A 57,671-nucleotide genomic window follows, 5' to 3' on the forward strand; every position below is an offset into this window, starting at 1 on the left:
ATCTGTATTACCTGCAGCATCGGTAGCTGTTACAACTACATTTACAGTTCCGTTATGTTCTGAGAAAACTACTGTTCCCGCAGCTGGTAACTGGACAATACTCACCGTACAATTATCGGTAGCAACTGAGCCATCTACAAGGTTTGGAACGGTGATACTACATTCGGTATCCAGCACCACTTCCTGATCGGCTTCCGCTGTAAGTACAGGTTCTTCAGTATCTTCAACCGTAACTGTAGCGGTAGCCGAAGATGTATTTCCGTTAACATCAGTCATGTTGAGTGTTACAGTATTTACACCTAAATTATCACAATTGAATTCTGATCTGTCAACAGAAATGGAAGCAATATTACAATTATCAACTGAGCCATTTTCTATACTCAAAATTGAAGAAATGGCTGCATATTTAAAGCTAACGGTAGCCGTATAGCCCGTGGATTGATTAACTGACATTCCTACGATTGCACTGCCTGCTGGCGCATATTGGGTAGTGGTCATAAAATTGGAAGTAGCGGTACCAGACCCACTTATACCATTCATCATTGTATTATTTATGCTGTTTAGATTTCCATTAGCCACTTCGTGCAGGTTTTTACCAATCCCTTTTATGCCCACGTGAGTTCTGCTAGAAAGCTGATGCTGGTAATCTCCATCTTCAACTTCGAATCCAACCAGGACTTTATTGCCGGTCAACATCTCCGACCTGTACACAGCGGTATTGGAACCACTGAAACATGTTTCTACTGTCTCAGTACTTAGACTACCATCTGCAAGGACCTCTTTACATAATAATCTGAAATTATCCAGTATCCAACCGGTTGACCCTTCATACCCTACAGCGACATAGCCCTCAGGGCAATCACAATCTACCGGAGTAGGAGTAACTGAGCTGTTTTGAGGCTCAAGTTGTCCGGCCACTGGTCCTATGGAATAGTCACTTCTTATGGAAGCCTGACCATTCTCATCCAAATACACAGTGACATCCTGAGCAATTGCTGTAGGTGCAGTATTGTCTTCTACAGTCACTGTTGCTGTACAGGTATCGGTTACGTCATCACTATCCGTAATGGTTAGAGTTACTTCATTCTCGCCTATATTGGAACAGTCAAATGTATCATTATCTATAGCTAAAGTAAATCCGGCCTTATCATCGCTGGACCCGTCATTCACATCATCTGGAGTTATAGTTACAGTACCATTTGGGCCAAGCTGAGCTGTAAAATTCTGACAGGACGCTACAGGCGCATCGTTGGTATCTTTCATAACTGTATCTGTCGCAGCTGTTCCTTCATTAGAGGAAGCATCAGTCAGGGTGACCGACAGCGTTAAGGTTCCATCTTCCAGTCCACTTACATCAATTCCACTAATCTGCTCGGTTACCGTAGAAATAGTTCCAGAACCGGTTACCTCAGTTCCTCCATTTTCATTGCTAAAGATGTAGTTGTAGGTAGTACCTACTTCGGCATTTGCAAACGTAAAACTGACATCAGTTCCGTTATTCTCATCAATTGCGTTTTGATTGATGCTTACAGAGTAGCCTGTAGGTGCTTCCACGTCATTCACTGTCACAACAAAACTGCAGGTAGATTTATTCCCTGAAGCATCGGTGACTTCAAAAGTGTTGGTGGTGATTCCTACTGGAAATTCGCTTCCACTTTTCAGGCCAGCAGTTTGAGTTATATTGCTGGTTTCCACGAACACATAACTATCAAAGAAATTGGCTCCATAATGCCCGGTCCAATAACCTCGGTCTGAGCCTCCATGTTCAAAATAGATATATCTCACTCCGCTTCCATAATCCTTAAATTCCACAGACTCTAATAATGCATCAGTCCCAATACGTTTAGGTGCTGAAGCAGTACCTGAATTATACACGGCTATAGTATTATGATTTGCATCTCTTAATTCAAACCTTACGAAGTAATTATCCAGTAATTCACCTGAACCGCAATTATTATTCAACCAGTCTGACTGTACTTTTTCCCCAATCTTTATTATGGGAGACCTATCTAACTGAACTTCAGTAAAGCCGGAAGCCAAGAGATCAATTTCCTGGTACTTCGTATTAGCTACGGCACTTCCATCGCATGTGTTATAAGAACTTTTGAACTTCCCACCGGAAGCCATCCAACCACTACCTTCATTCAAGGATACAGTCCATCCGTTCAGATCCTCCGTAGCGTTTGGATTTACCAACAGGTTTTCTTCACTGCAGGCTTCCACTACTTCAGGCAAGGTATAGTTCACAATTGCCCCATCAACTCCAGGATCATTATCAACTTCTATATCACCTGGACAGGTGATTGTTGGGCCAATATTATCTTCAACAGTAACTATTGCTGTGCAGGTAGCCTTCTTACCTCCGGCATCGGTAACGGTAAGTGTCACCTTATGATCGCCAATATCATTACAAGTGAAGGCCTCTGTAACATCTATACTCAAGGTCACATCCCCTTCTGCATCACTGGAGCCGTTATCTATATCTTCTGGAGTAAGCATCACCGTACCGTCTTCTCCAAGTTCTGCTGTATAGTTTTGGCAGATAGCCTCTGGAACCGTATTTATTGGAGTGGTGTTTCTGTATAATCTTGAGAAAGGCTCTGCTGAGTTACCCAAATAAGAATTTATCATTAAATCCTTATCGGAATCTCCATCAATATCTGCAAAAGCGTGATCACCTATCCAATTATCGCCAAACTGCAATTCTTTACCATCAAAAAAACTACCATCGCCTGAATTAATATAAAATTTCGTCGAATTGGTTCCATCTGATTTTCTACCTGAAATTAAAATATCCAAGTAACTATCAGAATCAACATCTGTGAATGACAATGATGAACCATAAGCAAATTCAGATGTGAAATCTACCCCCTCGCTAAATAGAGCGTTACCGTCATTTAAGTATAATTTTGTAGAGTTAGTATAATCTTTTCGGCCTGTTAAAATAATATCTATATCGCCGTCTTGATCTGAATCTGCGAAATCAACATCATCCCCTTTAAAACCAATAAATTTTATGGGTGTTGCCAGATTAAAACTGCCATCTCCGTTATTTAGATAAATATGTGTTACTCCATAATGATGTTCACTTTCACCTGTAAGAAATATATCCTTATAATTATCACCATTCAGGTCAACAAATTGAACTATTGATCTTTGAACACCTTCAATTGATACACCGGTAACTTCAGTAAAGTCTCCGCCATTATTTTCATATAAAATTGTATTTACTCCTGATGAACCTTCACTACCAGTTATAATTAAATCCAGATCATTATCATTATCTACATCTCCAAATGCAATATCACCATTAGTCATACCTTTAAAAGATTGTCCTAAATCTTCTTCAAAGTTTGCCGTACCATCATTTAAGTAAAGCTTTGTGATCGTCTCTCCCGTGCTATATAAATACCCTGAAATCAATAAATCCACATCACCGTCATTATCCACATCGGCAAACTCCTTAGAAGCATTTCCGCTTCCGTTCATAAAATCAGTTTCAATCAAGCTAAAGCTATCCCCGGTACCGTCATTCAAATACAAATTTGTATAAGATGTACCCCAATCAATAGTTATTGACCTTAATATATCCTGATCACCATCATTATCAACATCTGTAAAATCAATATCCCCTTGTGAAGTATTTAAGATGTTGTGTGAAAAATTGGCTTCGCCATCGTTGTAATATAGAAATGATAATTCCCCTCCTCTAAAAGAGTTTGCATTTGTACCTGTTATAAGAATATCATTATTATTATCTCCATCTACATCTGCAATCGCTATTGCGCTGTTATAAACTTCTGGAAGATTATAATTTAAATCTTCAGAGAACTCTCCATTACCATCGTTTAAATATAATTTGTTTATTGATTCATTACCTGAGGTCGCAATTTTACCCATTATAAAAAAATCCTGATCATCATCTCCATCTATATCACCAAATGCCATATCTCCATCTACAACTCCTAAGAAACTTGCATGCTTTGTAAAATTTCCTAAACCATCATTTAAATATAAATCGCTTTCTATATCGTAGGAACTGGTTCTTCCTGATAACACAGCATCCATATCATTATCTCCATCCACATCGGCAAAAGTTATCAAGGCTTTTTTATTATAATAATTACCGTCATACCCTTTACCTTCAAAACCTATTGAAGAACTGAATTGACCATTACCATCATTTACGTAAATATGAGTATTCAAGTAAGAATAAAACCCAGTAGGGTCCGGTATTAAATAAGAGCCGGTATGTATAAAATCTATATCTGAATCTCCATCAATATCAGCTGCTGCAAGTCCCGAATTAGACTTTCCAAAAAAATTAGGGTTGTCATTCAGAACGAAATTATTACCCCCATTATTTATATATAGCTCAAGTATTGTTTCTCCAGAAGAGTTTTCTCCGGAAATAAGAAGATCCGGTAGATTGTTCCCATCAAAATCTTGAAAAATTATAGAATTATTCTCCAATCCTGGAAAAGGAGTTCCTGTTACTTCTGAAAAGTCTCCAGAACCGTCATTAATATAAAGCTTAGTGAAATTAGGCGAATACTCAAGATATGAAGAAATGATAATATCCTGATCATTATCCCCATCTGCATCTCCAAATGCAACCGACGATCTAGGTCCACCCCAGAAAGGGGTGCCATCTACTTTGGAAAAGTTTCCAAAACCATCATTTTTATACAATTGGGCTCCTCCTGAGCCAACCAATAGCACATCAAGATCATTATCATTATCGATATCTGCAAATTCTGTATCACCATTGCTAGTGAGTTCAAAATTGCTAGAAATCTGTGAAGTAATCTCCTCAAAAATCTGAGCCTGCGAAATCTGCCAGGCCAAACCAAAAAATAAGAGAATTAAAAATTTTAAAAAGTAATTTTGTTTCATCAAGGCATATTTAGGTTAATATTAGGTTACAAGTTTCGGGTAATGTTAAAAATTTAACAATACCGCTTTTGAGGTATTAACATTTGTTAAAATAATAGAGATTATTTTGGAGTAGGGCGGCGCGAATTTATGTTTTTTTTAACTTATTATCCAACAAAAAAATCGCCAAAAAGTAAAAAAAACGCAATTAAATCTTTAAAATATAGGCATTCGAAAGATTTTACTTACAAAATTTAAATTATTAAAGAAGGCTACTGTTTCTTAAAAAAAATAAAATTTTATTTCTCTCGCTGCCGTCTAAAGAAAATCTACTTTCAGCCTCTCGGTTTATCTTAAAATGTAGAAATAAAAAACCTCACAGATTTTGGAAACCTGTGAGGTTTAGGCATTTCTTTTGTCTGTATAAAATTAAAGTGTCTCAGCGACTTTCCCCACCTCCTCTATCGTCTTATCAAGATCATCATAAGAAAGAGCCTCACTGATAAACCAGGTCTCAAAAGCACTTGGAGCGATATAGATCCCGTTTTCAAGCAGGCCGTGGAAGAACTTATTGAATTTTCCAGTAGAAGCAGATCTTACTGAAGACTGGAAGTCGGTCACCGGTTCTTTACCAAAATGAACGGAGATCATGGAGCCTATACGGTTAATGCTAAAAGAGACACCTGCCTCATTCAAAACCTTATCCATTCCCTTATGGAGATATTCAGTCTTTTTATCTATGCTTTCAAAGATTTCAAGATTATCATGAAGTTCAGTAAGCATCGCAAAGCCTGCAGCCATTGCCAATGGATTCCCGCTTAAGGTCCCTGCCTGATAAACCGGCCCATCCGGAGCAAGATGATTCATAATTTCATTTCTTGCGGCAAAAGCTCCAACCGGAAGTCCACCTCCTATCACCTTTCCGAAACAAACGATATCGGCATTCACTCCCAGTCTTTCCTGCACACCGCCGGCGGCCTGTCGGAAGCCGGTCATTACCTCATCGAATACCAAAAGGATTCCGGTTTCATCACATATCTTTCTAAGACCTTCCAGAAATCCTTTAACAGGCGGGATGCATCCCATATTTCCTGCCACGGGCTCAAGAATGATACAGGCAATCTCATCTTTATTGGCCTCCACCAGTTCCTTTACGTTTTCAAGATCGTTGTATTTAGCCAGTAAAGTATCTTTTGCGGTTCCCTGAGTTACCCCCGGACTATTGGGAGTTCCAAAGGTCATTGCTCCACTCCCGGCCTGGATCAGAAAGGAATCGCTATGACCATGATAGCAGCCGGCAAATTTGATGATCTTTTCCTTTCCTGTGAAGCCGCGTGCAAGCCGAACCGCACTCATACAGGCTTCGGTACCCGAATTAACCATTCTTATCTTATCTATGTTCGGGACCATCTTTACAGCAAGTTCAGCTATCTTCGTTTCAAGTTCTGTTGGCGTTCCAAAAGAAGTTCCTTTTTTAGCTTTTTCGATCACCGCATCCAATACCGGCTTATGAGCATGGCCCAGAATTAGCGGCCCCCACGAATTGATGTAGTCAATTAGTTTATTTCCGTCCTCATCATATAAATAAGCACCTTTGGCCCTCTCTATAAAAACCGGTTCTCCCCCAACTGCTTTAAACGCTCTCACTGGAGAATTTACTCCGCCCGGAATTACTTTTTTTGCTTCTGAAAATAACTGACTACTCCTCTTATAAATCATAAATGTTCTTTTTTATTCTTTATGTCATCCTGAACTTATTTCAATATCTATCAAAAATTGAATTCTGATAATTACCGGAACAAAATGACGATTATTTTATGTTTAAAACCTGACCAATGGAAATGGTATTCCCAACCAGATCATTATTTCGTTTCAATTCTTCTACCGTTGTATTATATCTTTTTGCAATGGAGTAAAGTGTATCACCCTTTCTCACAACATAATTATCTGAGCTTTCACGAGAAGCCGAAGTATAAACAGGAGTGGATTTCCCCAGGATCTCGGCATCATAGCGATATAATTCATACCTTTCTATCAGGCCAATGAGTTTGTCTGGATATCTGCGATCGGTGGCATAACCGGCCTTTCTCAAACCTTTGGCCCAGCCTTTATAATCATCCGGATCAAGGTTGAATAAATCTGAATACCTTCCCCTATTCGCAAGAAAAAGCGAATGATCCCTGTATGAATACTTTGCCTCTTTATATTTTCTGAAACATTCTCCCCTGCGGTCATCATCGTGATATACCCGCTCACCTTCCCAGTCATGACATTTAATTCCGAAATGATTATTGGCCCGTCTGGTTAGATCACCACGCCCAGCACCCGATTCAAGAATTCCCTGAGCCAGTGTAATACTCGCAGGAATGCGGTATAATTTCATTTCTTCCTGTGCAATAGGCGCAAACTCAGCTATATAACTTTCAACGGTATAATTATAGGGGCTTCTAGAAGGTTCTGCCTCTTTTTCATCAGAATAGATCACCATCCGCTCCTCTTTAGATTCGGTTCCTGATTCTTCCTTTTTAGTGGTTACCACCTTCTTCCTGCTTCCGCAGGAAACCACGAAAAGACTTATTAAAAATAATGACAAAATTCGGCTGAATCTCATATCAGTAATTTATTTGAGGCAGATGTTTCTTTTTTAAAAGTTGGTTCATTCCGTCAATTCCCTGCAACCCGCCAGTGTGTATTACCATGATTCTGGTATTCTCGGGAAAAAAACCATTCTTTATAAGGTCAAAAATACCAAAAACTAATTTCCCTGTATAAACAGGATCAAGAATGATATTATATTTTTTACTGAAGTTATTCATGAACTCGATAAGCTGGACATTCACTTTAGCATAACCCCCGAAATGATAGTTTAGTATTAATTCCCAGTTGTTTTTGCCAACCAGAGAGCTGATCTCATTCCTAAGATAATCAGAATTTAAAGCCGAAAAACCAAGAACTTTTTGATGTGTTTCTGAAGAAGTGATAAGCCCGGCCAACGTGCCTCCAGTGCCAACAGAAGAACATATGAAATCGAATTTTTTATCACTTTCAGTCAGGATTTCTTCACAACCCTTGATCGCAAGCTTATTTGTTCCTCCTTCCGGAACCAGATAAAATTCCTTAAACCGGTGCTTCAGTTTTTTCAGAAATTCCTCCGAATCTTTGTTCCTGTATTCTTCCCTGCTTACAAATTCAAATTTCATTCCGCAAGACGCTGCATATTTTAAGGTAGGGCTCCATTTTTCTTTTGAAACCGAAGCCAGTTCCTCGCCTCTTATAATCCCAATAGTATTAAAACCGAATAGTTTCCCCGCCGCTGCTGTTGCCGCAATATGATTGGAATGGGCACCGCCAAAGGTAAGCAGAGTATCAAATTTCTGATCCCTGGCCGCAACCAGATTATACTTAAGTTTCCTGAATTTATTTCCAGAAACTTCGGGATGAAGCAGGTCTTCCCTTTTAATAAAGAGTTCGATGCCTCCCGGAAATTCTTTAATGAATTGGTTCGGAATATTTTCAGAAATCCGGTTATCAAAAAAATCCTGCATACTACAAAACTAAATGAAGTGGTTAAGAATAAATAGGAATAATAAAAAATCCTCCTCATGAACTTGTTTCAGCATCTGCTGGAAGTTGAAATCGAAGGTTTACCGGAGTCAAACAAATTCAGCTTGACGAGAATTAAAGAAATTTCCGGAAAGCCCAAATTGGCCTGCTTTTTAAATAGTTAAGGTCATTCTCCCGCCGATATGCTTCTCTTTCAAAGCTTATATTCCTGTAAGCCAGCATCCCATCCCTGCAATCGGCATAACGAATAAAGAATTCTATCGCATACCAGATATAGAAGAAAAGAACAAGAAGTTCGAGTTGCTGCCTTAAATGAATTTTCTCATGGTTCAGAAAGAACTTATCTTCCTTTAACCGGGTACTTTGAAGAATAATGAAAGGCCATAAACTAATGCCCTTGAATCTTCCCGAAAGCAAGCGTTTGTTCACGATCAAAATCATGTCATCAAGATAAGAAATTGTATTTTAGCCCCATGAATTTTCAGAAAAAAAGAATTCCGTTAGAAGAGGGTGATTACTACATCACCCCGGAGGGATATCGCTGTTTTACTGAACAATATCATCTTAAAAGGGGATATTGCTGCGAAAGCGGCTGTCGCCATTGCCCTTACGGATACAATAAAAAAACAAACCGACAAGAAACATAACAAATGAACTTTAAGGATCAGATACTGGAAGGAATTCCGGATAAATTGCCGGAACCAAAACCTTATGACGAATCTTTAAACCATGCTCCCAAGCGCAAGGAAATCCTGGATGAGGATGAAAAGAAACTGGCACTGGAGAATGCATTAAGGTATTTTGATAAAAAACACCACAAAACCCTGATGCCGGAATTCAGGGAAGAGCTTGAAAAATACGGGCGCATTTATATGTACCGCTTTAAACCGGACTATGATTTTTATGCCAGGCCCATAGATGAGTACCCGGGTAAATGTACCCAGGCCAAAGGCATCATGCTCATGATACAGAACAACCTGGATCCCGATGTTGCCCAGCATCCCGAAGAGCTGATCACTTACGGAGGGAACGGCGCAGTATTTCAGAACTGGGCGCAGTACAGGCTCACCATGAAATATCTGGCTGAAATGGATGACAACCAGACCCTGGTGATGTATTCTGGTCATCCTATGGGGCTTTTTCCGTCCCATCCAAAAGCCCCGAGAGTGGTTGTCACTAATGGAATGATGATTCCTAATTACTCAAAACCAGATGACTGGGAGAAATTCAATGCGCTTGGAGTCACTCAGTATGGACAAATGACAGCGGGTAGCTATATGTATATAGGTCCGCAGGGGATTGTTCACGGTACTACCATTACTGTTCTCAACGCGGGAAGAAAAATAGCCAGACAGAAGGAAGACCTTAGCGGAAAACTGTTTGTTACTTCCGGCCTTGGAGGAATGAGCGGTGCTCAGCCAAAAGCAGGGAATATTGCCGGATGCATTACTGTTTGCGCCGAAGTGAATCCAAAGGCCACTCAAACCAGGCATAAGCAGGGATGGGTAGATGAAGTTATCGAGAATTTAGAAGAACTCGCTACCAGGGTTAAGAAGGCTAAAACAGATAAAGAAGTGGTTTCTATTGCATTCCAGGGGAATGTTGTGGAAGTATGGGAATATTTTGCCGAAAATGATATTTATATAGACCTTGGAAGTGACCAGACCTCGCTTCATAATCCATGGGCAGGTGGATATTACCCGGTGGACCTGGGTTTTGAAGAAGCTAATGAGATGATGTCTTCCAATCCTGAAAAATTCAAAGAAAAAGTCCAGGAAAGCCTGAGAAGACAGGCGGCCGCAATTAACCATCATACTTCAAAAGGTACTTATTTCTTCGATTATGGAAATGCTTTCCTACTAGAAGCTTCCAGAGCCGGAGCGGATATTCTAAGTGAAGACGGGAAAAGTTTCAGATACCCCAGTTATGTTCAGGATATAATGGGACCTATGTGCTTTGATTATGGTTTTGGTCCGTTCAGATGGGTATGTGCTTCCGGCAAAGATGAAGATCTTCAGAAAACCGATGAAATCGCAACCCGTGTTTTAAACAAATTAAGAGAGGATTCTCCTGCTGAGATCCAACAGCAGATGCAGGATAATATCCAATGGATAAAAGGAGCCCGGGAGAACAAACTTGTGGTAGGTTCCAAAGCCAGAATACTCTATGCCGATGCCGAAGGAAGGATCGAGATCGCGAAAGCCTTTAACGATGCGATTGGGCGTGGAGAGATAGGCCCGGTAGTACTTGGACGGGATCATCACGATGTTTCAGGAACCGACTCTCCTTACCGCGAAACCTCTAATATTTATGATGGTTCCCGCTATACAGCCGATATGGCCATTCAAAATGTTATAGGAGATAGCTTTAGGGGAGCTACCTGGGTGAGCATCCATAACGGTGGAGGCGTTGGCTGGGGAGAGGTGATCAACGGAGGCTTCGGCATGATTCTTGAAGGTGATAAAGCATCTGAAGATCGTTTGAAATCTATGTTGTTCTGGGATGTGAACAACGGAATTGCCCGAAGATCCTGGGCAAGGAACAAGGAAGCTGTTTTCACCGCCAAACGCGCAATGGAGATGAATCCGCAACTTAAGCTTACCATCCCGAACATGGTTGATCCAACGCTTTTCGATTAAAGTTTGTACAAATTTAAAATCGAACCTATGAAATTTCTAAAATTTACACCTGTTCTGCTACTATTTGCAGTCCTGTTTACCTCCTGTGAAAGCGTGAGGGTCGCATCAGATTATGATCGCGAAGCTAATTTCAGTGAATATGGAACATATGCTTTCTTCAAACCAGGAATAGATAAAGCCGAAATATCAGACCTTGATAAGAAGCGTATACTAAGAGCAATAGAGACCGAAATGCAAAAGAAAGGTTTTACCAAATCTGAAAATCCTGATTTGCTGGTAAGCATATTTACCAAAACTAATGAGAACATCAACATCTACCAGAATAATTATCCATACTGGGGTTATGGCTGGGGATGGCATCCATGGTACTGGGGAAGTGGTTTTAATACCGTAAACCGTACCAGCGAAGGAACCCTGTATATAGACCTTATAGATTCTGAAGATAAGGAACTGGTATGGCAGGGAATGGGTACTGCAGCTCTCGCCCGAGAGGTGAACAAGAAACAGGAACGCATCAATGAGATCGTAGCCAAAATCATGGAGAAATATCCTCCGGGAATGGAGAAATAAGATATTAGTTAAGCCCCTTTTAAAGGGGCTTTTTTATACCCCATCGTTAAGTAATAATCTTCCCTTTCTCTGTCAAATTTTGTACTTTTAACGCAAACGTTATAGTAAACCCTGAACATGTTAGATAATATTCAATCGAATGAAATACTGGATAGGCTTCCGGCCCATCTCAAGCAATATATCAAGCCCCAGAATTATGAAGATTATACTCCCATAAATCAGGCGGTCTGGAGATATGTAATGCGTAAAAATGTTGATTACCTCAGCAAGGTGGCGCATGATTCCTATCTACAAGGCTTAAAACAAACCGGTATTTCTATTGACAGCATTCCTAACATGTATGGGATGAACCGGATCTTAAAAGAAATAGGCTGGGCGGCGGTGGCAGTGGATGGTTTTATCCCTCCTGCTGCCTTCATGGAATTCCAGGCTTATAACGTTCTTGTTATTGCCAGCGATATCAGGCAGCTGGACCATATAGAATACACCCCTGCCCCGGATATCATTCATGAAGGAGCCGGCCACGCTCCTATTATAGCCAATCCTGAATACGCCGAATACCTTAGGCGATTTGGGGAAATTGGATGCAAAGCAATCTCCAGTTCCCATGATTATGAGATCTATGAAGCAATCAGGGAATTGTCAATTTTAAAGGAAGCGGAAGATACTCCCAAGGAAAAGATCGAAGAAGTCGAAAAAAAAGTAGACGAACTTCAGAATGCTGAAGTTAAACCGAGTGAAATGGCCCAGATAAGGAATCTGCACTGGTGGACTGTTGAATACGGACTGATAGGAAGTCTTGAGAATCCTAAGATCTATGGTGCCGGACTACTTTCTTCTATCGGGGAAAGCAAATCCTGCCTTACAGATGCTGTTAAAAAACTCCCTTACACTATTGAAGCTGCAAAACAGGAATTTGATATCACCAAACCTCAACCCCAGCTTTTTGTAACTCCAGACTTCGCACATCTAAGTCTTGTTCTGGAAGAATTCGCAAATAAAATGGCCCTGAGAAAAGGTGGACTGGAAGGTGTTCAGAAATTGATAGATTCAAAGACCATAGGAACTATTGAGTTAAGTACCGGGATACAGATCTCGGGGAATTTCGAGAATGTGAGGGACCATGAAGGCAAACCGATCTACCTCCAGACTAAAGGAAAGACCGCATTGTCTTACCGGGAAAAGGAACTGGTAGGTCATGGTGTTACCACTCATACCGAAGGCTTTGGCTCACCCATAGGGAAACTAAAAGGTATCAATCTGGCTATTGAAGATATGAGTCCACGCGACCTGAGGGCTTATGCCATCTATGAAGGAGAGAACGTTACCCTGGAATTTGAAGGAGGCGTAAAAGTGGAAGGAGAAATCATTACAGGAACCAGAAACCTTCAGGGAAAAATAATTTTGATAAGCTTTAAGAACTGTACGGTTAACTACAACGAAGAGGTACTTTTCAAACCAGAATGGGGTAGATATGATATGGCAGTGGGAAAAGAGATCATCTCTGCCTTTGCCGGGCCCGCAGACCATAATTCATTTGATCTCATCACGCACACTCCATCTACGACCACAATAAAAAGCAAGAAAACCCCTGAGCGGGAAGAGCTGGAATCCTTATATGAGTCGGTTAGAAATATCAGGAATGGGGAGAACACCAAATTTTCACTTCAGGCAGCCTTTGATATTGCGAAAAAACATCATCCTAAAGACTGGTTATTATCTGTTGAGATCTATGAGCTAGCAATGGAAGACGATCCCAAACTGGCTACTGAAGTAAAATCTTATCTTGAAGAACTTAAAAAATCCAGGCCGGAAGTAGCCCATCTTATAAAGGACGGGATAGAACTGACGGAAAGTAATTTAGCTGCCACCTAAAGTTTTATCACTTCCAGTGTTTCTGAATCCTCTATGGGTTGGTTCTTATATTCCAAAGTCCAGCCCATACTACTGGTAAGTATATATATTTTCTGCAGCTCGCTGATTAGCCTGTTCCTGGCATTAGACTTTAAGGACGATTGTTCGATCTTTTCCCTCAGCGACTTTTCAATTCGCTCCTTGATCTTATTATAATCCTCGGCCTCAAACTGGTTGAGATAATCCTGGGTTACATCATAATATTTAATATTCGGATTAATACTGATCTCCTCTTCAGGTATCTCTTTTATAATTACCCTTTTTCCCTCCTCATCAATTTCAATCTCCAGTTTACTTAGATCATAGGCAATACTAGCCTCGGCATTTACTACGATAAGGGCCTTTTTCCTGGCTGAAAGGATATCGAAATAAAAACTTTTGGAATTCTTATAGGTGAAAACCTGTGAAAAACTACCTTCTGTGACCACAAGCTTACCAACGTTTCTAATCTGCTCCTGGATAAGTGCTGTATCCTCTTTTAGACTTTCCTTTTCATCATTCTTATTTTCGAGGTACATGAAGCCAAGAATGATTACGGCAATCATGAGCACGGCCAGCAGAATATTCTTCATACAGATAGATTTTTAAAAGTAAAAGTTAGGAAAAAAGAAACAGAAGCTGGAGAAGCGAAGTCCTAAAGAAAGTTAAAAATCAAGTCTTTATAAAAAAACTAAAGGACGGCCCCACCCGTCCTTTAGTATATTCTAAAATCTACCCCAACAAATTTTAGAAAACAAATCATCCATAAAAGGCTGATTATTTGAGGTGTACATCCTTTCGTAACCAACCCAGATTTACTTCAGATCTGAATGGTAAAAATACGAATATTTTAGTATAAAGAATGAAAAATATGTTTCCTTTATATTAAAATATTGATAATCCCAACAACAGTAAGGCCTGAGAAAAGGTTATTTCAGGGTGATTTTTTTGAATTTCCTCGATTTTTACTTGGATTTTCGTAAGAAATTTCTTATGCTCTGTAGTGTTTTCTGCGCGTGAGCGATGAGAAAGAGCCTTTTGGATCTTGTCGATTTCCAGGTTTAGTTCAAGTGATTTTGAGGATATCCAGTTGTAGGAAAAAAGCTTCCAGATATAATCTACCGCTACTTTACTGGGATGCAACATGTCTTCCGCATAAAAACGATAATCCCTCAGCTCATCCATCATTATCTCATAAGAAGGAAAATAAACCGCCGAATCATTATTACCTAAAAATTCATGAAGAGCTGTGGTCAAATGAGCCTTGCTTTGCTGGTTTTCCACCACTCCATCCTTCAGGTGTCTTACAGGTGAAATTGTGAAAATGATCTTAGCCTCTTCATTCATCTGGGAAACAGAGTGGCTAATCACCTCAAGATCATTTATTATTTCATCAACGGACGAAAGTTCTTTTCTGAAGCGTTTCTGAGGGATCTTATGGCAGTTTGCCACAATATCAGTGGTGCCTTCATAAATATACCCCCAGGCCGTGCCCAGGCTTATAATCACATGGGAAGCACCTGCAAAAAACTCCCGGCTATTCTCTAAGGAGGTATTCAGATCTTTCAGACATTCTTCCCTGCTCTCCCGACGCATATCTGAATGTGCCTCGAGCGATTGCCAGCCATCATTAAATTCAATTAAATCCCTATCGCTGTAATTCTCATTGTTCGATAATCTCTGAAAAAATCTTCTGATTGGCGATGGATGGAAAATGATACCGGTAGGATTCTGACGGTTTCGAAATTTGAACCAATCCAGTTTAGCCCCTATATTTTCAACAAAACAGGAACCAATAAGGAATACCCCCTTTCCATGCTCGATCTTAGGAGCACCCTTCTGCACTGGAACTATAGTTCTGAAATCCATATCCTTAAATTAAAAAATCCCGGTTAGAATTCCGGGATTTTCTTTACTATTTTATAAAACTTTCGGCTTTTTGAAGGGCCTCATTGAGACCACCGGGATTCTTCCCCCCTGCAGTGGCAAAAAATGGCTGGCCTCCGCCGCCACCCTGGATGTATTTTCCAAGCTCCCTTACTATTTGTCCCGCATTTAGATCTTTTTCACTTACCAAACTTTTCGAAATATAACAGGAAAGAAGGGCTTTTCCGTTTTGCTCGGTTCCGAATAACAGGAAAAGATCATCTATCTCTTCTCCCAGCTGAAATGCCAGGTCTTTGATACCGCCTGCATCAAGATCTACTTTTTTGGAAAGGAAATTCACTCCTCCCACATTCTTTATTTCCTGTTTAAGCTCAGACTTTAAGTTCTTAGCCTTATCCTTCAATAAGCTTTCCACCTGTTTCTTTAGTGCCGTATTCTCTTCCTGAAGACTGTTTATTGCCTTTACAGGGTTTTTTGGATTCTTCAAGCCGGCTTTCATCTCCTTCAAGACTTCAGCCTGCTCTTCGAAATATTTCATGGCCGCCTCGCCGGTAATTGCCTCTATTCTTCTTATTCCTGAAGCCACTGCCGATTCTCCTGTAATCTTGAAATACCAGATATCTGAAGTATTCTGAACGTGGATTCCTCCACAAAGTTCCATTGATTCTCCAAATCGAATGGCCCTTACAGAATCTCCGTATTTTTCACCAAACAAGGCAATAGCACCTTCATCTATGGCTTCCTGATAACTAATCCCTCTTTTTTCATCCAGCCCAATCTGCTCCTTTATTCTCGCATTTACAAAATCCTCAACTTTTTCAAGCTCTTCCGCACTTACCTTGCTGAAATGAGAAAAGTCAAACCTTAGATAATCGCTTTGAACCATTGAGCCCTTTTGTTCAACGTGAGTTCCCAAAATACTCCTTAAAGCCTGATGAAGTAGATGAGTCGCCGTATGATTACAGGCTGTATTATATCTTTCTGTCTTATTTACAATGGCTTCAAAATTAGTTTCAGGATTTTGAGGGAGTTCTTTTACAAAATGTACTATCAGGTTATTTTCTTTCTTAGTATCCACTACATCTATCACTTCCCCTTCAGAAGACATCAATATCCCTTTATCACCAACCTGACCGCCCCCTTCAGGATAAAAAGGAGTTCGGTTAAGCACTACCTGATACATCTCCCCTTTCTTCTTCGATTCCACCTTACGGTATTTTGCTATTTTCACATCAGATTCCAGCTGATCATATCCTACAAAGGCTTCATCTTCAACTTCCCCGAGTTCTGTCCAGTCTCCTGCACTTACCTGGGTCGCCTTACGTGATCTATCTTTTTGTTTCTTAAGCTCTTTCTCAAAAGCTTTTTCATCGAGTTCATACCCGTTCTCTCTTAAGATAAGAGCGGTTAGATCTATAGGGAAACCATAAGTATCATAAAGCTCAAAAGCTTTTTCTCCGGATATTCTTTTATCAGCCGAATCTTTCATCAGATCCTCCAAAAGAACAAGTCCCTGCTCAAGTGTTCTTAGAAAAGAAGCCTCCTCCTCACGAATAACATTCTGCATAAGACTTTCCTGAGATTTCAACTCCGGGAAGGCAGAATTCATTTGATCACTTAATACCGATACCAGCTTATAAATAAATGGTTCTTTAGTATCCAGGAAGGTAAATCCATATCTAATGGCTCTTCTTAATATTCTTCTAATAACATAACCGGCCCCGGTATTACTTGGCAGCTGACCATCGGCAATAGAGAAAGCAACAGCCCTAACATGATCGGCAATCACCCTCATTGCAATATCTGTCTCTTCAGATTTACCATATTTTGATCCTGTTATCTTTTCAATTTCACTTATAAGAGGAGTGAAGACATCGGTATCGTAATTAGATTTTTTGCCTTGCAAGACCATACACAAACGTTCAAAGCCCATCCCCGTATCTATATGTTTTGCGGGTAACTCTTCAAGATCTCCGTTGGCCTTTCGGTTATACTGCATAAAAACGAGGTTCCAGATCTCCACCACCTGGGGATGATCCATATTTACCAGGTCTCTTCCGGGAACTTTTGCTTTTTCTGCATCAGATCTTATATCGATATGAATTTCGGAACATGGCCCGCATGGACCCTGATCACCCATCTCCCAGAAATTATCCTTTTTATTTCCGAAAATGATCCTCTCTTCAGGCACGATCTCTTTCCACAATTCAAGTGCTTCTGTATCCAGGCCAAAATTATCGCGGTCATCGCTTCCTTCAAATACCGACACATACAGATTTTCAGGATTGATCTTATACACCTCAGTCAACAGTTCCCAGGCCCAGCTAATAGCTTCTTTTTTGAAGTAATCTCCAAAACTCCAGTTACCAAGCATCTCGAACATGGTGTGATGGTAGGTATCATGCCCTACCTCCTCAAGATCATTATGCTTACCACTAACACGAAGACACTTCTGAGTATCGGTCACCCTGCTGTTTTTAGGAGTTGAATTTCCAAGGAAGTACTCCTTGAACTGGTTCATTCCCGCATTGGTAAACATAAGCGTAGGATCGTCTTTGATCACCATTGGTGCCGATGGAACTATGCTATGGGATTTCGATTTGAAAAACTCTAGAAACTCTTTGCGGATATCCTGTGACTTCATTAAGTTATTTTTCTTGCAAAATTCATTAAATTATGAAGACGGCAAAACAATTAGTATATTTGTTCGTTTACCGTATAAATTTGCACGGTATTTGAGCCGTTTCGAGACGCAAAAATAGCATAAATTTAACTCATGTCGAAGGTTAAATATTATTACGATAGCGAGACCCTTTCCTACAAGAAGATCGAGCAAAAGAAAGGCCGCCGTCTAGGCATCATTCTACTTAGTATTACCGGATCGTTTTTAGGTGGATTCATCCTTCTAATGATCTATCTGAATATCCCCCAGATCGAGACTCCCAAAGAAAAGGCACTTAAACGTGAACTTCAGAATATGAAGTTGCAGTACGGTTTACTCAATAAAAAGATGGATCAAATCCAGGATGTAATGGCTAATATTGAAGACCGGGACAATAATATTTACCGACTTTATTTTGAAGCCAATCCTATCCCGGAAGAGCAAAGAAAGGCCGGATTTGGAGGGATTAACCGGTACAAGGATCTTGAAGGTTTTGATAACAGCAAACTGATTATTGAAACCACAAAAAGAATGGATGTACTCACAAAACGTTTGGTGGTTCAGTCAAAATCGCTGGATGAAGTTGCCAAACTGGCTAAAGAAAAAGGACAGCTACTGGCCGCCATTCCCGCTATACAACCTGTGAACAATGAAGACCTCAGCAGGATAGCATCGGGTTACGGATGGCGAACAGACCCCTTCACCAAGGTAAAGAAATACCATTACGGCATGGACTTTACTGCGCCCAGGGGAACTCCGGTATACGCAACAGGAAACGGGAGAGTGGTTAGAGCCGATAGCCGTTCTACCGGATATGGAAACCATATAAGAATAGATCACGGATATGGATACACAAGCCTTTATGCGCACTTATACAAATACAATGTACGCAGGGGGCAAAAAGTTGAAAGAGGAGATGTAATTGGATTCGTGGGAAGCACGGGGCGATCTGAAGCTCCCCACCTCCATTATGAGATCTTCAAGGATGACAAAAGGATCAACCCCATAAACTTCTATTACGGAAATCTTTCCCCCGAAGAATTCGGCAAAGTACTGGAGAGAGCCCAACGTGAAAATCAATCGCTGGATTAATGCATATCAATCTTCCGGAAAAACGTTACTACAGCATTGGCGAAGTTGCGGAAGCCTTTAAGGTTAATGCTTCCCTGATCAGGTTTTGGGAAAAGGAATTTGATGTTATAAAGCCTAAGAAAAATGCTAAAGGCAACAGGAAATTCACTCCTGAGGACATTAAGAACCTTGAGCTTATCTATCATTTGGTAAAAGAAAGAGGATTCACCCTGGAAGGAGCAAAAATTCACCTTAAAGAAGAAAAACAAAAGACACTGAGCAACTTTGAAATTATTCGTAAGTTGGAAAGTGTAAAAGCAGAACTAATCAACCTTAAAAATCAATTGTAATATGAAAAAGTGGTTAATCCCCTTAATAATTATCGTAATCGGCGTGGTTGTGATATGGAAATTCACAGCCGGATTCAACAACACCGCAGTGACAAAAGAAGAGAATGCAAAACTGGCCTGGGCTAATGTTGAAAGTTCTTATCAGAGACGAAACGATCTCATTGGTAACCTTGTTAAAACGGTAGAAGGCGCTGCAGATTTTGAAAGAGGGACACTTACCGATGTTATTGAAGCCAGAGCTAAAGCAACTTCAGTAAATGTGGATGCCGATAATTTAAGTGCAGCCCAGATACAGCAATTCCAGGAAGCACAACAGGGAGTGACCTCCGCTCTTTCCAGGCTGCTTGTTACCGTGGAAAGATATCCGGAGCTGAAGGCGAATCAAAACTTTCTTCAGCTACAATCGCAACTCGAAGGAACCGAGAACAGAATTAATGTTGCACGTGATCGCTTCAACGAAGCCGTTACTGACTATAACACATATATCAGAGTATTCCCGAACAATATATTCGCCGGAATGTTCGGTTTTGAAAGAATGGAGCGCTTCCAGGCTGATGCCGGTGCAGAAGACGCCCCTGATGTAGAATTTGACTTTTAGGACGATGGGGCAGGATGCAGACAAAGGTTTCCTTTCTAAAAAGGAAGAAAACGAGATCGTAGAGGCCATTCGCAAGGCTGAATTGAAAACTTCCGGGGAAATTCGGGTTCATCTGGAACGAAGCACTGAAGGCAAGGACATTTTTGAAAGAGCCATGGAAGTATTCCATATGCTGAAAATGGATAATACCAAACTGGACAACGGAGTTCTTATTTATGTTGCTATCGAAGACCGGAATTTTGTGATCTATGGAGACAAAGGTATTAATAAGGTTGTTCCTGAAGACTTTTGGGAAAGCACCAAAGACCTTATTGTTTCACATTTCAGAAAAAACAATTTTAAGGAAGGACTGGTTGAAGGCATCCTGAAAGCCGGAGAACAACTCCAAAAACATTTTCCCTGGGATGAAGGAGATACCAATCAATTATCTGATCAAATTTCAAAAGCATAGGCTTATCAAACGATTTATATATTTTCTAATACTTCTTACAGGGTTTACCGCCATAGCACAGCGTGACATCCCTGAAAAACCTTCTGAACAGACCAGTGTTTATGATGAGGGCCAGATGCTTTCATCTTCGGATGAAAAACGACTGGAGCGGAAACTTATCAATTACGCCGACACCACTTCCACTCAGATCGTGGTTGTGACCATTGAATCGCTGGAAGGTGAGTATGAAGGGACCTACGCGGCCCACTGGGCACATGAATGGGGAATAGGCCAGAGTGAAAAAGATAACGGACTCCTTATACTTGTAGCTAAAAAAGAAAGAAAGATCTGGATTACGACCGGTTATGGCCTGGAAGAATACATGACCGATGCCAAAACCAAAGAGATCATCGAGCTTATCATATTACCCGAGTTCAGAAATGGCGATATCTATGCCGGACTAAACAAAGGCACTACAGCTATATTCGAAGTTCTGAATGGAACCTTTCAGGGTGCCCCGGGAAGAAAATCCGGAAGCGGGGGGCTACCACTACGCTCCATCATAGTCTTTATAATCTTCATAGTAATCATCATCTCCATGTTCAATAAAAGAGGAGGCCGCGGCGGAAGAGGTCGCGGACGCAGCGTGCTCTGGGACGCTATTATCCTAAGTTCATTGGGTCGTGGTAGTTTTGGCGGTGGAAGTTCCGGTGGCGGATTTGGCGGCGGCGGCGGCTTTGGAGGAGGCTTCGGCGGCGGTGGATTTGGTGGCGGTGGTGCCGGTGGAAGCTGGTAGTATCATTCTGCAGCGGGCAATCACAGTTGTGAGAAATTAGAAAGATCTAGATATAAAAAAAGTCCTCAAAATTTGAGGACTTTTTTTATATAGTTTCCGACTAAGTACAGCTTAACTTACTGCTTCACTAAGACACGGCTTTAAGCTTATTCATTGTGGATTTATTCAGTTTATCCTCGGCATATTCACGGGTCACGGTGAAATTGTCTTCCTCACTTTCCGGAAGTTCGAACATCGCATCAGTCAGGATCGCTTCACATAGCGAACGTAATCCCCGGGCACCAAGCTTATATTCTACTGCTCTATCAACTATATAATCCAAAGCTTCCTCGGTGATATCAAATTCGATATCATCCATCTCGAAGAGTTTCTTATACTGCTTGATAATCGCATTTTTCGGTTCGGTAAGAATAGCCCTCAAGGTAGACCTGTCCAGTGGGTTCATATAAGTAAGAGCCGGCAATCTACCAATGATCTCGGGTATTAGCCCAAATTCCTTAAGGTCTTTTGGAATGATATATTTAAGCAGGTTTGTTCGCTCAATGGAGTCCTCGCTTTTTGAAGCGCTGAATCCAACGGCCTGCATATTAAGCCTCTTGCTGATTATCCTTTCAATCCCATCAAAAGCACCTCCGGCGATAAAGAGAATATTTTCGGTATTCACCTCAATGAATTTCTGATCGGGGTGTTTACGCCCACCTTTTGGAGGAACATTTACCGTGGTTCCTTCCAGGAGTTTCAAAAGCGCCTGTTGAACGCCTTCTCCTGAAACATCACGGGTTATGGATGGGTTATCACTTTTACGCGCAATCTTATCGATCTCATCAATGAATACAATCCCACGCTGGGCTTTTTCAGTATTATAATCGGCTGCCTGAAGCAATCTGGTCAAAATTCCTTCAACATCCTCTCCCACGTAACCTGCTTCAGTAAGCACTGTCGCATCCACGATAGCAAGCGGGACATTGAGCATTTTAGCAATAGTTCGGGCCATAAGAGTCTTACCGGTTCCGGTTTCCCCCACCATTACGATATTACTTTTCTGGATCTCCACATCATCTTCACTTTCGGGCTGCAGTAATCTCTTATAATGATTATACACTGCGACAGACATCACCTTCTTGGTTTCCTCCTGCCCAATGATATACTCATCAAGAAAAGCCTTGATAGATTTGGGCTTACTAAGCATCAAATCTGATGAAAGCTCTCTTGCTTCTCCCTGCCTGGACTCTTCTACCACAATGCCATGGGCCTGCTCTATACACCTGTCACAGATGTGAGCATCCAGCCCGGCAATTAGCAGATTGGTTTCAGGTTTCTTTCTTCCACAAAAGGAACATTCTAAATCTTCTTTCGCCATTATCTAATTTTTCACTAATTACTCTTAATTTAAAAAAAGTAATTTACAATATTATCCTTCTCTCTTTAAAATTTCATCGATCATACCGTATTCCTTCGCCTTTTCGGCTTTCATCCAGTAGTCACGATCACTGTCTTCATGCACTTTTTCGTAGGTTTGACCACTATGTTTGGCGATGATCTTATAAAGTTCTTCTTTTAATGTTAAAATTTCTCTAGCCGTGATTTCTATATCACTTGCCTGACCCTGAGCTCCTCCCATAGGCTGATGTATCATCACCCTGCAATGAGGCAAGCCACTTCTTTTACCTTTTTCACCGGCACAAAGCAGGACAGCCCCCATAGATGCAGCCATTCCAGTGCAAATAGTAGCAACATCAGGCTTTATGAATTGCATGGTATCATAGATCCCAAGACCTGCATAAACACTACCCCCCGGTGAATTTATATAGATCTGGATATCCTTGGAAGAATCAGTACTCTCCAAAAACAACAATTGCGCCTGAACAATATTGGCCACCTGTTCGTTGATTCCGGTTCCAAGAAATATAATCCTGTCCATCATCAGCCTCGAAAAAACATCCATTGCCACAGCATTCATCTGGCGTTCTTCAATGATATTCGGGGTCATGCCTACCGGCACCATGCTACTTATAATCTTATCGTAATAATTGCTGTTTATGTTATGATCTGAGACAGCATATTTTCGAAATTCCTTTCCGTAGTCCATCAATTTTTTAATATTTTTAATTATAACCTGGGTTAAGCCAAAAAAAGGCGTTATCCCGATTGAGTTAACGCCTTAAAGATAGGTAATATATCGTAAAAAGGCTTACTTATAAATCGCTTTCACAAATTCTTCGTAAGTAACCTCTTTTTCGTCAAATTTCATGTTCTCCTTATAGAACTCAAGCAGTTTTTCATTCATCAACTGCTCAGAAAGTCTCTTAACTTCATCCTGGTTTGATAGAATTCTTGCAGCGATATCATCAAGTTCCTTCTGAGAGGGATCTGTCTGTCCAAACTGAGCCATCTGCTGTTTGATCTTATCGGTAGTGAAGGCTTTTAGATCTTCAAAGTCCACATTGAGATTATTATCGTTCACCACCTTTCCTTCGATAAGCTGATAACGAAGTCCCTTTTCACTTTTCTCATATTCTTCTTTTGCCTCCTCTTCAGTAAGCGGTTTTTCACCTACAGTTTGTATCCATTTCTGAAGAAATTCCTTTGGCAGTTCAAAATCTGTAGCTTCAATTAAAGCTTCAGTAATGTCATTCATTAACTGCTGGTCGCTTTGCTGCTGGAATTGTTTTGCAGCATCTTCTTTGATCTTTTCCTTAAGCTCGGTCACAGACTTCACTTTATCCTTTCCAAAAAGTTTATCAAACAATTCCTGATCAAGATCTGCCAGTTCTCTTTCATTGATCTCGGAAATAGTGAATTCTACTTCAATATCAAGATCGTGAGCTCTGTCATGCTCTATTTTAAGATGATTGATCAAAGCGTGATCATCTTCGAAAAGATTTTTGGTTTTTAAAGTGATCGTATCACCAGGCTTGGCTCCAACAAACTTGTTAAGGTTGCGTTTTCCTTTAATATTCTCCAGCTCGATAGTGGAATCATTCTCGATACCTTCTTCTTCATTTTTGAAAGTTCCGGTCACAGAATCACCTTCTTCGGCAACATCCTTACTCTTTAGTTTTCCATATTGCTTCTGAATACTCTCAATCTGATCATTCACCATTTTCTCATCGGCAACGATGTTGTATTTGGTAACCGGTTTCTCAAGATCAAGGTTCACCTCAAACTCCGGAGCCAGTCCCAATTCAAATTCAAAGCTGTAATCATCATTATCCCAGTCAAAATTTTCCTGTTCCTTAGGAATAGGATTACCCAGAACATCAAGTTTCTCTTCAGTAAGATATTTATTAAGGCTGTCCTGAAGAAGTTTATTCACCTCATCCACCAACACGGCCTTGCCGTATTGTTTTTTGACCATTCCCATAGGTACATGACCTTTTCTGAAACCGGGAATATTGGCATTCTTACGGTAATCTTTTAAAATCTTATCTACTTTACCGGCATAATCATCTTTCGCGATATCAACTTTAACTACCGCATTTAATTCATCAATATTCTCTCTGGTAATATTCATTTTGATCTGTTATAAAAAATTGGAGTGCAAAATTACATTTTTTTCAAAAGCCTGCAAAGTTTCAATCCATTGAAATTCAGTTAAATCTAATCTGATTTAAGAATTGAGAAGAGCAAAGACTGCACGAGAGAGAGTAAAAGGCTAAAAATTATGGCAATAAGCCAGCCATCCACATCAAAACCACTCACGAAACCATCGGCTATAAAAATGATAATCGCATTTATCACCAGCAGGAATAATCCAAGGGTAAGGATAGTGACCGGCAGCGTAAACAGTATCAGCAGAGGTTTCACTATAAGATTCAGGATAGCCAGCACTATAGCAACAATAATGGCTGTCCAGTAACTATCAACACTTACACCCGGCAACAACTTGGCAAGAATCACCACGGCAAGTGCAGTGAGCAGGAGTCTAAGAATAAAATTCATAATTTCTGGTATTGGTTATTAGTAAAGTTGCAAAAAAAAGACCGGGAAAATTCCGGCCTTTTAAAATTTTATATCAAATTTAATATTATTGAACGTTCTGTTCCAGGGTCACCGTACCATAATCTCCCAGGTTAGCTTTTGGAACCTCAGCCCCGTATCTTTCATTGATTTCATCAATGATGGCATTTGCTATTACTGCGGCACCACGAGGCGTTTGATGGATTCCATCAAGAGAATAAGCACCACCTTGAACAAAAGCTGAAGTGAGAACTCCTCCATCATAGGCAATACCTTCAGAATCAAGTTTTGCCACCAAAGCATTGGCATCTACGAATCCAAGTTCAAAATTGGTAGCGATACTTTCTATTGCCTGATTATATGCTGTGGTTGCTGTTCTTATATTTTGGATTTCTTCAACATCCAATGCATCTTCATCATTTATCCCGCTAACAGCTCCAAAAAGGGTTTGCACCTGCTGCTGGCTTGGCTGACCTCCGGCCTGTAAAATAGCAAGAACCTCACCTACTTCTTGAGTCAGCACCACAGAACCGTAGCCCTGAGCCAGTGCAGACTGATCTATAGGCAACAACAATAATTCTTCCTCGGTCATTTGTCTGAAACCTAGTGGGTTTGTGGGAGTAACCGGAACATCTATGAGGAAACGGTTAGCTCCTTCGTTAAACTGGATCGCATATTGAGACGCGATAGCCTGTGCCTGTTCAGGAGTAACATTAGGATTCTGCATAAGCACCTGGGTCATCACCCCGGCTACAGCCTGGAAAAAACCTGTAAGATTCGCTGCCGTTGCAGCATCCAGAGCAAGCGCATTGTTAGGAATAGTTGTAAAGTAAGGTACTGTCGTAATATCGGGGATATTCAAAAGAACCCCCTCAGCATTCGCCGCTAGTTCCTCTACAATCTGGCTGTAAAAGAATGCAAAAGCATTTGGATCGGTAATATCATTCGGACCGTAAGATCTCACATCAGTATTATTGGTTTGAAAAGTTCCCGTACCACCTGAAGTAGCATAGCCCAATACATCATTGTTCCCTATCCATAAAGTAAAGAATGTTGGGTTTTGAGCCATTGCATCTGCCAGCACAGTAGTGCTTTCGGAAGTCGAAAACCTTGCAAAATAAGCATTTGAAGATGGAGGATCAGTTTGAAGTCCAGCAATACTTCCATACCCCTCAGCTTTTAAATGATAGGATTTTGCTCCGGGAACACCCATATTATTGAATGGTCCTTCCAGTTTATTTGTAACTTCTGTAGTTGGCGTAGCATCCAGTCTTCCTGGCACAGGCCCATTAGCTCCTACTGAAAGAACGTATCGAGGCTTAGCAATTTGACTTCCTCCCACCAAAAGTCCGCCAATATTGTCATTAACCAGAGGTTGAGTGAAACCATTGGTTTCCTGAGTAATTGCAAATTTTTCCGCAAGGATATTCGGATAGGAATTTTCCTGACCACTAATATAAAGAGCTCCATCTGCATAACCCGCGGTCAATGAATTTCCCAGTGCCACGTAGTTGGAGAAATCAGCTTCCCCGCTACTATAAAAGTCTGCATCTTCGATTGAATTCTCCAATTCCGGCTCACAGGACACAATTCCAAGGGCCAGAATTGCCATATATTTAAAATAGTTTTTCATCTCTTTAATTAAATTTTAATTGTTACACCAAGACCAGGAATAAATGCGCTGGATTTATAGGTTCCTTCAAAAGGCACATTCTCACCATTCTCTTCGTAATAATCATAAGACTCATTGATCTCTTCAAAACGGCTATAAAGGAAAGAAGCATCTATGGCAACCTTATCGGTCACATTTATAGAAAGCCCCCCTGTAAAGTTACTGGAGTCGTTTCTCGGAGTCTCAGGCGCAAAATAACCAGACTGCACCGGAGATTCATCAAAGTAGTAACCGGCCCTTAGGGTAAAGGTCTCATTTGCGATATACTGAAGTCCGAACCTGTATATAGAAGCATCTTTATAGTTTCTTGGGTTTTCAGAATCGGGGATATTGGGATTTGCGAAATCCACATCAAGTGATTCGTACACATCCCAGAAAGTACGGTTGTAATCGAAAGCAAAAAGCCATTTCTCATCCAACTGATAGGAAACACCTACGCTTAGCTCAGCCGGAAGAGGTAATTCAGCATCGAAAGTAGTGTCTTGAAAAGGAGTGAGTGGCGAATTTGGAACATTTTCGAAATCGGCATCTCCATCTTCGGCTTTCACAATGATCTCTGAACGGTAATTAACACCAATTCGTAAACTATCAACAGGACTCCACATGGCTCCTGCTGACCACCCCCAGGCGCTAACCCCTGAAGCATCTACAGTCACATTACTTCTATTCCCTTCAAGATCGGTAAGGCTTCTGGTAAGGTTTCTATTAAAATTAACGGAACCACTTACATAAATAGGCCCACCACCAATTGAAAGATTATCCGTGATCTTATATGAACCAAGTGCCTGAACATAGATAGCGGCAAGTTCAATATCATTTACCAGGTGAGATCCTGCCCAGTCCTTTTCCCAGGCAACAGAGCTACCATAAGGAGTATAAGCTGCAAGACCCACACTAAACTTCTCACTTAATTTATAGGAAAAATATGCATAGAAAGGAGTACCCACAGGACTATCGGTCCTTGCCATCTGACCAAACTCTTCATTCTGCCATACCACATCAGAGAAAACAGCGCTCACCCCAACCGCAGCATTGATCTTATTTTCCAGGAACACCAGTCCGGCAGGGTTAAAAAAGGCCAGTTCAGCATTATTCACCACTGCAACTCCTGTATGCCCCATAGCAAGTCCGCGCTGACCCTGCAGACTTACCCTGTAACCACCGGCATAGGTAACCGCTGTAGCCAAAGCAAACAGGCCAAGTAAAAATAGTCTTTTCATAATTAAATTTGGATTATATTTTATATGTCTTAAAATGCACGCGTCAAAATTAGCATAAAATAGAGATTATGCAACAAATCGCCGAAGATTATTATGCATACATAATAAATTTAGAAAGATTTTAAACAAATCGGATTACTGCCTCGTGAAAGTCCTCCATATTTTCAGCATGCACCCAGTGACCTGCATTTTTTATTTTGATAAATTCAGCGTTCGGAAATTGTTTTTTTATAGCGGGATGATCCTGGGCAGTAATATAATTAGAATTCTCTCCTTTTATAAAAACCGCAGGTCCATCAAAACTCAACTCTTCAGACAGAGCTTCCCCAACATTCTCGATATTCGCTTTAAGAGCATCAAGATTGAGTTTTAATGAAAGTTGATTTTTGGTTTTCCAGTAAAGATTCTTAAGAAGGAACAACCTTACGCCTTTTTCAGGAATATACTCTTTTAAAAAATCTTCCGCATCCCCCCTGGAAGTGAGCTTAGCCTCATCCAGAGCGGTGAGTCCTTTCAGTATCTGCTGATGGTGAGGAGCATAATATTTTGGAGAGATATCCACCACTATTAGCTTCTCAACCAGACCTTCATTCTCACAGGCGGTGAGCATTGCTGTTTTTCCACCCATGGAATGCCCGAGTAGAATGATATCCTGCAGGCCATGGGAATCACAGTATTCTCTTATATCCTTAGCCATCAGCTCATAAGAGAATTCATCACTATGCGGACTTTTTCCATGATTTCTCTGATCTATAAGATGGACCTCGAAACCATCTTTGGCAAATTGCTTTCCTAAGGTCTTCCAGTTATCGCTCATCCCAAGAAAGCCATGCAGAATAAGGAACGACTTCCCTTCTCCAAGGATTACAGAGTGTAATTCCATATTATTTCAAAAGTTTTAAGTATTGTTGGATAGTTTTTTGAAGTCCTAGATAAAGAGCTTCCGAAATGAGGGCATGGCCAATGGAAACTTCAGCCAGATGAGGAACATTTTCCTTAAAATATTTTATATTCTTCAAGGATAGATCATGCCCGGCATTTACCTCCAGCCCCAGTTTATGAGCGAGTTCAGCACATCTGGCATAAGGTTTTACCGCTTCCATATCTCCTTGAGCATAACCTACGGCAAAACTTTCAGTGTAAAGTTCTATTCTATCTGTACCTGTTTTTGTCGCACCTTCTATCATTTTCAGGTCTGGATCTACAAATATGGAAGTACGGACACCATTGGACTTGAATTCTGAAATAACCTCCTCTAAATATTCCTTATGCACTAAGGTGTCCCAACCGGAATTTGAGGTTATCGCATTCTCTGCATCGGGCACCAGAGTAACCTGGGCAGGTTTCACCTCTAAGACAAGATCTATAAATTGTTGTATGGGTTTTCCCTCTATATTGAATTCGGTGGTAAGGATCGGTTTGAGCTCCCGGACATCCGAATACCGGATATGCCTCTCATCAGGCCTAGGGTGCACGGTAATACCTTCAGCCCCAAAAGCTTCTATATTCCTGGCAGCTTCCAGCACATTAGGCATGTCTCCTCCGCGTGCATTCCTGAGAGTGGCAATTTTATTGATATTTACACTTAATTTGGTCATTTTTACTTCCTTTTATTAACAAAAATACAAAGAGCTGCCTGCTTCAATGAATTTTATTTTGATTAATTTGCAGAAAAGGAGTTAAGACAATGAGTTTGAAAGAACATATATTGAATGACGTTGGAATATTGAGCCTTTCGGAAAAGGTTGGTGATATTCAAAAACTTTTCAACCAGCTGACCTATACTCATTTGCCGGTTGGAAATGAAGGTCTTTTTGTTGGATGCATCTCAGAGAATGATATCAGGTGTTTTGAGAATGAAAAGACCCTTGATGACTACGGCTATGCTCTGGAGGCATTTTATGTTAAGGAAAGTAATTACTGGCTTGACAGCCTGGAAGCTTTTGCCCAGAACAATTCGAATATATTACCCGTCCTGGACGAGGATAATAAATACCTGGGATATGTTGAGCTGAACGAAATGATCTCTCTTTTTAAAGAGACACCATTTCTTCATGAGCCCGGAAATATTCTGATAATCGAAAAGGCATTCAAGGATTTCACTTTTGGGGAAATCAGCCAGATAGTTGAATCTCACAATGCACATTTACTGGGTTCTTTCGTGTCTAAGATCGAAAACGATATGGCAGAGATCACCCTTAAGATCACTCCGTCCGGAATGAATGAAATTATTCAGTCTTTCAGAAGATACGGATATATCATCATCTCTGAACACCAGGAAGACACGTTCAACAAAAACCTGAAAGACCGGTCAAAATATCTGGACAAATACCTGAACATATAATCTATGAAAATAGGCATCTACGGTCAGTTTTATCATGCTAACGCCGCACAGTATATAGGCCAGTTACTAGAACTTTTAAATCAAAAAAACGTAGAAGTTCTTATAGAAGAGGATTTCCTGGAACTCATTCACAGCAACAAGACCATAGACAAGGATTATGAGCGTTTTAGCGCCTTTGAAGAACTAGATAATTCATTCGATCTTTTCTTTTGCATTGGCGGGGATGGAACTATCCTGAAATCCATAAATTATATTCGTAATTTAAATATTCCAATTGTAGGAATTAATACCGGAAGGCTAGGCTTCCTGGCAACTATCCAAAAGGAACAGATAAAAAGTACCCTGGATGAGATCCTGGAAAAAAAATTCAGCCTCTCTCCCAGATCGGTTCTAACCCTGAAAACCAATCCGAAAAATTTTGATCCTGTCTTTTCCCATATCGCCCTGAATGAAATTGCTGTAAGCAGAAAGAACACCACCTCCATGATCACAGTAGATACCTGGCTGGATGACCAGTACCTGACCTCATACTGGGCTGACGGGCTTATAATTTCAACCCCCACAGGGTCTACAGGATACTCTTTGAGCTGTGGCGGACCGGTGATCACACCCGATGCCGATTCTCTTGTGATCACCCCTATTGCCCCACACAATTTGAATGCAAGACCTCTTGTAATTAAAGATCATACAACTATAAAATTAAAAGTTTCGGGAAGGGAAAGTGACCATTTGGTCTCAATGGACTCCCGCATCGCCACTTTAGAGAACGATACCGAAATCATCATACAGAAAGCACCCTACACTATAAATTTTGTGGAACTACAGGAAGATAGTTTTTTGAACACTCTTCGAAAAAAACTGCTATGGGGTGAAGACAAGCGCAACTAAGCAATAAAAGCTTCCAAAAAGTGTTTATACCTATGTACAAATCTGCTCAAATTATTGCAGAGCAAACAGAATTGTTATATTTGCAAACTTTTGAAAACCTATGAGGTACATAATTGCATTTGTAGTGATGGCATTTTTTACATCAAGCACATACTCACAACAGGTTGAAGTAGGGGCTTTTGCCGGAGGTGCAAACTTTATTGGGGATGTTGGGCGTACCAACTATATATTACCTAATACTCCAGTTGGTGGTGTTATCGCTAAATGGAACCGAAGTACCCGGCATGCATTAAGGCTTACATTATTATATGCTGAAATTTCTGCCGACGACACAAAGTCCGATGATACAAGGAGACAGCAACGCGGTTATTCATTTGAGAATACCATAGCCGAAGCCTCATTAGGTATAGAATTCAATTTCTGGGAATACGACCTTTCAGAAGCTCTGCCACAAACCTCCCCGTACCTTTATACAGGGATAACTTACTTTAGGGCAGACCATCTCTGGTTAAAGAACGGAAGAGGCGGCAACCTGGTCAACCAGGGAACCAACTGGTCTTTTGCGATCCCCATGGTGATGGGTTATAAGGAAGCGGTAACCGAAAATATTATCGCCGCCTTTGAAATAGGTGCACGATATACCTTTACCGATAACCTGGACGGCAGCTGGCCGGAAGAATATCTGGACAGAAGAGATCCTGACAGAGAATTTGGAAACAGGAATACTAATGACTGGTATATGTTTACCGGCTTAACTTTAACATTTACATTTGGGCGCAAGCCTTGTTATTGCTTTTAAATGAATTATAAAGACAATATAAACCTTGATAAACTCCCTGCTCATATAGCCATTATCATGGACGGGAATGGCCGCTGGGCTAAACAAAAAGGTTTACTAAGAGCTTCAGGCCACGAGGAAGGCACTAAGGCAGTAAGGGATGTTGTTGAAGGTTGTGCCGAAATAGGTGTGAAAAATCTTACACTTTATGCATTTTCTACCGAAAACTGGAACCGGCCTAAACTTGAGGTTGATACCCTGATGAGGCTTCTGGTATCTTCCCTGAAAAAGGAGATCAAGACTCTTATGGATAATGACATAAGGCTTAATTCCATTGGCAATATCTCCAGTCTTCCGAAAAAAGCCCGAAGGGAACTTCAGGACGTGATAGACAAAACCGCAAATAATTCCCGAATGGTTCTAAGCCTCGCTCTCAGCTATGGAAGCAGGGAAGAACTTACTAATTGCATAAGGCAAATAGCAAACAAGGTAAAAAGTGAAGAATTAAACCCAGATGCAGTTGATGAATCGGTTATAAATGAGCATCTTTACACCCGAAATTTACCAGACGTGGATCTTTTGATCCGCACTAGTGGTGAACAGCGCATTAGCAATTTCCTATTATGGCAAATTGCCTATGCCGAATTGTATTTTACGAAAATCTTATGGCCGGATTTTAGAAGAAATGATCTTTTTGAAGCCATATACAACTATCAAAACAGAGAAAGAAGATTTGGAAAAACAAGTGAGCAACTCAGTTAGTGCATCCATGACAAAAAAGATATTTACACTCTTTGCGATTTGTTTCATATTCAGTATAGCTGCAAAAGCACAGGACCTACCCCTCGGAGATTCAAAAAAATATACCATAGGCGACATCAAGGTCACAGGGACAACTACCTATAACGAAAGCACCGTTATAGCTTATACTGGCTTAAAGGAGGGAGATGAAATATATATTCCCGGTGATAAATTAAGTTCGATTATCAAAAAATTATGGGAGCTTGATCTATTTAGCGACATCAATTTCTACATCACCAATGTGGAAGGGAATGTTGCGGATCTCGAACTTGAGATCAGGGAAGTTCCCGTTCTTAATCAGGTTAAGTTCACCGGCCTGAAAAAAAAGAGCAAAAGAGATGAGCTTATCGATGAGAACAATCTTAAGTCTGGCGTCAAGGTCACAGAAAACCTTCTTACCACCACAAAGAATTATATCGAGAACAAGTATAGAAAAGAAGGCTATTTTAATGCAAAAGTTGCTATAAGGACTTCTGAATTTACCGACACGACGGGTACCGCCTCCAATAAAGTAAATATGGTGGTAGATGTTAATACCGGGGATCGCGTAAAGATCTCAGATATAGAATTCATTGGTAACGAAAAGCTTTCGGAAGGAAAGCTTAGACGACAAATGAAGAACACAAAACAAAAGAACCTGTTCCGTTTCTGGAAACGCTCCAAGTTTGTTAGATCAGATTATCAGGAGGACAGGGAAGCAGTTATTGACAAATACAAAGAACTAGGCTACAGAGATGCCCGGATCACTTCAGACACGCTTATAAAAAAGGATGAAGAGACTATCGCACTGGAGCTTAAAATAGAAGAAGGGAACCAGTACTATGTTGGAAATATAGATTTTCTTGGAAATTCGGCATATACCGATGCAACTCTGGACAGAGTACTTGGCCTTAACAAAGGTGACATATATAATGGTGTTCTTATCGAGGAACGTGTAATGGGAAGAGAACCCAACAAAACTTCGGTAGCAAATCTTTATCAGAACAACGGTTATCTTTTCTCTAATATCGATCTTGTTGAAACCAATGTCTATAATGACACCATCGATTTTGAAATAAGGATCGTTGAAGGTAAGGAAGCCTATTTCGATGAGATAAGGGTTACAGGAAACGAAAAGACCAAAGATCATGTGATTTACCGGGAAATGAGAACAAAACCCGGCCAGAAATACAGTCAGGAAGCTGTGGTAGCTACTGTTAGGGAACTTGGTCAGTTAGGGTTCTTTGACGCGGAACAGCTGGAACCAAAATTCATAGAACCAGATCCGCAGGCAGGAACGCTTAGCCTTGAATATCCCGTGGTAGAATCCGGATCCAGCCAGATTGAACTGCAGGGAGGTTATGGAGGCGGAGGCTTCATAGGTACCCTGGGACTATCTTTTAACAATTTCTCTATCCAGGGGCTTTTTGACAAAGATGCTTACCAGCCGATTCCGATGGGAGACGGACAAACCTTATCATTAAGAGCTCAGGCAAGTACGTTCTACCAAACTTACAGTCTATCATTCAGGGAACCATGGCTGGGAGGAAAAAGACCGGTGAGTCTTTCCACTTCTTTTAGCTACACAAGACAGTTCCTGTTCGATTATATAAACAGGGAAGCCGACAAAAGCCGGAGTTTCGACATTCTTGGTGTAAGCGTTGGTCTTGCAAAAAGACTGACGTCTCCAGACCAGTTCGTAACAGTTTCTAACTCTGTTGGATTCCAGCGTTATGATCTAAACAATTATAACACCGGTTTATTCACCTTTGGAAATGGATTCTCTAATAACCTTTACTATCAGTTAGGCATAACCAGGGATAACACCTATATAAACCCGATCTTCCCTACAGGAGGTTCGAAATTTGCATTTACAGCAAAATTAACACCTCCCTACTCCTTGTGGAATGGGGTGGACTATGAAAACCTTGAGAATCTTGATGAGTACCAGCTGAGAGATGAAAACGGAAACCTGATTGATAATAATGGCAACAGGGTAAGTCCTGAGAACTCTGTTCCGGATACTCAAAAGGTAGATCAGAAGAAATACAACTGGCTGGAGTTCTATAAGGTTAAATTCGCCGGAACCTGGTACACTAATCTGGCAAGCTTTGGACCGAGTAGCAACCTTGTTTTGAGAACACATGCTGAATATGGTTTCCTTGGATCCTATAACAGCGCAAGAGGAGTACCTCCTTTTGAGCGTTTCTATGTGGGTGGTGATGGCCTTGGCGCCTATAGCTTGGATGGACGAGAAACCATTCAGTTAAGAGGTTACCCGAATCAGTCAATTGTACCTATAGACAGACCGGCAAACTCCAGGGATGATGGAGCAGTTATTTACAACAAATATTCTTTGGAATTAAGGTTCCCGATAACTTTAAAGCCAGCTGCTTCTATCTATGCACTGTCATTTTTAGAGGCAGGTGCCTCTTATGACAACTTTCGGGATTACAATCCGTTTCAGTTAAGTAGATCTGCAGGTGTGGGATTAAGAATTTTTATGCCTACCTTCGGATTACTGGGAATTGATTTTGGATATGGATTCGACCCAATAGTAGGTCAACAGGGTCCAAATGGATGGGAAACACACTTTATCATTGGCCAGCAATTTTAATTTGGCATGATATTTTCTATATTCGATTTAGAATGAAAAAAAGAATATTTTCCATAGTAGCAATTTTAGCCATCAGCCTTACTTCGGTCGTGGCCCAAAAAAGTATCAGGCTGGGTTATATTGATATGGAATATATTCTTGAAAACGTTCCCGAATACCAGGAAGCCACTCAGCAACTTGAAAACAGGGTCCAGGAATGGAAGGCTGAAGCCGAGACCAGAATGAGAAAGGTGAAGGAAATGAGGAACAGCCTGGATAATGAAAGAGCACTTCTTACCAAAGAACTTATTGAAGAACGGGAGGAAGAAATTTCCTATATGGAGCAACAGGCACTGGAATATCAGCAAAACAGGTTCGGCCCTAATGGAGATTATATCATCCAGAAAAAACAACTGGTAAGGCCAATCCAGGATCAGGTTTTTAGTGCAGTTCAACAAATAGCCGAAAACCGTAACCTTGATTTCGTTTTTGACCGTACGGCCGATATTGGAATGATCTATGCAGACCAACAGTATGATGTAAGCGAACTGGTTCTTAGAACGATCAAGAGAACAGCAAATCGCGAGCAGCTTGAAAGCAAAGAAGAAATCACTGAAATGGAGAAAGCCGAAGAACGAACTCCTGAACAGGAAGATGCCATAACCGAAAGAGAGCGACTGGTGGAAGAAAGAAAAAATGAAAGAGAAGCATATATTGAGGAGAAGAAAAGGGAAAGAGATTCAATAAAAGCTGCCAGACAAAAAGAATTCGAAGAAAGAAGACAAAAGATTCTTGCAGAAAGAGAAAGGAAAAGAGATTCCATCTTAAAAGCAAGAGAAAAGAAGAACGATACAATAAACTAAATTTTTTAAACCTTAAACTTAACGACGATTAAAATGAAACAATTCAGAACACTTTTTATAGCTTTAGCTTTAATGATTGGCGCTACTGCTTTTACAAATGCACAGTCTAAAGTTGCCCATATCGCTACTCAGGAGCTTGTACAAACGCTGCCCGAATATAAGAGCGCAATGGACCAGCTTCAAAAACTGGAAAAGACTTATGATGCCGAGATAAAAGATATGTTATCTGAAGCTCAGAGTACAATGCAGCGTTACGAAGCAGAAGCTAATACAAAGTCTGAGGAGGAAAATCAAAAGAGAGCTACTGAACTTCAGGCAGCACAAAGAAGAATTCAGGAGCACAGTGCCAAAGCAAGACAGGATCTTCAGAAGAAAGAAAATGATCTTTTAAGACCTATTCTTGAAAAAGTACGTACTGCCATTCAGAAAGTAGCAAGAGACAAAGGATACGATTACGTATTAGACTCCACTACAGGTACAGGTGTACTTTTAGCAGATGGTTATGACCTGATGCCAGATGTAAAGAAAGAGCTAGGAATGTAATTATACCCCCTCATAAATAAAATTAAAAAACTGCGTACTCTTGTACGCAGTTTTTATTTTTGCACATATATGAGCGATCCCGGACCTATTGGTATTTTTGATTCAGGAGTTGGCGGCACTTCCATCTGGAAAGAGATCCACCAGCTGCTGCCTAATGAACACACCATCTATCTTTCAGATAGTAAAAATGCTCCTTATGGTATAAAGACACAGGAAGAGATTATCAGTCTTTCTGTAAAAAATACTGAAAAGCTGCTGGAAATGGGCTCCAAGCTTATCGTTGTGGCCTGTAATACCGCCACCACCAATGCCATTAAAATACTACGGTCATCCTATGACGTGCCTTTCATTGGAATAGAGCCGGCAATTAAGCCTGCCGCGCTTAAAAGTGCCAATAAAGCCGTTGGCATCCTGGCTACACGGGGAACGCTTACAAGTGAGCTTTTTGCCCAGACCTCAGAATTATATACCCGGGACATAAATGTAATAGAGGTTGAAGGCAATGGTCTTGTGGAGCTTATTGAGAGTGGAAAAAAGGATGCACCGGAAACCCGGCAACTTCTTGAAAAGTTACTGGCACCAATGCTCCGGGCCGGCATCGACTATCTTGTTTTGGGATGCAGCCACTATCCTTACCTTATCCCATTACTAAAAAAGATTCTTCCAGGAGGCGTAACTATCATAGATTCCGGAGAGGCAGTAGCAAGACAAACCAGGTCTGTACTTGAAAAAAACAAGCTATTGAATCCGGAAAAAATCACTAAGGAAAGGCCAAAGTTCTTTACCAATATAGATCCGCGAGTTCTATCAGATATTATCCAGGCCAAGGAAAATAATTACGAAGTATCTTATCTTGATTTCTAATTATTGATCGCCGGACAATTACAGTCGTAACGCTCCCTGCTCTCTCCAAAGTTATAACCAAGAGTGATCTGATGAAAACCGCTATTACTTAATACCAGAGAATTTAGCTGGTAACTGAAGGTATATCCAAAAATGAACTTTTTATAATCTACTCCTACAAATGGAGTGATATATCGTAGTTGCTGATTCTTCACTTCCTCCCCATCTGTAGTGTATTCCGCTCCCTCGAAACTATTTCTATAAGAAAGTCCGCCCCAAAGATTTCCATATTCAAGCTCATAATATGCCTTGAAATTCGCATCAATGGCCTTTTCATTGGTCGCTTCGCGTGCCTGAAAAAGAACAGATGGCTCATAGCTCCAGGGATCGTTAGCATTGAGTTCAAAAACATAACCTGCCGAGAACAGATACTTTCGCATATTGCCGGGAACAGCGTCAGAAAAAAAGAGTTCCCGGCTGACGGACAGAATATTCTTTGCGGCAAGATGAAAATAAAGATCCCTTACATAATAAGAAATCCCCAGATCAATATTTGCGAAAATATCGGTAGTGTTATTCCCTAAAAGTGGATCGAATCTTGAAAAGCCACTCTCGTCCAGCCTGTGCTGGATAACACCGGCGCTAATTCCGAATGACAACTGATTAAGATCTGCCGTACTCCGGGAAAACATCAAATGGTAGGCAAAAGTTCCATATGCACCGAGTTTGGAAAAATTTCCATTCTCATCCCTGAAGAGGATACCTCCCACTCCAATTTTCTCTCCAAGTCTGGAATTGTATGCCAGCGTTTGTAAGTTCGGGGCTTTCTCCACGTCGAACCACTGGCGTCTTGCCGTTAATCTTAGCTGATCATAATTGGAAGCTCCAGCCATTGATGGGTGGATGAGGTAAAGATTATCGGTGAGATAATCGGAATAAGTAGGAATGACCTCCTGGGCCTTTACTATAGGAATATTAAAGAATATTGCTATCAATAAACCCCCAAGATATATTTTGAAATTCGAATGCCAGCCCCGGCATTCATTATAAACGGTCCTACTTACCATAAAGCCAGTAAATATATGCAATACCTTGATTTTCTTTAGTATTTTTGCCTAAAATTTTGTGATGAAAGAGTTTACCATAAATATTGTTCCAACCACCACGCCTGCGATTGTAAAATTTGAGGCTAACAAATTTCTAACCCGCCACGAGAATTTTGAATTCAAGAATATAGATGAGGCGGCAAAATCACCGCTGGCACAACAGTTATTCTATCTCCCTTTTGTTAAAACGGTTTATATCGCACAGAATTTTGTTGCGATCGAAAAATATGATATCGTAGACTGGGCAGAGGTGCAGGAAGAAGTTGCGGAACAGATAGAATCTTACCTCAATAAGGGTGGAACCGTGATCAAAGAAGCAGAGAACAAACAGGGAAAAGTTCCTGTTACAGTGTATGCGGAAAGCACTCCAAATCCCGCTGTGATGAAGTTCGTTGCCAACAAGAAACTGGTATTGCAGTCTTCCGAATTCAAGAATATAGACGAGGCCAGTAATGCTCCGCTTGCACAGAAGTTGTTTCATTTCCCTTTTGTAAAGGAGGTCTTTATTGATGAGAATTATGTATCTATCCAGAAATACGATATGGCCGGATGGGAAGAGATTACCCTTGAATTAAGGGAATTTATAAGAAATCATCTGGAGGAAGGCAATGAGGTTGTAACAGAAGAATATGTGCAGACCTCAAAATCTAATGAAGCGTCAGCCGATTCGCAAAACAACAGACCCGACATCGAAAATCTTGATGATACTTCACAACAGATCGTTGCTATCCTGGATGAATACATCAAACCTGCAGTTGCCAGTGATGGAGGAAATATCTTATTTGAAAGCTATAATCCCGACAATAAAACGGTAAAGGTAATTCTTCAGGGAGCATGTAGCGGCTGCCCATCATCTACAATGACCCTAAAGAGCGGAATAGAGACCATGTTGAGAGATATGCTAAGGGACAAGGTAGAATATGTTGAAGCTATAAACGGTTAAAAAAGAGGCTGTCTAAAAAGTAAAGTGAGGCGTCATTACGAAAGAAGTGAAGTAATCTGTCTGTTGATTACCAATCATGTAAAGATTGCTTCGTTCCTCGCAATGATGAGTAAAAGGCTTTTTAGTCAGCCTCTTTTTATTAATAGGTGGTTGCTCTTGCTTCGTTATAAAATTCCTGAAACAATTGTAATAAATTCATTGTAGAGCCAATAAGATCTTTGGTTTCGAGCAAAATCCCGAAATACAATTTTGTATTCTTAGGGCTTGATTCCGAAGTTCGAATTCGTGTGATCTGTTTTTGTATGAGGTCGCTTACATAATCAAGCAATTCCTGTTTTTCAGCCAGGAGATTGTCTATATTTCCGAATTCATGGTTATCAAAAGTTTTGGTGATTTCTTCAAAAAGGATCTGCATCTTATCATCTACTTTCTTAAGATCCCTGATTTGGTTGAATTTTAGATTCTTGTGATTATTATGTACATGATTGTAACTGTTCCTTGTAATAAAACCAATTGACTGCACCATATCCTGAAGATAATCCAGCGTAAGAATATAGAATTTACTGGCTTCAACCGAATCCTCATCCAGAGCTTTTATAAAATAGAAAATATTATCCTTTAGCTCGTCCACCTCTGCTTCAAGCTTCTCAATCTTCTTGTAACTCTTTTTTAATTTCCCGAGATCGTAATACCCTAAGTGGTCTACGGTATGGGAATACATCTTATTGATCCCGCCAATCACCTTTGAGATATTCTCTGAGGTTTCGGAGGTGATCTCATTTATGCTAATGATATCACTCTTTTTGAACTTTTTACTACTCCTCTCCACACGGGCCTTCCGGGAATGCAAAACCCCACTTCTTACAACAACAGTAAGTGCAACGATAATAAGTACTACCAAAGCGATGGTACCACCGTAAAAAATCACAGCTGCGAAGACAGCGGCAGCAGTGAAAGCCACGAGAGCGGTAACAAACCATCCGCCAACCACATTTAACACCCCTGCAACCCTGTACACGGCACTTTCCCGATCCCAGGCCCTGTCAGCTAGAGATGTTCCCATTGCAACCATAAAGGTCACATAGGTAGTTGAAAGTGGCAATTTCATGTTCGTCCCAATAGAGATTAGTACACTGGCCACAACAAGATTCACGGAAGCTCTAACCATATCAAAGGCAGGAGCATCAAACCTTTTGCTTCTTAAATGAGAGGAAGGTTTATTAAACTTCTTCTCGATTTTCGATTTAAAGCGCTCCGGAAGAACTGTTGTAATCGCATTTCCGAATAAAATAGCATATCTAACCAGACCTCTGGAAAGCCAGTTGGGTTCAAATCTCTCCACCCCTTCTCCCTGTCTCGATAAATTGATCCCGGTGTCAACCACTGAACGTGCCTTACTAGAAAACCATAAGGTGACCACCATTACTCCCCCGGCTGCGATCAGCAGAATTTCAGGAGTGGGGACACTTCCTGCCAGACCGGTCATCAAAAACTCTGAAGGCATTGCTCCTGTAGCTTCATGAGCACTCTGCCAGAGACCAAAAGACTGCCAGGCCGCAATAGGCACACCAATAAAATTCACAAGGTCATTCCCCGCAAAGGCAAGCGCAAGAGCAAAAGTTCCTATGATAATTATCGTCCGGAGAATATTGTATTTCAGAACACTCATTATAAACTGCGAAATTGCAGTAAAGACCAAAAAACCTATCAGCACGATAATAAAAGTATTTGCATTTATATATGCCACCATGGAGTCTGAGATATATGGCACACTCTTCATCCCTTTAATAAGAATAAAATAAAGGATCGCAGTAAGGGAAAAGCCGCCAAAGACCGCTCCTACATACCTGATCTTCTTCTCAAACTGGAAAGAGAATACAAGCCGGGAAATATATTGTACCATAGCCCCTATCACGAATGCGATCACCACAGCCATTAAAATACCTATAATGATCTCAGTGGCTTTTGCTGTATTTATATAACCGGTTAAGGTTGAAAGACCTCCGTCAGTTTGAGTATAAATCTTAATCGCAGCCATACATACCGCTGCTCCTAATAATTCGAATACAATAGAAACGGTGGTTGAAGTGGGTAAACCCAGGGAATTAAAGAAGTCCAGCAACAGTACGTCGGTGAGCATCACTGCCATAAAGATGATCATGATCTCATCAAAATAGAACTCTCCCGGAAGAAATATGCCCTTTCTGGCTACTTCCATAAGTCCGCTTGAAAAGATGGCTCCCACTGTAACACCTAAACTGGCAACAATCATTATGGTGCGCAATGAGACTGCCCTGGAGCCTATGGCAGAATTCAGAAAATTGATAGCGTCATTACTCACTCCCACTACCAGATCGGTAATCGCCAGGGCAAATAATGCCACTAACATTACTATGTAAATATCTTCCATAGACAGATTAATTTCTAACCAGTAAAATGTGTTATTTTAATAATAATCAGCTTGAAACATAAAGTTATTAAAAGATTAATAATACGAATTCCCTTTCATCTTCTATAATTAGTACTTTTAAAATATCCATAAAATCAAGCTTTTTGGGTAATCCAGACCTGAAATTCAAAAAAAGTAGATGATGAAAGAACCAAAATATACAAATGATCTAATCAACGAAAGCAGCCCATATTTACTTCAGCATGCTCATAATCCGGTAAACTGGCAAGCCTGGAATGATGCAAGTCTGGATCTGGCGAAAGAAAATAACAAATTATTGCTGATAAGTGTAGGCTATTCGGCATGTCACTGGTGTCATGTTATGGAACATGAGAGCTTTGAAGATGAAGAGGTTGCTAAGGTGATGAATTCAAACTATATCTGCATCAAAGTCGACAGAGAAGAAAGACCAGATATAGACCAGGTATATATGAATGCCGTGCAGGTAATGACCGGGATGGGAGGATGGCCCATGAATGTTGTGGCCCTCCCAGATGGCCGCCCGGTTTGGGGCGGAACTTATTTCAGAAAAGAACAGTGGAAAAATGCTTTACAACAAATAGCACATCTTTACAAAACCCAGCCGGAAAAACTGGAAGAATACGCATCAAAACTGGAATCCGGCCTCAAGCAGATCCAGATAATTCAACCTTCATCTCAGGAAGAAGATTTTCAAAAGGATTTCTTCAATCCCTTACTGGAAAAATGGAATCGTTCCTTCGACCTTCAGAATGGTGGAAACAAGGGTGCCCCTAAATTTATGATGCCAAACAACTACGAGTTCCTTATAAGGTATGCCTTTCAGAATTCAGATAAAAAACTAATGGACCATTGCCTTCATACCCTCAATAAGATCTCGTGGGGCGGCGTATTCGATCCGGTTGAAGGTGGCTTTTCCCGTTATTCTGTTGATGAAAAATGGCATGTTCCGCATTTCGAAAAAATGCTTTATGACAATGCTCAGCTTGTACAACTCTACTCAAAAGCCTATAAGATCACCAAAAATGAATGGTTCAGGGAAGTGGTGGAACGCACACTTGATTTTATCCATTCAGAAATGACCGATCCCTCAGGTGCATTTTATTCAGCACTGGATGCCGACAGTGAAGATGAAAAAGGGAATAAAGAAGAAGGAGCTTATTATGTATGGACCAAAGAAGAGTTAAAATCAATTCTTCCGGAGGATTTCGAATTATTTTCCGACTTCTACAACATTAATAACTACGGAAAGTGGGAAGCGAACAAGTATGTCCTGATAAGAACAAAAACGCTGAATGAAATTTCAACCCAGTTCGGTATTTCAGAAGAAGAACTAAACAAAAAAAGGGAAACCTGGCATAATAAATTAAGGGCTGCAAGGAAAAAGAGAAAAAAACCGGGACTTGATGACAAATCACTTACGTCATGGAATGCCATGATGATAACCGGTTATACAGAAGCCTACAAAACTTTCCAGCAAAAGAAACATATAGAAGCTGCAAAAAAGAACGCTGAATTCATTCTCAATGAACAATCTCAAGAGAATGGTATGTTATTACATACCTACAAGAACGGAAAAAGTACCATAAATGGATATCTGGAAGATTATGCCTTTACCATAGAGGCATTCTTAAACTTATATGAAACTACCTTCGAGGCTGAGTTTCTTGAACGCTGCGTGAAATTAACAGAGATCGTCTTTGAAGATTTTGAGGATTCCGAATCCGGATTGTTCTTTTTCACCTCAAAAAAGGACAGAGAACTGGTCACAAAAACCATTGAGATAAGCGATAATGTGATCCCTGCATCCAATTCAGTTATGGCAAAGAACCTCTTCAAACTTGGAAAACTGATCGGGAAACCTGAGTATGTAAGAAAGTCCAAAGATATGTTGCAAACTCTAAGAGAAAAGATCCCTGAACACCCTCAATATCATTCCAACTGGTTAGAGCTTATGCTAAATTTCACACATCCTTTCTACGAGATCGCAGTAACCGGAAAAAATTATTCAGACATCACCTATGATTTTCAGTCAGAATTCCTTCCAAATACCATAATTGCTGCGACCGATTCACCCTCAGATCTAAGCCTGCTTAGGGATCGTTTTGTAAAAGACAAGAAGCTGATTTATGTATGTGAAGATGGTTCATGCCAGCTTCCATTAAGTTCTAAAACCGAGGCCATACAACAGATCTCACAAGTTTAACAAAATTTAAACAGGAAATAAACTCTATTTTTTTACAATTAGTTCTTAATAAAAAACTAAGAAAAAAGTTATGGAAAAGTTGAACAACTGGGGCGCTATTGCAAAGGAATACGCCAATAAGTTCATTGATTACCTACCAACACTTATTGGAGCTATAGTTCTCCTTATTGTTGGATTATGGGTTATTAAGCTAATCGTAAATTATCTTAAACGCTTATTCGAAAGAAAGGACTACGATCCCACTCTCGAAAAATTTACAGTGAATGCCAGCAGCTGGGGACTTAAAATTCTCCTGTTCGTTCTGGTGATCACCCAGCTAGGTGTGGAAAGTGCTTCTTTAGTAGCTGCAGTGGGTGCTGCTGGTTTGGCTATAGGCCTGGCATTACAGGGTTCACTTGCTAATCTGGCCGGAGGAGTTCTTATAATCGTCCTTAAGCCGTTCAAGGTTGGAGACTGGATTGAGGCCCAGGGAGTTTCAGGTAGTGTTGTAGAGATCTCTTTGTTCTATACGAAACTTGATACCTTCGGGAACCAGAGAGTAGTGATTCCTAATGGAGAACTTAGTAACGACAATATCACCAATTACAGCTTCAATAACACCCGGAGAGAAAACCTTAGTTTCGGAATCTCATACGATGACGATATTAAAAAGGCCAAAGAAGTACTTACCAATATGGTAAAAGAGCAAAAAGATATTCTCGAAGAGCCTGCACCACAGGTCATAGTTGCTGAACTTGGGGACAGTTCCGTGAACTTTTCTGTACGTTATTTTGCCCCTAACAGTGTTTTCTGGGACCTCCACTGGTACATGATCGAAGAAGGAAAAATAAGACTCGAAGAAGCAGGAATGACTATTCCTTATCCTCAAAGAGATGTTTATCTATACGATCAAACCAAAATGAAGGGAACTGTTGAAAAAAAGGAAAAGACAGAATAAGGCAGATTTATCCTGCGATAAAATCCTTTAAATAATAAGGTTCAAAATAGGCGACATCTTCGGTGTCGCTTTTTTTGTATTTGGTCTCAGCTATTTGTGCCATTTCCTTTGCTGAAGGGAATTTCTGTTTGTGAAAAATAGCATTAGGATGTTTGCAAATGTCCTCAAATTTAGCGACCCCATTCCCAATGAAATGAACTTTTGATTTTTCAAGATACCCGAGAAAAGAATTTTCATCAAGAACCTCAGCTTTAGTTTCGCGCACCTGAGTGAATTCAGATTCATATACAGCTGAATAAACTTCCATTCTCCTTGCATCGAGCATTGATACGATGACTTCCTTTTCCTCTACCTCAAGCTTTTTTGTCAGAAGGTCTAATGTTGGAACCGAAATAAGAGGAATATCCAGGGAAAAGCACAATCCTTTTGCCGCGGAAACCCCGATTCTCAAGCCGGTATATGAACCCGGTCCCTTACTCACTGCAACGGCATCCAGATCCTCTACGTTAAAACCGGTTTCCTTTAAAATTTCATTTATAAAAACATGTAGTTTTTCGGCATGTGAATAGCCTTTGGAATTATCTTCTTTGATCGCGATTAATTCGCCGTTCTTAGAAATACCAACCGAGCAGTTGGTAGTAGCTGTCTCAAGACATAAAATAATAGCCAAATCGTTAATTTTTATTCGGTTTCTTTCTCTTCTTCTTTTTTCACTTCAATCTCATCGCCGGTATCCAGGCTCTTGGTTACCGTGTTATAAGGGCCGGTGATCACTATCTCCCCGGCATTGAGACCTTTGGTGATCTCAATATGTGAATCATCCTGAATCCCGGTTTCCACGACGCGCAATTTAGCCTTATCCCCGTCTTTTACAAAAACACATTCAAATCTTTCTTCCTCTTCATCGGCTGGTTTAGCAACAAATGATTTTTTGGAAGCCGTTGTATCAGTCTTTATCACAATAGAACTGATAGGCACCCCTAGCACATCCTTGCGCTTATTGGTTATGATATCAACGGTAGCCGTCATACCCGGCCTGAAAGGTGAATAATTCTCCGGTTTCCCTGCCATAAGTTCTTCATAAGATTCCTTGAGGATCCTGACTTTTACTTTGAAATTGGTTACCTGGTCTGTTGTAAGCTGGTTATCTGCTGTATTGGATATTTCGGTGACGATTCCCCTGAACTCTTTTCCAAGGTAGGCATCTACCTCAACAATGGTAGAATCTCCCACCGTAACCTTTACTATGTCATTCTCATTCACATCCACTTCAACCTCCATATTGTCCAGATTGGCAACCCTTAAAATTTCAGTTCCTGCCATTTGCTGGGTTCCCACTACCCTCTCACCGAGCTCTACATCGAGTTTAGAAATGGTTCCGCTCATAGGCGCATAGATATTGGTCCTCCCAAGATTATCCTGAGCTTCGGTAACCGTTGCAGCCGTACTTTGCATGCTGTAATAAGCCGATTCCTTATTTGCCTGAGCAACCTCATAATTTGAAACCACGGCATCCCATTCAGCTTTGGAGATCACCCCCTTTTCAAATAGCGTCTTGTTCCGGTTATAATCGGCTTCAGCCTGTTTCAGATTGGCCTGGGTCTGTGCATGATTGGCCCTGGCATTCTGATAGCTGGCCCTGGCGCGTTCAACGCTAGACTGATAAATATCGGGATTGATGCGCACTAAAAGGTCACCCTTCTCAACAAGCTGCCCCTCAACAACAGGCAGTTCAATGATCTCTCCTGAAACTTCCGAAGAAAGTTTTACCTCAATTTCGGGCTGTATCTTCCCGGTCGCAGCTACAGTTTCAGTAATATCTATAGGTTCTATTTTAGTAATCTCAACCTCCTTGATATTCCCTGATTTTCCGAACCAACCGGCTTTTTTACCAACAATCAGCAAGATTATCAGTACTGCTACGATGGCTAGAATTATGAAAAGTTTCTTTTTATTCATTATTTAAAATTTTAATTCCCTCACCGGAATTCCAAAGTATAATTCTACAACTTTTAATTTAAATATATAATCATATTTAGCCCGTAATACTTCTCTCTGAGCATTTTCAAACCTGACTTTAGCCTGGCTAAAATCGAAGGCATTGGTCAGTCCAACATCATAACGTTCAGTGGCATATTCAAAGGCCTTTTCCTGGGCCTCCACGGCTACAAGGGCCGCTTCGTAAGCCTTAAAGGCTCCTTTAGCATCTGTAAATGCCTGGTAGACGTTCGCCTCCAGATCAAGTTCTGCCTGCTCAAGTCGGTATTCTGCACGGAGAACCCCTATTTCATTTCTTTTCACCTGATTCCTTGTTGCAAAACCATTCAGTACCGGAATATTTAGCTGAACTCCATAGCTAAATCCATCATTTCTGGACAACTGGTCAAAAAACGGTAATGGAGAACCCAGTACAGGAATAGTATTTGGAGATAAAACAGCCTGATTGGTCCCTTCTACAAAACCTATCTGCCGGGTTGGATTATCAGGATCGGGAATTATATCCACCACCTGGTCCTGCCCCGTTGCACGGGTATTATAGTTAAAAAAGGCATTCAAGGTGGGAAGATAGGCTCCTTTTGCCAGTTCCACATCTTTTTCAGCAAGTTCCTTACTGGCTTCAGCGATCTTGATTTCAGATCTTTCTTCTTTAGCCCTTTCAATCACATCATAAACCGAATTGTCCAGGATCTCACTTCCTAAAATGTTATAATCCCTTTCAACTATATCGAAATTCTGATAATCCTTAATCCCCAGAGTTTGAGCCAGACTAATCAGGGATATCTGTATCTGGTTTTCAGCCAGGATCATTTTTTGCTGTTCATCAGCCATGGTGGCCCTTATTTCCAAAAGGTCCCCTTCCGGTAACACACCAGCCTCTACAAGGTCCCGGGTTCTTTCTATCTGCTCCTGGGTGACTTCATTCTGAGCCTTAAGAACCTCCAGGTTCTGTTTGTTGAAAAGAACCTGCAAATAAGCGTCGGCCACGAAAAGTGCAATATCGTCTTTCATCTTATCCAGTGAATATTCAGTGGCCAGCCTGGATATACGTGCTCGTTGAAGTTCTTTAAAATTCCTCAATCCGTCAAAAAGCGTAAGTCCGGCCGATAATCCTGCCGAAAAGTTTCTAACCGTTTGATTTTGTAAGATACCTGTAGTAACATTTTGCGTTAAACCTGTGTTCCAGGAATTGGTAGCCTGGCCGTTAATACTTGGAATAAAATTCCCGATAGCATCCCTCTTATCGATAGCTGAAAATTCTACATCAAGTTCAGCCTGTTTTACCGAGATATTATTTTCAAGAGCATAATTAACACACTCTTCAAGGGTCCACTCCTTATCCTGCGCACTCATAAGGCTGGAAAAAAGCAATAGGAAGGCTAGTAAGCTAAAATTCTTCATAATGGTTGTTCTGTAAGATATGTCTGTAAAGTGTAGAGCTTGTTACACAAAGAATAAATTTTCTAGTTTTGAGCTATGTTCATGGCAGGTTTTATCTGGTTCCAAACCTTGATCTTGTCTCCTTTTTTTACTCCGCTCAGCACTTCCACATTGATTCCATCACTCACACCAAGCTTCACATCCTGTCTTTTGAATTCCTGCTCACCTGTCATTATCTCCACGAATGGCTCTTTGGTTTCGGGGTCAAACTGCACCAAAGCTTCTTTAATAGCGAGAACGTTGTCGGCACGGGCAAGAATAATAGAGGCATTTGCACTAAGCCCTGCTCTGATAAAGGTGGTATCAGCCTTATCCAGCCTTCCTTTTATTTCAAACTGAATTGCCCCATTCTCTTCCACTCCTTTCGGCGCTATATAATCCAGCACAGCATCGAAAGATTTATTTTCAATAGCTCCCACGGTTACCTCTAATGGAAGGTCTTCTTTTATCTTACCAACTTCACTTTCATCAACCTTACCTTCAAAGATCATTTCGTTAACATCAGCCAGAGTCGCGATGGTAGTGCCATCATTAAAGTTATTACTCTCAATCACCTGATTCCCGGTCTTTACCGGAACATCCAGAACCATCCCTTCCACTGTAGAGCGAATAAGAGTGTTGGCTGCACTTCCAATGCCACTGGTGGTACCGGTACGAACGATCTCATAATTCTGTTGTGCCGATTTAAAATTCTGATCGGCTCTTTTAAATGAAACCTCGGCAGCATCAAAGTCATTTGCCGAAATCACGCCTTTATCAAAAAGTTCTTTCTGTCTCTCGTAGACCTTTCTCTCATTATCAAGATTGATTTTGGCCGTTGCCACTGCATCCTTGGCGCTCTGTAGTGACGATACATTAGGTATTACGCGAATCTTGGCAATAAGATCTCCTGATTTTACCTTGTCTCCGGCTTCGATATAGATCTCATCGATAATGCCCGAGATATTAGGTTTGATAAGAACTTCCTCCTTAGGCACTATCTTTCCGGTTGCCACTGTTTTCTTAATAATGGTTTTTTCAGTAGGCTCCTCGGTTTCATAGACCACAGGATCTTCCTGATTTTTTTGATAGAGGTAGTACAATGCTCCTATAAAGGTAACAGCGATTAGCACTAAAATTCCGATGGTTACAAATTTTTTCATTTCTTGATTATATTATCTATTCAGTTTTTATTCAGTTCGCAAGGCATCCACTGGTTTCACCTTTATGGCATGCTGTGCAGGGATAAGGCCGGCCAGTAAGCCGGATATTATTAATATTGTAAGAGCTATCATCACCACTCCAAGGTTCACCGATGGATTGGCAAACATCATTTCTGAAGTGTCCATTTGATCGAGTTGAAAATTCACTAACCAGATAACTCCTGTGGCAAGTATGATCCCGGCCATACCCGAAACTATCGTGAGAAATACAGATTCCATCAGAATCTGACCTCTTATGGACCAGGGAGTTGCTCCAAGAGCACGGCGCACCCCAATCTCATTGGTCCTTTCCTTCACCACTATCAGCATGATATTACTAATACCGATGATTCCTGACAGTAATACCAGAACCCCAACGAAATAGGCAACTGCCTTAAGAGCCACAAATAGCCCATTAACTTTACTGTATTCTTCAAACAGATCAAAATGACCCACTGCCCGGTCGTCCTCGGGATGTATAGTGTGACGGGCCTTTATCACATCAATTATTTCATTTTTCAGGTTTGTAATTGGAAACCCGTCCTTTGCGGTAATGGCCATCCAGCCCACCTGGTTACCCATATTAAAGGCCTGGGAAAAAGCAGTGAATGGAACATAGATCTGTTTCTGACCCTCTTCGGCATCTCCACCCTGGCTTTTCTTCTTGTAAGTCCCAATAACCATGAAATTCACTCCGTTGATCTTTATATAGGTCCCCACAGGATCTTCACCAATATCGTATAATGCCGCTTTTACCCCTTCACCTATAATGGCTACCTTCCGCTTATCCTGAATGTCTGAATAGTTGATAAACCTTCCGGAAGTGATATCCATGGGTTCCTGCTGAATGATCTCCGGATAATCTCCATATACATTGAAAGCTCCGGTATTCAGTCCGCGTACCACATTATTTGCTCCTCCAAAACCGCCAAGCTGATTCCTTGGTGAGATAAATCTTAAGGCCGGAACCTGCTCTTTTATTGCAGCCACATCTTCGATCTCAAAATTATAACGACGCCCCTTGGGCAAACCTTTATATGGCTTGGAAGCAACCTGCGTCCACATGAACATGCTATTGGTAGCCATCCCTCCAAAGTCCTTCATCACGCCATTTTCAAGACCCTTGCCGGCAGCCAGTAGTATCACAAGTATAAATATCCCCCAGAGCACCCCAAAAGCAGTTAGAACTGTTCTGAACCAGTTTGCAGTAAGGGCTTCCATTATTTCACTCCATCTGTCTCTGCTAAACATATTATTCGTCTCTTAAAGCAATTATTGGTTTTATTCTCGCGGCTCTCCATGCCGGAAAAAATCCTGCTAAGGCTCCGGCCAGTACCAGAATAAAAACGGTATTGAGTGCTACGGTAAAATTCACCGTGGGATTATATATAAACTGAGTTTCGATTGCAGGGCCTATGAATTCTAAAAGAGTCAGACTAAAAATAAGCCCAATAAACCCAGCGATCGCTGTTACGAAAATAGATTCATGAAGTATCATCCATACAATGGACATCGGCTGGGCCCCAAGCGCTTTTCGTATACCAATTTCCCTGGTTCTTTCTTTTACTATTATGAGCATAATATTACTCACTCCAACAACGCCCGCGATGATAGTACATATCCCAACTCCCCAGAAGAATAGTCGGATCATATCCATAAGTCCATAAAACCTCTTTGCATTCTCTAAAGTATTATTGATATTGATCGCGCGGTTGTCATCCGGGGATATGGTATGCCTTTCTTTTAAGAATTCATCCAGGTCCTGGGAAAAAGCTGTAGAAGCCGCCACAGCCGCTTCAAAATTATCCTCAGGCTTAAGAGTAAGATACAGCCTTCCAATATTGTTTGCCCCTCCAAGAGCCTTTTGCGCTGTAGTAATTGGTATCACTACCCTCGCCTCTTCTCTTTCCCCTCCAGGGTCAGTAAATACACCAACTACCTTAAAATTGATACCAGACAACTCAACATATTTACCAACAGGATCTACTTCCTTAAACAAATCGTTCTTAACCTGATAGCCGATGACTATGGATTTTTCCACATTCTGTATATCATTATTATTGATGAACCTTCCGGCAGTAAGACTCATGTTCTCCAGGTATTGAAAATCCGGGAAAACTCCATCCATCCTATAGCTTCCAGATTCCTTGCCATAGGAAATTACACTACTCCATACCTGATATGTTGAAGAGGTCTTATCCAGTTTATCACTATGCTCAAGAAGAATCCGGTTATAATCCTCGTTCTTCATTTGTATACGTCTTCCGGGATTTAGTCCTTTATATTCTTTTGAAGTCACCCCAGGCCAAACAAAGATCAGGTTAGAAGCATCCTGTTCGAATTCCCGGGCAATTCCATTCCTCATGCCCTCTCCGATTCCAAGAAGTACAACCAGGATAAATATTCCCGAAGCTACCGAGAGCCCCGTTAGAAACGTGCGTAATTTATTCTTACGTATAGTTTCAAAAATCTCATTCCATCTGTCCAGATCAAACATTTTCCAAAGCCCTTACCTGTGAAACCTTTGTATCCTCTATAATCACCCCATCCTTAAGATGCACTATCCTCTTGGTCATCTGGGCAATATCATGTTCATGGGTCACCACCAAAATGGTACGGCCCTCATCATTGATTTCCTGAATAAGATCCATTACTTCATAAGAAGTTTTAGTATCAAGTGCTCCGGTTGGCTCATCGGCCAGAAGTACTTTTGGGTCGCTAGCCAGCGCCCGGGCAATTGCAACCCTTTGTTTCTGCCCTCCTGAAAGCTCATTGGGCAAATGAGCAGCCCAGTCAGCCAGCCCAACCTTTTCAAGGTAGTTCATGGCGCGATCTATCCTTTCAGACCTTGAATGTCCCTGATAATACAATGGAAGCGCAACATTATCCAGTGCCGATTTATAACCGATAAGGTTAAAGGACTGAAAAATGAATCCTAAAAATTTATTTCGATATTTCGCTGCCTGCTTTTCACTAAGGTTCTTTATAGGAACTCCATCAAGCACATATGAGCCTTCATCGGCCTCATCGAGCATCCCCAGGATATTCAACAGGGTTGACTTTCCAGATCCAGAAGAGCCCATAATGGAAACCAGCTCGCCTTCTGCAACATTAAAATTGATACCTTTTAGAACGTGCAAGCTGTTTGCACCCATCCTATAGGATTTGTGAAGATTTGATATTTCAATCATGATTGATGGTTATTAAACAGGAAAATCAGGTCTCCTACTTAATAAGACTACTGAAAAAACAAAATGTTACAGTTTTGGAAGTAAAAAACAGGCAACCAGAAGATTAATATTAGCCTGTGGAACAGTTTCAGGAAGTCTTTCTCTTATTACGCCTCGATCTATAAATAAAGTAACCTACCCCTCCAATGAGCAAATAGGGAAAAATCATAAGATATAATATACCGTCATTGATTCCTTTAGCGGCACTTTGATCTGCCTCACTTTCAAGAACAGCCCGGCACATGGCACACTGAGCTTCTGCCAGGCCTGGTACCAGCAAAAAAATCAACAGAATAAAGTTCAAATATTTCAAATTCCTTGCACTCATCTTCAGTCTAATTAAACCTTTCAAATTTAATAAATCATTCGCGCTATTTCTAATAATAAGGCATCATAAATAAGAAAACCAGAACACCCGTTATAGCCACATAAAGCCATACAGGAAAAGTCCATCTGGCGACTTTGGCGTGTTTATCATATTGCCCGCTTAATCCCCTGTACATGGTAAAAAGTACCAGGGGAACAATTACAGCAGAAAGCACAATATGTGTTATAAGAATAAAGAAATATACATATCTAAGAATGCCTTCCCCACCATAAGGTACCGGCTCATTGCTTATTTTAGAAAGCACGTAGCTAACCAGGAAGATAACCGACAGACCAAATGCAGCGATCATGGTATTTCTATGCTGGATATAATTCTTAATGCTCATAAAAAAATAACCTATGATAAGAAGAATTGCTGTTGCGAAATTAAGTACTGCATGAAATAATGGAAAGGTGATAGCATCGGCACCAAAAATATTATAACGTTCTGGTAAGAGCATTAAAATCAGAACTATCACCGGAACGGCAACAGACAGGCCAATAATAACCGGGATTGCCACCCGATCTGAATTTCTTAAGGTAGTTTTCAAAACAGTTTCTTTATATCCTGAATTAACATATCGATCTGAGGTTCTTCCTCACCCTGAGCCACACTTTTATTTCTTTCAACAGAGCCCCTGTAATAGATGACCGGGTTTCCAAACTGATCCCTTCTGGACCTGATATATCCTTCCTTATCTATCAAAGCGAACATTCCCTGGTGAGCAAAACCACCAGCCGCTTCTTCACTTTCACCCGCATAAATACCAAAACCCTGATTTGCCAGTTGATATATCTTCTCCCTTTCACCGGTGAGTAAATTCCAGTGTGGATGATCTATTCCATGATCTGAAGCATATTTTGCAAGGACCTTCGGTGTATCGTGTGTAGGATCTATGGTAAAAGAAGCTATGCCAAAATCATTTCTGTTTTCAAATTCATTTTGAATCTCCACCAGGTTCCTGTTCATCACCGGGCAGATCGTTGGGCAGGTGGTAAAGAAAAACTCAACCAAATAAACCTTTCCCTTATAATCTTCATTAGAGATGGTGTCCCCGGCCTGGTTAACAAATTCAAACCTGGGCGCCTTTTTCTTTTCCCCATCAAGCACTATATAAGCCAGTTCTTCACCAGAATCCTTTGCTGACTTTTCCTTTTTCACATTAAGTCTGTTGTTAGATACAACTTCATTTTCACTAATACGGTCTATGATCTTTGGAATGAATATGATCCCAAAAACCAGGATAACCAGCGAAATCCCTATATAAGAATAATTCTTCATCTTATTTATCTTTGTTCCTTTTCAGTGCGAGGCGATATTCGGCGAGTATCACCTTTACATCATCGTTCATTTTATTACTAAGTTCAGCCACATTCCCTGAATCATAACCATACAGCTTCCCTTCTTTTTCATCATCTCTTCCGCGTAGTTTCAACTCCTTATCCACTATAAAAACATACGGGCTGTAATTATTAGAGTCAAGTTGATGGGGAGTTTGAAAACTTTGAAATACTCTTTGAACGTTTTCGGGGGAAGAATAAGCAATCTTCCACGCTGAAGATTCACTTATCATTTTGAAATCTTCCACAAAAGCCTGGGTTTCATCCCTAGCAGAAATGGGCAGGATAATCACGAACTGAAAGTCATCGAAATTGTAATACTTCTCCAGTATCTTCTGATCAAGATTAAAGGTATTTCCCTTTATTTTTTCAAGGTCTGAACCAAAGAAAGCCACAACACTGATCTTATCCCTGAAGCTAACAAGGCTATCATTATTGGTTTCAAAATCTTCAATATCGCTCACCTTCTCTGTTAGCACAGGCAATCTGGCAAAATTATTCTTACCTGACGCAAAGAATAAATATGCGGTTATGGGAAGAGCAAAGAGAATTCCAAGGACCAGAAACTTTTTCATAGAAGAAAATCCTGTTTTACAAAGGGCTACAAAAATAAAAAGACGGTTTCATAAAACCGCCTTTTCAAATGCTTTTAACTTTTGTTAGAAATCCCAGGCTACGTGCCCGTTCCTATAGACTTCGTAAATATAGTTTCCTTCGGTTAACAGGATAAAGATCAGGTAAGAAACCAAAAATACACCTGTCCATACTACTGCTCTTCTAAGCCCTTTCGTTTCATGTTCAAGGTGCATGAAAGCCCAGGCAATATAATATGCCTTGTAAATTGTAAGAATAATAAATATCCAGTTAAGCAACTTCATCGCCAGAAGGTAAGTATCAGTAAGGAATGCAGGTTTAATAATCCCCAGTGCTACTTCGACTATGGTTACCACCGAAAGTATTGCAAAAACAGTCCAGATCCTTTTTGTTGCTGATCCGTGATCTTGATGTTGTGTAGTATCGTGAGCCATAATTTTTTATTTCAGAATTAAACCAGGTAAAAGAATGTAAATACAAATACCCAAACAAGGTCTACAAAGTGCCAGTACAGTCCTACTTTTTCAACCATCTCGTAACTTCCACGTCTATCGTAGGTACCAATAATCACATTAAAGAATATGATGATATTTATTATTACTCCTGAAAATACGTGGAAACCGTGAAACCCGGTAATGAAAAAGAAAAAATCTGCAAATAATGGATGCCCATATTCATTTTCAACCAGATTGGCACCTTCTACTGTTCCAATTGCATCATTATTAAGAGCAGCAAGGGACTCTTCACGTGTGAGTACAGTCTTCTCCCCATCTTCAGTAAGCACCTGTGTTCTTATAAGTACATCCTCCTTTTGTATGAATCCTGCCTTTACCTCCGCCAGGCTATAAGATGGCAGATCTTGTCCGGCATCAAACCAGATTCCGTTATTACGTTCATGTTCGGTTCTTTCTCCTTCCACCGGAACAGCTATTTCTGCAAGGCCTACTCTTTCTCCTTCAGTATTTACAAACTGAAGTATATTACCGCCTTTGGTTGTTACTGCTCCATAATCTCCTTTAATAAAGGTACTCCATTCCCAAGCCTGAGAGCCAACGAAAATAAGCCCCCCCAGAATTGTAAGGAACATATAAAATGTAACTTTCCCCTTCTTCATATGGTGACCGGCGTCTACCGCCAACACCATTGTTACAGAAGAGAATATCAGGATAAAGGTCATTAACGCCACATAGTACATTGGCGCTTCTACCCCATGTAAAAATGGAAAGTGGGTAAAAACCTCATCGGCAATTGGCCAGGAGTCAATAAATTTGAATCTTGAAAAACCATAAGCGGCAAGGAATCCTGAAAAGGTTAAAGCATCTGAAAGGATGAAGAACCACATCATCATCTTTCCGTAACTTGCTTTTAGTGGTTCATTTCCACCACCCCAGGTTTTTCCTTCTGTGCCTGTTCTAACAACAGTAGCCTCCATAGAAGTATTTTAATGTTAAAGGATGCGCAAAAATACGCAATTTTATTATCTAAAGAAATATAAAAAGAAAATCAGGTATAGCCACAGGATTTCCACGAAGTGCCAGAAAGTTGCACCAAGCTCAAATCCAAGCATTTGACCTTGCTCGTAGCGTTGTTTAAAATGGTTATAAATTAAAACCAAAAGCACTATTATTCCTATTGCAAGGTGAGCCAGGTGGGCCAGTACGAGCACATAAATAAATGAAGTGGTAATGCTACTTTCACTTCCGGTAAAATAGTAACCCTGCTGAATGATCTCTGAAAAGCTATAAAACTGGAATACCACAAACAGGATCGCCAGGATCAGGGTACCTATCAAAAATGCAGTGGCATTTCTTCTGTTTCCGGCTTTAATGCTTTGCTTGGCCAAAACCAGAGTACCACTACTAGCTATAATAACAAGTGTACTCCATAAAAATGATAATGGAAGTTCGAAATCGGTAAGCCAGTCCGGCCTGTTCTTACTTACCACATAGGCACTGGTAAGTCCGGCAAAGGTCATCGCCATACTAATAATTCCAAACCAGAGCATCATCTTTTTTGCCCGGCCATGTTTCTTTTCGTTAGATCCTTGTGTTAAATCCATTGTCTAATAAATTTATCCAG

The 57,671-nt window shown here is 40.7% G+C and carries 53 protein-coding genes (1 of these 53 running past the window's edge); 20 read left to right on the forward strand and 33 right to left on the reverse strand.

Features of this window, described 5'->3' with window-relative positions:
• From LU635_RS07565 to LU635_RS07585, 5 genes are all read right to left on the reverse strand, one after another.
• Positions 1-4,896, reverse strand: a 4,896-nt coding sequence (locus tag LU635_RS07565) for an FG-GAP-like repeat-containing protein (RefSeq protein ID WP_240097790.1), incomplete at its 3' end; no start/stop codon positions are given.
• Between the two features lie 408 nt (positions 4,897-5,304).
• Positions 5,305-6,594 carry a glutamate-1-semialdehyde 2,1-aminomutase gene (gene hemL, locus LU635_RS07570; RefSeq protein ID WP_240097792.1) on the reverse strand — a complete coding sequence of 430 codons (1,290 nt, stop codon included), beginning with the start codon at positions 6,592-6,594 and terminating at the stop codon, positions 5,305-5,307.
• Between the two features lie 91 nt (positions 6,595-6,685).
• The gene (locus LU635_RS07575; protein WP_240097794.1) at positions 6,686-7,486 is read right to left on the reverse strand and encodes a glucosaminidase domain-containing protein; all 801 of its coding nucleotides are present in this window, start codon (positions 7,484-7,486) and stop codon (positions 6,686-6,688) included.
• A 1-nt stretch (position 7,487) separates the two neighbouring features.
• Complete coding sequence (locus LU635_RS07580) at positions 7,488-8,420, reverse strand: 1-aminocyclopropane-1-carboxylate deaminase/D-cysteine desulfhydrase (RefSeq protein WP_240097796.1); 933 nt, start codon at positions 8,418-8,420, stop codon at positions 7,488-7,490.
• A 133-nt stretch (positions 8,421-8,553) separates the two neighbouring features.
• Positions 8,554-8,880, reverse strand: a complete 327-nt coding sequence (locus tag LU635_RS07585) for a hypothetical protein (RefSeq protein WP_240097799.1) — start codon at positions 8,878-8,880, stop codon at positions 8,554-8,556.
• A 32-nt stretch (positions 8,881-8,912) separates the two neighbouring features.
• On the opposite strand from LU635_RS07585, the gene LU635_RS07590 reads away from it, so the two are divergent.
• The 4 genes from LU635_RS07590 to LU635_RS07605 all read left to right on the forward strand — a co-directional run bounded on the left by LU635_RS07590 (position 8,913) and on the right by LU635_RS07605 (position 13,523).
• Positions 8,913-9,086 carry a C1orf53 family protein gene (locus tag LU635_RS07590; protein WP_240097801.1) on the forward strand — a complete coding sequence of 58 codons (174 nt, stop codon included), beginning with the start codon at positions 8,913-8,915 and terminating at the stop codon, positions 9,084-9,086.
• A gap of 3 nt (positions 9,087-9,089) precedes the next feature.
• Complete coding sequence (locus LU635_RS07595) at positions 9,090-11,078, forward strand: urocanate hydratase (protein WP_240097803.1); 1,989 nt, start codon at positions 9,090-9,092, stop codon at positions 11,076-11,078.
• Positions 11,079-11,105: 27 nt separating this feature from the next.
• Positions 11,106-11,648, forward strand: a complete 543-nt coding sequence (locus LU635_RS07600) for a DUF4136 domain-containing protein (protein ID WP_240097805.1) — start codon at positions 11,106-11,108, stop codon at positions 11,646-11,648.
• Between the two features lie 117 nt (positions 11,649-11,765).
• The gene (locus tag LU635_RS07605; protein ID WP_240097807.1) at positions 11,766-13,523 is read left to right on the forward strand and encodes an aromatic amino acid hydroxylase; all 1,758 of its coding nucleotides are present in this window, start codon (positions 11,766-11,768) and stop codon (positions 13,521-13,523) included.
• On the opposite strand, the gene LU635_RS07610 is transcribed toward LU635_RS07605, so the two are convergent.
• The 3 genes from LU635_RS07610 to alaS form a co-directional block, all read right to left on the reverse strand.
• Entirely contained in the window at positions 13,520-14,134 is a 615-nt protein-coding gene (locus tag LU635_RS07610) for a DUF4230 domain-containing protein (RefSeq protein ID WP_240097808.1), read from the reverse strand. The two genes, LU635_RS07605 and LU635_RS07610, sit on opposite strands and share 4 nt — an antisense overlap.
• A gap of 292 nt (positions 14,135-14,426) precedes the next feature.
• Positions 14,427-15,410 (reverse strand): GSCFA domain-containing protein, encoded by a 984-nt coding sequence (locus tag LU635_RS07615; RefSeq protein WP_240097810.1) that lies wholly within the window; start codon positions 15,408-15,410, stop codon positions 14,427-14,429.
• Between the two features lie 46 nt (positions 15,411-15,456).
• Positions 15,457-18,072, reverse strand: coding sequence for an alanine--tRNA ligase (gene alaS / locus LU635_RS07620; protein ID WP_240097812.1), 2,616 nt, complete (start codon positions 18,070-18,072; stop codon positions 15,457-15,459).
• Between the two features lie 132 nt (positions 18,073-18,204).
• Between alaS and LU635_RS07625 the strand changes: the two genes are divergently transcribed.
• The 5 genes from LU635_RS07625 to LU635_RS07645 are packed head-to-tail and all read left to right on the forward strand — an operon-like array spanning position 18,205 to position 21,335.
• Complete coding sequence (locus LU635_RS07625) at positions 18,205-19,182, forward strand: M23 family metallopeptidase (protein WP_240097814.1); 978 nt, start codon at positions 18,205-18,207, stop codon at positions 19,180-19,182.
• Positions 19,182-19,511 (forward strand): MerR family transcriptional regulator, encoded by a 330-nt coding sequence (locus LU635_RS07630; RefSeq protein WP_240097816.1) that lies wholly within the window; start codon positions 19,182-19,184, stop codon positions 19,509-19,511. Before LU635_RS07625 ends, LU635_RS07630 begins: the two co-directional genes overlap by 1 nt.
• A 1-nt stretch (position 19,512) precedes the next feature.
• A complete protein-coding gene (locus LU635_RS07635; RefSeq protein WP_240097818.1) occupies positions 19,513-20,109 on the forward strand; it encodes a LemA family protein in 597 nt (198 codons plus the stop codon).
• Positions 20,110-20,113: 4 nt separating this feature from the next.
• A complete protein-coding gene (locus LU635_RS07640; RefSeq protein ID WP_240097820.1) occupies positions 20,114-20,560 on the forward strand; it encodes a TPM domain-containing protein in 447 nt (148 codons plus the stop codon).
• Positions 20,514-21,335, forward strand: coding sequence for a TPM domain-containing protein (locus LU635_RS07645; protein ID WP_240097822.1), 822 nt, complete (start codon positions 20,514-20,516; stop codon positions 21,333-21,335). The genes LU635_RS07640 and LU635_RS07645 overlap by 47 nt, the downstream gene beginning before the upstream one ends.
• A gap of 127 nt (positions 21,336-21,462) precedes the next feature.
• Here the strand turns inward: LU635_RS07645 and clpX are convergent, their stop codons facing one another.
• The 8 genes from clpX to LU635_RS07685 form a co-directional block, all read right to left on the reverse strand.
• Entirely contained in the window at positions 21,463-22,695 is a 1,233-nt protein-coding gene (clpX, locus tag LU635_RS07650) for an ATP-dependent Clp protease ATP-binding subunit ClpX (protein WP_240097824.1), read from the reverse strand.
• A 51-nt stretch (positions 22,696-22,746) separates the two neighbouring features.
• Positions 22,747-23,424: an ATP-dependent Clp endopeptidase proteolytic subunit ClpP gene (clpP, locus tag LU635_RS07655; RefSeq protein ID WP_240097826.1), complete on the reverse strand. Its 678-nt coding sequence runs from the start codon at positions 23,422-23,424 to the stop codon at positions 22,747-22,749.
• 102 nt (positions 23,425-23,526) lie between these two features.
• Positions 23,527-24,849, reverse strand: coding sequence for a trigger factor (tig, locus tag LU635_RS07660; RefSeq protein ID WP_240097827.1), 1,323 nt, complete (start codon positions 24,847-24,849; stop codon positions 23,527-23,529).
• 86 nt (positions 24,850-24,935) lie between these two features.
• Positions 24,936-25,277 (reverse strand): phage holin family protein, encoded by a 342-nt coding sequence (locus tag LU635_RS07665; protein WP_240097828.1) that lies wholly within the window; start codon positions 25,275-25,277, stop codon positions 24,936-24,938.
• Positions 25,278-25,362: 85 nt separating this feature from the next.
• On the reverse strand, positions 25,363-26,928 hold the full coding sequence (locus LU635_RS07670; protein ID WP_240097829.1) for an SGNH/GDSL hydrolase family protein: 1,566 nt from the start codon (positions 26,926-26,928) through the stop codon (positions 25,363-25,365).
• Between the two features lie 8 nt (positions 26,929-26,936).
• On the reverse strand, positions 26,937-28,187 hold the full coding sequence (locus LU635_RS07675; RefSeq protein ID WP_240097830.1) for an OmpP1/FadL family transporter: 1,251 nt from the start codon (positions 28,185-28,187) through the stop codon (positions 26,937-26,939).
• Positions 28,188-28,308: 121 nt separating this feature from the next.
• A complete protein-coding gene (locus LU635_RS07680; protein ID WP_240097831.1) occupies positions 28,309-29,070 on the reverse strand; it encodes an alpha/beta fold hydrolase in 762 nt (253 codons plus the stop codon).
• A 1-nt stretch (position 29,071) separates the two neighbouring features.
• Positions 29,072-29,785 carry a pyridoxine 5'-phosphate synthase gene (locus LU635_RS07685; RefSeq protein WP_240097832.1) on the reverse strand — a complete coding sequence of 238 codons (714 nt, stop codon included), beginning with the start codon at positions 29,783-29,785 and terminating at the stop codon, positions 29,072-29,074.
• Positions 29,786-29,874: 89 nt separating this feature from the next.
• On the opposite strand from LU635_RS07685, the gene LU635_RS07690 reads away from it, so the two are divergent.
• The 8 genes from LU635_RS07690 to murI all read left to right on the forward strand — a co-directional run bounded on the left by LU635_RS07690 (position 29,875) and on the right by murI (position 37,843).
• Entirely contained in the window at positions 29,875-30,531 is a 657-nt protein-coding gene (locus LU635_RS07690; RefSeq protein ID WP_240097833.1) for a CBS domain-containing protein, read from the forward strand.
• Between the two features lie 3 nt (positions 30,532-30,534).
• Entirely contained in the window at positions 30,535-31,419 is an 885-nt protein-coding gene (locus LU635_RS07695; protein ID WP_240097835.1) for an NAD kinase, read from the forward strand.
• 100 nt (positions 31,420-31,519) lie between these two features.
• Entirely contained in the window at positions 31,520-32,218 is a 699-nt protein-coding gene (porG, locus tag LU635_RS07700) for a type IX secretion system protein PorG (RefSeq protein WP_240097837.1), read from the forward strand.
• Positions 32,219-32,959 (forward strand): isoprenyl transferase, encoded by a 741-nt coding sequence (locus tag LU635_RS07705; protein WP_240097839.1) that lies wholly within the window; start codon positions 32,219-32,221, stop codon positions 32,957-32,959. It abuts the gene before it with no gap.
• A 7-nt stretch (positions 32,960-32,966) separates the two neighbouring features.
• Complete coding sequence (bamA, locus tag LU635_RS07710; RefSeq protein ID WP_240097841.1) at positions 32,967-35,594, forward strand: outer membrane protein assembly factor BamA; 2,628 nt, start codon at positions 32,967-32,969, stop codon at positions 35,592-35,594.
• Positions 35,595-35,626: 32 nt separating this feature from the next.
• Positions 35,627-36,436, forward strand: a complete 810-nt coding sequence (locus LU635_RS07715) for an OmpH/Skp family outer membrane protein (RefSeq protein WP_240097843.1) — start codon at positions 35,627-35,629, stop codon at positions 36,434-36,436.
• Between the two features lie 33 nt (positions 36,437-36,469).
• Positions 36,470-36,979: an OmpH/Skp family outer membrane protein gene (locus LU635_RS07720; RefSeq protein WP_240097846.1), complete on the forward strand. Its 510-nt coding sequence runs from the start codon at positions 36,470-36,472 to the stop codon at positions 36,977-36,979.
• 69 nt (positions 36,980-37,048) lie between these two features.
• Entirely contained in the window at positions 37,049-37,843 is a 795-nt protein-coding gene (murI, locus tag LU635_RS07725) for a glutamate racemase (RefSeq protein ID WP_240097848.1), read from the forward strand.
• On the opposite strand, the gene LU635_RS07730 is transcribed toward murI, so the two are convergent.
• Entirely contained in the window at positions 37,840-38,889 is a 1,050-nt protein-coding gene (locus tag LU635_RS07730; RefSeq protein ID WP_240097849.1) for a PorP/SprF family type IX secretion system membrane protein, read from the reverse strand. The two genes, murI and LU635_RS07730, sit on opposite strands and share 4 nt — an antisense overlap.
• Before the next feature lie 61 nt (positions 38,890-38,950).
• Between LU635_RS07730 and LU635_RS07735 the strand changes: the two genes are divergently transcribed.
• Positions 38,951-39,871 (forward strand): NifU family protein, encoded by a 921-nt coding sequence (locus LU635_RS07735; RefSeq protein ID WP_240097851.1) that lies wholly within the window; start codon positions 38,951-38,953, stop codon positions 39,869-39,871.
• Between the two features lie 139 nt (positions 39,872-40,010).
• Here LU635_RS07735 and LU635_RS07740 read toward each other — a convergent pair whose 3' ends face one another.
• Positions 40,011-42,281, reverse strand: coding sequence for an inorganic phosphate transporter (locus tag LU635_RS07740; protein ID WP_240097853.1), 2,271 nt, complete (start codon positions 42,279-42,281; stop codon positions 40,011-40,013).
• Between the two features lie 178 nt (positions 42,282-42,459).
• On the opposite strand from LU635_RS07740, the gene LU635_RS07745 reads away from it, so the two are divergent.
• Both LU635_RS07745 and LU635_RS07750 read left to right on the forward strand, forming a co-directional pair.
• Positions 42,460-44,505, forward strand: a complete 2,046-nt coding sequence (locus LU635_RS07745) for a thioredoxin domain-containing protein (protein WP_341482120.1) — start codon at positions 42,460-42,462, stop codon at positions 44,503-44,505.
• Between the two features lie 70 nt (positions 44,506-44,575).
• Positions 44,576-45,442 (forward strand): mechanosensitive ion channel family protein, encoded by an 867-nt coding sequence (locus tag LU635_RS07750; RefSeq protein ID WP_240097855.1) that lies wholly within the window; start codon positions 44,576-44,578, stop codon positions 45,440-45,442.
• 7 nt (positions 45,443-45,449) lie between these two features.
• Here the strand turns inward: LU635_RS07750 and tsaB are convergent, their stop codons facing one another.
• The 15 genes from tsaB to cyoE all read right to left on the reverse strand — a co-directional run.
• Complete coding sequence (tsaB, locus tag LU635_RS07755; RefSeq protein WP_240097857.1) at positions 45,450-46,112, reverse strand: tRNA (adenosine(37)-N6)-threonylcarbamoyltransferase complex dimerization subunit type 1 TsaB; 663 nt, start codon at positions 46,110-46,112, stop codon at positions 45,450-45,452.
• 11 nt (positions 46,113-46,123) lie between these two features.
• Positions 46,124-47,401, reverse strand: a complete 1,278-nt coding sequence (locus tag LU635_RS07760) for an efflux RND transporter periplasmic adaptor subunit (RefSeq protein ID WP_240097859.1) — start codon at positions 47,399-47,401, stop codon at positions 46,124-46,126.
• 3 nt (positions 47,402-47,404) lie between these two features.
• On the reverse strand, positions 47,405-48,841 hold the full coding sequence (locus LU635_RS07765; RefSeq protein ID WP_240097860.1) for a TolC family protein: 1,437 nt from the start codon (positions 48,839-48,841) through the stop codon (positions 47,405-47,407).
• Between the two features lie 62 nt (positions 48,842-48,903).
• Positions 48,904-50,022: an efflux RND transporter periplasmic adaptor subunit gene (locus tag LU635_RS07770; protein WP_240097862.1), complete on the reverse strand. Its 1,119-nt coding sequence runs from the start codon at positions 50,020-50,022 to the stop codon at positions 48,904-48,906.
• Positions 50,023-50,049: 27 nt separating this feature from the next.
• Complete coding sequence (locus tag LU635_RS07775) at positions 50,050-51,312, reverse strand: ABC transporter permease (RefSeq protein ID WP_240097864.1); 1,263 nt, start codon at positions 51,310-51,312, stop codon at positions 50,050-50,052.
• A gap of 1 nt (position 51,313) precedes the next feature.
• Complete coding sequence (locus LU635_RS07780) at positions 51,314-52,558, reverse strand: ABC transporter permease (protein ID WP_240097866.1); 1,245 nt, start codon at positions 52,556-52,558, stop codon at positions 51,314-51,316.
• Positions 52,551-53,252 (reverse strand): ABC transporter ATP-binding protein, encoded by a 702-nt coding sequence (locus LU635_RS07785; RefSeq protein ID WP_240097868.1) that lies wholly within the window; start codon positions 53,250-53,252, stop codon positions 52,551-52,553. Before LU635_RS07785 ends, LU635_RS07780 begins: the two co-directional genes overlap by 8 nt.
• 127 nt (positions 53,253-53,379) lie before the next feature.
• Complete coding sequence (locus LU635_RS07790; protein WP_240097870.1) at positions 53,380-53,619, reverse strand: hypothetical protein; 240 nt, start codon at positions 53,617-53,619, stop codon at positions 53,380-53,382.
• A 49-nt stretch (positions 53,620-53,668) separates the two neighbouring features.
• Entirely contained in the window at positions 53,669-54,208 is a 540-nt protein-coding gene (locus LU635_RS07795) for a DUF420 domain-containing protein (RefSeq protein WP_240097872.1), read from the reverse strand.
• Positions 54,205-54,939, reverse strand: coding sequence for an SCO family protein (locus LU635_RS07800; RefSeq protein WP_240097874.1), 735 nt, complete (start codon positions 54,937-54,939; stop codon positions 54,205-54,207). The genes LU635_RS07795 and LU635_RS07800 overlap by 4 nt, the downstream gene beginning before the upstream one ends.
• 1 nt (position 54,940) lies before the next feature.
• Positions 54,941-55,573, reverse strand: coding sequence for a hypothetical protein (locus tag LU635_RS07805; RefSeq protein ID WP_240097876.1), 633 nt, complete (start codon positions 55,571-55,573; stop codon positions 54,941-54,943).
• Positions 55,574-55,657: 84 nt separating this feature from the next.
• Entirely contained in the window at positions 55,658-56,026 is a 369-nt protein-coding gene (locus LU635_RS07810; RefSeq protein WP_240097878.1) for a cytochrome C oxidase subunit IV family protein, read from the reverse strand.
• Positions 56,027-56,043: 17 nt separating this feature from the next.
• On the reverse strand, positions 56,044-57,024 hold the full coding sequence (locus tag LU635_RS07815; RefSeq protein WP_240097880.1) for a cytochrome c oxidase subunit 3: 981 nt from the start codon (positions 57,022-57,024) through the stop codon (positions 56,044-56,046).
• Between the two features lie 45 nt (positions 57,025-57,069).
• Positions 57,070-57,651, reverse strand: coding sequence for a cytochrome c oxidase subunit 3 (locus LU635_RS07820; protein ID WP_240097882.1), 582 nt, complete (start codon positions 57,649-57,651; stop codon positions 57,070-57,072).
• Positions 57,642-57,671: the final stretch of a heme o synthase gene (cyoE, locus tag LU635_RS07825; protein ID WP_240097884.1), read on the reverse strand. 873 nt of this gene lie beyond the right edge of the window; 30 of the gene's 903 nt are visible here — the last part of the coding sequence; its start codon lies off the right edge, out of view; the stop codon is at positions 57,642-57,644. Before cyoE ends, LU635_RS07820 begins: the two co-directional genes overlap by 10 nt.

It is taken from the genome of Christiangramia crocea, from assembly GCF_022410465.1.
GTDB classification, from domain to species: domain Bacteria; phylum Bacteroidota; class Bacteroidia; order Flavobacteriales; family Flavobacteriaceae; genus Christiangramia; species Christiangramia crocea.

Coding starts and splice junctions, on each gene's coding strand:
- LU635_RS07765 (WP_240097860.1), bottom strand. CDS start 48,841: ATGAAGAATTTTAGCTTACTAGCCTTCCTATTGCTTTTTTCCAGCCTT.
- LU635_RS07665 (WP_240097828.1), bottom strand. CDS start 25,277: ATGAATTTTATTCTTAGACTCCTGCTCACTGCACTTGCCGTGGTGATT.
- LU635_RS07585 (WP_240097799.1), bottom strand. CDS start 8,880: ATGATTTTGATCGTGAACAAACGCTTGCTTTCGGGAAGATTCAAGGGC.
- LU635_RS07760 (WP_240097859.1), bottom strand. CDS start 47,401: ATGAATAAAAAGAAACTTTTCATAATTCTAGCCATCGTAGCAGTACTG.
- murI (WP_240097848.1), top strand. CDS start 37,049: ATGAGCGATCCCGGACCTATTGGTATTTTTGATTCAGGAGTTGGCGGC.
- bamA (WP_240097841.1), top strand. CDS start 32,967: ATGACAAAAAAGATATTTACACTCTTTGCGATTTGTTTCATATTCAGT.
- alaS (WP_240097812.1), bottom strand. CDS start 18,072: ATGAAGTCACAGGATATCCGCAAAGAGTTTCTAGAGTTTTTCAAATCG.
- LU635_RS07575 (WP_240097794.1), bottom strand. CDS start 7,486: ATGAGATTCAGCCGAATTTTGTCATTATTTTTAATAAGTCTTTTCGTG.
- LU635_RS07695 (WP_240097835.1), top strand. CDS start 30,535: ATGAAAATAGGCATCTACGGTCAGTTTTATCATGCTAACGCCGCACAG.
- LU635_RS07715 (WP_240097843.1), top strand. CDS start 35,627: ATGAAAAAAAGAATATTTTCCATAGTAGCAATTTTAGCCATCAGCCTT.
- LU635_RS07750 (WP_240097855.1), top strand. CDS start 44,576: ATGGAAAAGTTGAACAACTGGGGCGCTATTGCAAAGGAATACGCCAAT.
- LU635_RS07820 (WP_240097882.1), bottom strand. CDS start 57,651: ATGGATTTAACACAAGGATCTAACGAAAAGAAACATGGCCGGGCAAAA.
- LU635_RS07745 (WP_341482120.1), top strand. CDS start 42,460: ATGATGAAAGAACCAAAATATACAAATGATCTAATCAACGAAAGCAGC.
- LU635_RS07730 (WP_240097849.1), bottom strand. CDS start 38,889: ATGGTAAGTAGGACCGTTTATAATGAATGCCGGGGCTGGCATTCGAAT.
- LU635_RS07810 (WP_240097878.1), bottom strand. CDS start 56,026: ATGGCTCACGATACTACACAACATCAAGATCACGGATCAGCAACAAAA.
- LU635_RS07615 (WP_240097810.1), bottom strand. CDS start 15,410: ATGGATTTCAGAACTATAGTTCCAGTGCAGAAGGGTGCTCCTAAGATC.
- LU635_RS07605 (WP_240097807.1), top strand. CDS start 11,766: ATGTTAGATAATATTCAATCGAATGAAATACTGGATAGGCTTCCGGCC.
- LU635_RS07785 (WP_240097868.1), bottom strand. CDS start 53,252: ATGATTGAAATATCAAATCTTCACAAATCCTATAGGATGGGTGCAAAC.
- LU635_RS07690 (WP_240097833.1), top strand. CDS start 29,875: ATGAGTTTGAAAGAACATATATTGAATGACGTTGGAATATTGAGCCTT.
- LU635_RS07680 (WP_240097831.1), bottom strand. CDS start 29,070: ATGGAATTACACTCTGTAATCCTTGGAGAAGGGAAGTCGTTCCTTATT.
- LU635_RS07630 (WP_240097816.1), top strand. CDS start 19,182: ATGCATATCAATCTTCCGGAAAAACGTTACTACAGCATTGGCGAAGTT.
- LU635_RS07805 (WP_240097876.1), bottom strand. CDS start 55,573: ATGAAAAAGTTTCTGGTCCTTGGAATTCTCTTTGCTCTTCCCATAACC.
- LU635_RS07720 (WP_240097846.1), top strand. CDS start 36,470: ATGAAACAATTCAGAACACTTTTTATAGCTTTAGCTTTAATGATTGGC.
- LU635_RS07640 (WP_240097820.1), top strand. CDS start 20,114: ATGGGGCAGGATGCAGACAAAGGTTTCCTTTCTAAAAAGGAAGAAAAC.
- LU635_RS07740 (WP_240097853.1), bottom strand. CDS start 42,281: ATGGAAGATATTTACATAGTAATGTTAGTGGCATTATTTGCCCTGGCG.
- LU635_RS07735 (WP_240097851.1), top strand. CDS start 38,951: ATGAAAGAGTTTACCATAAATATTGTTCCAACCACCACGCCTGCGATT.
- LU635_RS07625 (WP_240097814.1), top strand. CDS start 18,205: ATGTCGAAGGTTAAATATTATTACGATAGCGAGACCCTTTCCTACAAG.
- LU635_RS07775 (WP_240097864.1), bottom strand. CDS start 51,312: ATGTTTAGCAGAGACAGATGGAGTGAAATAATGGAAGCCCTTACTGCA.
- LU635_RS07790 (WP_240097870.1), bottom strand. CDS start 53,619: ATGAGTGCAAGGAATTTGAAATATTTGAACTTTATTCTGTTGATTTTT.
- LU635_RS07770 (WP_240097862.1), bottom strand. CDS start 50,022: ATGAAAAAATTTGTAACCATCGGAATTTTAGTGCTAATCGCTGTTACC.
- LU635_RS07780 (WP_240097866.1), bottom strand. CDS start 52,558: ATGTTTGATCTGGACAGATGGAATGAGATTTTTGAAACTATACGTAAG.
- LU635_RS07670 (WP_240097829.1), bottom strand. CDS start 26,928: ATGAAAAACTATTTTAAATATATGGCAATTCTGGCCCTTGGAATTGTG.
- LU635_RS07815 (WP_240097880.1), bottom strand. CDS start 57,024: ATGGAGGCTACTGTTGTTAGAACAGGCACAGAAGGAAAAACCTGGGGT.
- LU635_RS07635 (WP_240097818.1), top strand. CDS start 19,513: ATGAAAAAGTGGTTAATCCCCTTAATAATTATCGTAATCGGCGTGGTT.
- LU635_RS07610 (WP_240097808.1), bottom strand. CDS start 14,134: ATGAAGAATATTCTGCTGGCCGTGCTCATGATTGCCGTAATCATTCTT.
- LU635_RS07800 (WP_240097874.1), bottom strand. CDS start 54,939: ATGAAGAATTATTCTTATATAGGGATTTCGCTGGTTATCCTGGTTTTT.
- LU635_RS07590 (WP_240097801.1), top strand. CDS start 8,913: ATGAATTTTCAGAAAAAAAGAATTCCGTTAGAAGAGGGTGATTACTAC.
- LU635_RS07675 (WP_240097830.1), bottom strand. CDS start 28,187: ATGAAAAGACTATTTTTACTTGGCCTGTTTGCTTTGGCTACAGCGGTT.
- clpP (WP_240097826.1), bottom strand. CDS start 23,424: ATGGACTACGGAAAGGAATTTCGAAAATATGCTGTCTCAGATCATAAC.
- tig (WP_240097827.1), bottom strand. CDS start 24,849: ATGAATATTACCAGAGAGAATATTGATGAATTAAATGCGGTAGTTAAA.
- hemL (WP_240097792.1), bottom strand. CDS start 6,594: ATGATTTATAAGAGGAGTAGTCAGTTATTTTCAGAAGCAAAAAAAGTA.
- LU635_RS07645 (WP_240097822.1), top strand. CDS start 20,514: ATGAAGGAGATACCAATCAATTATCTGATCAAATTTCAAAAGCATAGG.
- LU635_RS07685 (WP_240097832.1), bottom strand. CDS start 29,785: ATGACCAAATTAAGTGTAAATATCAATAAAATTGCCACTCTCAGGAAT.
- LU635_RS07595 (WP_240097803.1), top strand. CDS start 9,090: ATGAACTTTAAGGATCAGATACTGGAAGGAATTCCGGATAAATTGCCG.
- porG (WP_240097837.1), top strand. CDS start 31,520: ATGAGGTACATAATTGCATTTGTAGTGATGGCATTTTTTACATCAAGC.
- LU635_RS07705 (WP_240097839.1), top strand. CDS start 32,219: ATGAATTATAAAGACAATATAAACCTTGATAAACTCCCTGCTCATATA.
- clpX (WP_240097824.1), bottom strand. CDS start 22,695: ATGGCGAAAGAAGATTTAGAATGTTCCTTTTGTGGAAGAAAGAAACCT.
- LU635_RS07580 (WP_240097796.1), bottom strand. CDS start 8,420: ATGCAGGATTTTTTTGATAACCGGATTTCTGAAAATATTCCGAACCAA.
- LU635_RS07600 (WP_240097805.1), top strand. CDS start 11,106: ATGAAATTTCTAAAATTTACACCTGTTCTGCTACTATTTGCAGTCCTG.